The sequence below is a fragment of the Chitinophaga sp. genome, from assembly GCF_035761305.1.
Taxonomy (GTDB): domain Bacteria; phylum Bacteroidota; class Bacteroidia; order Chitinophagales; family Chitinophagaceae; genus Chitinophaga.
Genome location: NZ_DASTRI010000021.1, coordinates 1 through 50,930 on the forward strand (window position 1 = coordinate 1; position 50,930 = coordinate 50,930).

41 protein-coding genes are annotated in these 50,930 nt (G+C 50.9%); 10 read left to right on the forward strand and 31 right to left on the reverse strand.

Annotated elements, in window-relative coordinates; translation table 11 throughout:
- A partial coding sequence (locus VFS25_RS02195; RefSeq protein WP_326460474.1) for a VOC family protein occupies positions 1-348 on the forward strand: 348 nt, incomplete at its 5' end.
- A gap of 11 nt (positions 349-359) precedes the next feature.
- Here VFS25_RS02195 and VFS25_RS02200 read toward each other — a convergent pair.
- The 10 genes from VFS25_RS02200 to VFS25_RS02245 form a co-directional block, all read right to left on the reverse strand.
- A complete protein-coding gene (locus tag VFS25_RS02200; RefSeq protein WP_326460475.1) occupies positions 360-2,732 on the reverse strand; it encodes an ABC transporter permease in 2,373 nt (790 codons plus the stop codon).
- Between the two features lie 182 nt (positions 2,733-2,914).
- Positions 2,915-3,295 (reverse strand): DUF2809 domain-containing protein, encoded by a 381-nt coding sequence (locus VFS25_RS02205; protein WP_326460476.1) that lies wholly within the window; start codon positions 3,293-3,295, stop codon positions 2,915-2,917.
- Between the two features lie 93 nt (positions 3,296-3,388).
- Complete coding sequence (locus tag VFS25_RS02210) at positions 3,389-4,672, reverse strand: sensor histidine kinase (RefSeq protein ID WP_326460477.1); 1,284 nt, start codon at positions 4,670-4,672, stop codon at positions 3,389-3,391.
- Positions 4,673-4,687: 15 nt separating this feature from the next.
- Complete coding sequence (locus VFS25_RS02215; protein ID WP_326460478.1) at positions 4,688-5,014, reverse strand: circadian clock KaiB family protein; 327 nt, start codon at positions 5,012-5,014, stop codon at positions 4,688-4,690.
- Positions 5,015-5,292: 278 nt separating this feature from the next.
- A complete protein-coding gene (locus VFS25_RS02220; protein WP_326460479.1) occupies positions 5,293-7,023 on the reverse strand; it encodes a lectin in 1,731 nt (576 codons plus the stop codon).
- 442 nt (positions 7,024-7,465) lie between these two features.
- The gene (locus tag VFS25_RS02225; RefSeq protein ID WP_326460480.1) at positions 7,466-8,635 is read right to left on the reverse strand and encodes a glycoside hydrolase family 71/99-like protein; all 1,170 of its coding nucleotides are present in this window, start codon (positions 8,633-8,635) and stop codon (positions 7,466-7,468) included.
- A 161-nt stretch (positions 8,636-8,796) separates the two neighbouring features.
- Positions 8,797-10,332: a RagB/SusD family nutrient uptake outer membrane protein gene (locus tag VFS25_RS02230; RefSeq protein ID WP_326460481.1), complete on the reverse strand. Its 1,536-nt coding sequence runs from the start codon at positions 10,330-10,332 to the stop codon at positions 8,797-8,799.
- A 159-nt stretch (positions 10,333-10,491) separates the two neighbouring features.
- Positions 10,492-13,491 (reverse strand): TonB-dependent receptor, encoded by a 3,000-nt coding sequence (locus tag VFS25_RS02235; protein ID WP_326460482.1) that lies wholly within the window; start codon positions 13,489-13,491, stop codon positions 10,492-10,494.
- A 201-nt stretch (positions 13,492-13,692) separates the two neighbouring features.
- On the reverse strand, positions 13,693-16,233 hold the full coding sequence (locus tag VFS25_RS02240) for a hypothetical protein (protein WP_326460483.1): 2,541 nt from the start codon (positions 16,231-16,233) through the stop codon (positions 13,693-13,695).
- A 112-nt stretch (positions 16,234-16,345) separates the two neighbouring features.
- Complete coding sequence (locus VFS25_RS02245) at positions 16,346-17,134, reverse strand: DUF4350 domain-containing protein (protein WP_326460484.1); 789 nt, start codon at positions 17,132-17,134, stop codon at positions 16,346-16,348.
- Between the two features lie 94 nt (positions 17,135-17,228).
- Here VFS25_RS02245 and VFS25_RS02250 point away from each other — a divergent pair, with 94 nt between their 5' ends.
- Both VFS25_RS02250 and VFS25_RS02255 read left to right on the forward strand, forming a co-directional pair.
- Entirely contained in the window at positions 17,229-17,828 is a 600-nt protein-coding gene (locus tag VFS25_RS02250; protein ID WP_326460485.1) for a TetR/AcrR family transcriptional regulator, read from the forward strand.
- A 64-nt stretch (positions 17,829-17,892) separates the two neighbouring features.
- Positions 17,893-18,636, forward strand: coding sequence for an SDR family oxidoreductase (locus VFS25_RS02255; RefSeq protein WP_326460486.1), 744 nt, complete (start codon positions 17,893-17,895; stop codon positions 18,634-18,636).
- A gap of 93 nt (positions 18,637-18,729) precedes the next feature.
- Here VFS25_RS02255 and VFS25_RS02260 read toward each other — a convergent pair whose 3' ends face one another.
- The 5 genes from VFS25_RS02260 to VFS25_RS02280 all read right to left on the reverse strand — a co-directional run bounded on the left by VFS25_RS02260 (position 18,730) and on the right by VFS25_RS02280 (position 24,177).
- The gene (locus VFS25_RS02260; RefSeq protein ID WP_326460487.1) at positions 18,730-20,430 is read right to left on the reverse strand and encodes a GMC family oxidoreductase; all 1,701 of its coding nucleotides are present in this window, start codon (positions 20,428-20,430) and stop codon (positions 18,730-18,732) included.
- A 4-nt stretch (positions 20,431-20,434) separates the two neighbouring features.
- Positions 20,435-20,983, reverse strand: coding sequence for a gluconate 2-dehydrogenase subunit 3 family protein (locus VFS25_RS02265; protein WP_326460488.1), 549 nt, complete (start codon positions 20,981-20,983; stop codon positions 20,435-20,437).
- A 24-nt stretch (positions 20,984-21,007) separates the two neighbouring features.
- On the reverse strand, positions 21,008-22,528 hold the full coding sequence (locus tag VFS25_RS02270; protein WP_326460489.1) for a biopolymer transporter TolR: 1,521 nt from the start codon (positions 22,526-22,528) through the stop codon (positions 21,008-21,010).
- 22 nt (positions 22,529-22,550) lie between these two features.
- Positions 22,551-23,438, reverse strand: coding sequence for a sugar phosphate isomerase/epimerase (locus VFS25_RS02275; protein ID WP_326460490.1), 888 nt, complete (start codon positions 23,436-23,438; stop codon positions 22,551-22,553).
- A gap of 295 nt (positions 23,439-23,733) precedes the next feature.
- Positions 23,734-24,177, reverse strand: coding sequence for an SRPBCC domain-containing protein (locus tag VFS25_RS02280; RefSeq protein WP_326460491.1), 444 nt, complete (start codon positions 24,175-24,177; stop codon positions 23,734-23,736).
- Positions 24,178-24,840: 663 nt separating this feature from the next.
- Here VFS25_RS02280 and VFS25_RS02285 point away from each other — a divergent pair.
- The gene (locus tag VFS25_RS02285) at positions 24,841-26,745 is read left to right on the forward strand and encodes an AAA domain-containing protein (protein WP_326460492.1); all 1,905 of its coding nucleotides are present in this window, start codon (positions 24,841-24,843) and stop codon (positions 26,743-26,745) included.
- Between the two features lie 12 nt (positions 26,746-26,757).
- On the opposite strand, the gene VFS25_RS02290 is transcribed toward VFS25_RS02285, so the two are convergent.
- From VFS25_RS02290 to lepB, 3 genes are all read right to left on the reverse strand, one after another.
- A complete protein-coding gene (locus VFS25_RS02290) occupies positions 26,758-27,597 on the reverse strand; it encodes a sulfotransferase (protein WP_326460493.1) in 840 nt (279 codons plus the stop codon).
- Positions 27,598-27,632: 35 nt separating this feature from the next.
- Positions 27,633-28,187 carry an adenylyl-sulfate kinase gene (cysC, locus tag VFS25_RS02295; protein WP_326460494.1) on the reverse strand — a complete coding sequence of 185 codons (555 nt, stop codon included), beginning with the start codon at positions 28,185-28,187 and terminating at the stop codon, positions 27,633-27,635.
- 275 nt (positions 28,188-28,462) lie between these two features.
- Positions 28,463-29,647, reverse strand: coding sequence for a signal peptidase I (gene lepB / locus VFS25_RS02300; protein ID WP_326460495.1), 1,185 nt, complete (start codon positions 29,645-29,647; stop codon positions 28,463-28,465).
- Between the two features lie 296 nt (positions 29,648-29,943).
- Between lepB and VFS25_RS02305 the strand changes: the two genes are divergently transcribed.
- From VFS25_RS02305 to VFS25_RS02315, 3 genes are all read left to right on the forward strand, one after another.
- Positions 29,944-30,795 carry a ThuA domain-containing protein gene (locus VFS25_RS02305; protein ID WP_326460496.1) on the forward strand — a complete coding sequence of 284 codons (852 nt, stop codon included), beginning with the start codon at positions 29,944-29,946 and terminating at the stop codon, positions 30,793-30,795.
- 3 nt (positions 30,796-30,798) lie between these two features.
- A complete protein-coding gene (locus tag VFS25_RS02310) occupies positions 30,799-31,854 on the forward strand; it encodes a sterol desaturase family protein (protein WP_326460497.1) in 1,056 nt (351 codons plus the stop codon).
- Positions 31,855-31,970: 116 nt separating this feature from the next.
- Entirely contained in the window at positions 31,971-32,270 is a 300-nt protein-coding gene (locus VFS25_RS02315) for a hypothetical protein (protein WP_326460498.1), read from the forward strand.
- Here the strand turns inward: VFS25_RS02315 and VFS25_RS02320 are convergent.
- Positions 32,261-32,953 (reverse strand): sulfite oxidase-like oxidoreductase, encoded by a 693-nt coding sequence (locus VFS25_RS02320; protein ID WP_326460499.1) that lies wholly within the window; start codon positions 32,951-32,953, stop codon positions 32,261-32,263. The genes VFS25_RS02315 and VFS25_RS02320 overlap by 10 nt on opposite strands.
- Positions 32,954-33,126: 173 nt before the next feature.
- On the opposite strand from VFS25_RS02320, the gene glgX reads away from it, so the two are divergent.
- Positions 33,127-35,283, forward strand: coding sequence for a glycogen debranching protein GlgX (gene glgX, locus VFS25_RS02325; protein WP_326460500.1), 2,157 nt, complete (start codon positions 33,127-33,129; stop codon positions 35,281-35,283).
- Between the two features lie 53 nt (positions 35,284-35,336).
- Here the strand turns inward: glgX and treY are convergent, their stop codons facing one another.
- The 3 genes from treY to malQ form a co-directional block, all read right to left on the reverse strand.
- Positions 35,337-38,003, reverse strand: coding sequence for a malto-oligosyltrehalose synthase (treY, locus tag VFS25_RS02330; RefSeq protein WP_326460501.1), 2,667 nt, complete (start codon positions 38,001-38,003; stop codon positions 35,337-35,339).
- A 96-nt stretch (positions 38,004-38,099) separates the two neighbouring features.
- The gene (gene treZ / locus VFS25_RS02335) at positions 38,100-39,938 is read right to left on the reverse strand and encodes a malto-oligosyltrehalose trehalohydrolase (RefSeq protein ID WP_326460502.1); all 1,839 of its coding nucleotides are present in this window, start codon (positions 39,936-39,938) and stop codon (positions 38,100-38,102) included.
- Positions 39,892-41,454: a 4-alpha-glucanotransferase gene (malQ, locus tag VFS25_RS02340; protein ID WP_326460503.1), complete on the reverse strand. Its 1,563-nt coding sequence runs from the start codon at positions 41,452-41,454 to the stop codon at positions 39,892-39,894. The genes treZ and malQ overlap by 47 nt, the downstream gene beginning before the upstream one ends.
- Positions 41,455-41,680: 226 nt before the next feature.
- Between malQ and VFS25_RS02345 the strand changes: the two genes are divergently transcribed.
- Entirely contained in the window at positions 41,681-42,478 is a 798-nt protein-coding gene (locus VFS25_RS02345; protein ID WP_326460504.1) for a glycoside hydrolase family 16 protein, read from the forward strand.
- 81 nt (positions 42,479-42,559) lie between these two features.
- Here the strand turns inward: VFS25_RS02345 and VFS25_RS02350 are convergent, their stop codons facing one another.
- From VFS25_RS02350 to VFS25_RS02360, 3 genes are read right to left on the reverse strand one after another with little or no spacing between them, the layout of a single operon-like run.
- Positions 42,560-43,360 carry a ThuA domain-containing protein gene (locus VFS25_RS02350; RefSeq protein WP_326460505.1) on the reverse strand — a complete coding sequence of 267 codons (801 nt, stop codon included), beginning with the start codon at positions 43,358-43,360 and terminating at the stop codon, positions 42,560-42,562.
- A complete protein-coding gene (locus tag VFS25_RS02355; protein WP_326460506.1) occupies positions 43,330-43,962 on the reverse strand; it encodes an HAD family hydrolase in 633 nt (210 codons plus the stop codon). The genes VFS25_RS02350 and VFS25_RS02355 overlap by 31 nt, the downstream gene beginning before the upstream one ends.
- 39 nt (positions 43,963-44,001) lie before the next feature.
- Positions 44,002-45,492, reverse strand: coding sequence for a PLP-dependent aminotransferase family protein (locus tag VFS25_RS02360; RefSeq protein WP_326460507.1), 1,491 nt, complete (start codon positions 45,490-45,492; stop codon positions 44,002-44,004).
- An 86-nt stretch (positions 45,493-45,578) separates the two neighbouring features.
- On the opposite strand from VFS25_RS02360, the gene VFS25_RS02365 reads away from it, so the two are divergent.
- Complete coding sequence (locus VFS25_RS02365) at positions 45,579-46,487, forward strand: hypothetical protein (RefSeq protein WP_326460508.1); 909 nt, start codon at positions 45,579-45,581, stop codon at positions 46,485-46,487.
- Positions 46,488-46,505: 18 nt separating this feature from the next.
- Here the strand turns inward: VFS25_RS02365 and VFS25_RS02370 are convergent, their stop codons facing one another.
- The 6 genes from VFS25_RS02370 to VFS25_RS02395 form a co-directional block, all read right to left on the reverse strand.
- Positions 46,506-48,206 carry a hypothetical protein gene (locus VFS25_RS02370; RefSeq protein ID WP_326460509.1) on the reverse strand — a complete coding sequence of 567 codons (1,701 nt, stop codon included), beginning with the start codon at positions 48,204-48,206 and terminating at the stop codon, positions 46,506-46,508.
- A gap of 78 nt (positions 48,207-48,284) precedes the next feature.
- A complete protein-coding gene (locus VFS25_RS02375; RefSeq protein WP_326460510.1) occupies positions 48,285-48,815 on the reverse strand; it encodes an NADPH-dependent FMN reductase in 531 nt (176 codons plus the stop codon).
- Between the two features lie 60 nt (positions 48,816-48,875).
- Positions 48,876-49,304: a MarR family winged helix-turn-helix transcriptional regulator gene (locus VFS25_RS02380; RefSeq protein WP_326460511.1), complete on the reverse strand. Its 429-nt coding sequence runs from the start codon at positions 49,302-49,304 to the stop codon at positions 48,876-48,878.
- 54 nt (positions 49,305-49,358) lie between these two features.
- Entirely contained in the window at positions 49,359-49,775 is a 417-nt protein-coding gene (locus tag VFS25_RS02385; protein ID WP_326460512.1) for an OsmC family protein, read from the reverse strand.
- A gap of 27 nt (positions 49,776-49,802) precedes the next feature.
- A complete protein-coding gene (locus VFS25_RS02390) occupies positions 49,803-50,108 on the reverse strand; it encodes a GNAT family N-acetyltransferase (protein ID WP_326460513.1) in 306 nt (101 codons plus the stop codon).
- A gap of 35 nt (positions 50,109-50,143) precedes the next feature.
- A partial coding sequence (locus VFS25_RS02395) for a DNA-formamidopyrimidine glycosylase family protein (RefSeq protein ID WP_326460514.1) occupies positions 50,144-50,930 on the reverse strand: 787 nt, incomplete at its 5' end.

The window sequence follows — 50,930 nt, forward strand, 5'->3', positions numbered from 1 at the left end:
AACGACCTGCAAAAGGCGCGAAATTTTTATGAGCAAACACTGGGTATAAAAACTTCTATTCAAGAGCCGGAAGGCGTACTAAACCTGGATATGAACGGCAACGGCAATGTAATGATATATCCCAAACCCAATCATACGCCGGCTACGTTTACAGTGCTAAACTTCGAGGTGGACGATGTGGAAAAAGCTGTAGCAGCGCTAAACAGCAAAGGCGTAACATTTGAACAATACACCGGCGACATTCAAACCAATGAGAAAGGCATACGGGACAATGGCACGCATAAGATAGCCTGGTTTAAAGACCCGGCCGGCAACATCTTATCTGTGATTGAAAATACAGCGCAGTAACGGCACCATCATCATTCTACCCGCAGGTTCTTTACCGGGTTTGCCAGGGCGGCTTTTACAGCCTGGAAGCTAACGGTGGTAATTGTTACAAGCAGCGCCGCAGCCCCGGCTGTTACAAATACGCTCCAGCCAATGGTAACACGGTACGCAAAGTTTACGAGCCACTGGTTGGTAGCCCACCATGCCAGCGGCATGGCAATAATAATGGCAATGAGCGTAAGGGCTAAAAAGTCGCGGGAGAGCATGGTGGTTATGTTCATTACGCTGGCGCCTAATACCTTGCGGATGCCGATCTCCTTTACCTTTACGTGCGCGGAATAAGTGGCCAGGCCAAACAACCCCAGGCAGGAGATCAGAATGGCAATTACCGTAAAGCAATCGAACAGCATGCCTGTTTGCTGATCGGTTTTGTAAAGGTTGCTATAGGTATCATCCATAAAGGTATATTCCAGGGGAAAGCCTGCATTGTACCGCGGCCAAAGCGTTTGCACCGCCTTTATTGCGGCAGCGGCATCGCGGCCGGTAGTTCGTACAAACAAACGGCTGCTTACCGGCCGGTAATAAAAAATGAAGGGCTGTATCTTTTCCTTGAGAGAGGCAAAATGAAAGTCCTTTACCACGCCGATAATGGTGCCTGCAGTGCCGTAAAAAGTGAGGCGCTTACCTACCGGGTCTTTTATCCCCGCTTCCTTTACAGCTGTTTCATTCAGGATAAAATGAGCCGAGTCTGCAGGGATGCCGGTAAACCCCGCGCCGCTTGTTACCTGCAGTTTAAAAAAGCGCAGGAAATCCTTATCTATAGCCATCGGATGGATAAAGTAGCTGATGTTGGGGTCTTTACCCTCCCAACGTATGTCTACCGTAGCATTGGGCACATTTACAATATTGCCGGTAGCAGTGGTCACATCCTGTACGGCAGGCCGGCTGCGCAGCAGGGCTGCCACTGCATCGTAATGCGGCTGCATGTTACGCATGTCAAATGAAAATACATGCGCCTTATCATATCCCAGCTGCTTTTCACGTATAAAGCTCAGCTGCCGGTGAATAATGAGCGTACCGATGATAAGACCGATGGAACATACAAACTGGCATACTACCAGCACCTTGCGGAAAGCAGCATTGCCAATACCCCACGACAGCCGGCCCTTTAATGCGTTTACCGGTTGAAACGACGACAGCAGCAATGCGGGGTAAATACCGGAGGCCAGCATGGTAACCAGCACCGTAATGCCTATTACCTTCCACAAGCCCGCATCCAGCATATTTATCTGCATTTGCTTGCCGGCAATACTATTGTACAAAGGCATGAGCATTGTCATTACCGCAAATGCCAGGCACAGGGTAATAATAAAGAACAGGAGTGTTTCTATCATGAACTGCAGCATTAGCTGCTGTTTGCCGGCGCCTATGATCTTGCGCATGCTTACTTCCCTTGCGCGCAGCATGGCCCTGGCTGTGGAAAGATTAATGTAGTTAATGGCGCCTATTCCTAAAATAAGGATGGCTATAATGGTAAAAATGTTCACCATTTGCCTGCCGGCATTATTGCCATTGGGCGCAGTAAGGTGTATGGCTGTAAGCGGCTGCAGGTGGTACTCTCCTACTTCTATGGGCTTAAACCCAGGCTGGTGCTTTACGTTGATGTTCGTAAGCTGCGCTGCGACTGTTGGCGCAGACGTACCGGGCTGCAGCAGCAGGAAAGTGTCCCAGTTGTAGTTGCCCCAGTCTTCATCCAGCGAACGCCAGTAGCTATTGCCATCAGCATACCGTTTTGCATATAAGGCTACAGGAAACAGCATATCGCCCTGGATAGAGGAGTTCTGCGGAAAGTCTGCCATTACCCCGCTTACAGTAAAGCTCTCCTTATTATCCGCCACCAGTATTTTGCCCATGGGATCCTCTTTTCCAAAAAAGCGGGCAGCAGCCGTTTGGGTAAGTATTAGTGATTGTACGCCTGGAAAGGGGTTGGATCGATTACCTTTCAGCAACCGGTAATCGAATACCTGAAAGAAAGAAGTGTCTACAAACAAACCGGGTTTAGCCCTGAACACCTTGTTGCCATACCTGAATACCGTGTAACTGCCGTTTTGCGTAATGCGTACTGCCTGCTGCACACCGGGTACTTCCTTTAATGCATGAAAAGCAACGGTTCCCTGCGTTACAGAATACACCGCCTTGCTCAACCCTGTGCCTACCGCAGTATTTACCCGGTAAATAGTTGCCGCATGGGTGTGGAACCGGTCAAAGCTACGCTCATCATTTACCCACAGCAAAATAAGCAGTCCCACGGCCAGGCCTACGGTAAGGCCAATAATATTCAGCGCGCTGTAGAACTTATTGTTCACCAGGCTACGCCAGGCTGTTTTCAGGTAATTTTTTAGCATAATAGCGGTATTAACGGTATTACTGGAGCTAATGCGGTTGTAACAAGTTTATTCAACGCTGCTAAGTCAATGCCGGATTTATACGGGTTTCATGCTCAATGTTTTACGTGGGCTAAAACAGCTGCAAATGTCCGGTTTCAGCACAGGAGTGTACGTATGTGAACATTTGCGCGTTACCAGCATTAAGTATGAAGCGCGGCCTGCCGCCGCTGCAGCAGCAGTATGGATAAAATGCCCAGGGTATAGGCCAGCATATCGCCCCATTCAAAATGGTTCCCAAGTACAATGTTGGCCAGGCGGGAATGCTGCAGGCCCAGGTGTTTTACCATGTTAAAATACTGCAGTATCTCCACCATGTAGGCAAACAGCAATACGCCAATGCCCACCGGTACCACCGGCGCCTGTAAAAAGGTGCATACAAAGCAGTAAACCAGTATCACAACCAGGAAATCGCCTACATAAGGCCGTACAAAGCCGTCGTGCATATACAATGCTATCAGCACTTCTGTTATAAACAGCGCCAGGGTTAGCAACAGGTATTTCCAGCTGAAACGAAATATCATAGGTACAGTATGCTTGTGAAAACGCTAATATAAAACAAAATGCAGCGTCCTGTAAGAACGCTGCATGCTTTTCCCTGTAACTTGCATCAAGCATTAAAATTGCTGTAGCGGCAATACTACAATAAACTCTGAACCAATCCCTTCTCTGCTGCGGGCGGTAATTAAACCGCCATGCTTGTCAACTATCTTTTTTGCAATGGCCAATCCTATACCGGTACCTTCATACATACCCCGGGGATTTAAACGGCCGAAAAGAGAGAATATGTTGTTTATATATTTTTCGTCAAATCCAATGCCATTATCTTTTATGGAGATACGGCAAAAATCACCATCCTGCTGTTCAGGCGCATCAAAACCGCGGGCCTGTATACGCCGGCTGCTGATTGAAATGCTGGGCGTAACATCCTGCCGGGAAAATTTGATGGCATTGCTGATCATGTTCTGGAACAGCTGCCGTATCTGCCCTTTATTGGCTTCTATAGAAGGTAGCTCCCCTATAATAATACTGGCGCCCTTTTCCTGTATAACCAGCTCATAATCTTCCAGCAATTCCTCTATCAGGTGCTGCAGGTCTACATACTCATTCCGCACCTGGTTAGAGGACAGCAGGGAATAGTTGAGAATATCGTCCATCAGCTGCTTCATCCGCTCTGAGGAGGCAATGATCTTGTTCAGGTATGTATGCGCATCTTCCGGCAGGCCGCTGATCTTTTTCTTCAGCAAGCTCGAAAACATCTGGATCTTTCGGAGGGGCTCCTGCAGGTCGTGCGAAGCCACGGAGGCAAACTGCTGCAGGTCGTGGTTGCTCAGCTCCAGCGCGTGGTTAATTTCCTCCAGCTGGTGGTTTTGCTGCTGCAGCCGCTGCTGCGTATCTTTTTCAATGGTAAGATCTGTAATAATAAGGCTAATGGCAAAACCGCCGTCCAGCTCCAGCCTGGTAAGGGAAAGCAGCACATTCAGCCCTTCCGTACCGTTCTCCAGCACCAGCTCTCCCACGCAGTCCTGCTCCCAGCCTCTTTCACGCAGCTGCTCAAAATGCCCCTGGCACGCTGGCTTTACAAACTGGCTGAAGGGATGGGCAATTATGCTGAAAAGCGGGGTGTTTACCATGCCGGCAAAGCGGGAATTACAATACAGCACGGTGCCTTCCCTGCTGATAGTTACGGCGCCCTGCCCCATTTTTTCTATAAAGCGGCGGTAAGTAAGATCTGCGCTGTTGAGGGTATAAAGGGCATTGCCCCGTTCTCCTTCTGCTATCAATGCGTCTATCTCGCCGGAACGGATGGCGGCTATGGTATCCCTGGCTTCCTCTAAAGCTGCACGCAATTGCCGGACCTCCTGCTGTAGTTCCTCATATGATGGTTTGCCCTGTTCCATGCACTTATTCCACACTTAGGTTGTAAGCATTAAGCCCTGTAATAGCTTTTGGCAGTCAGACATAGTGCCCACCAGTCTTTTTGCTGAGCGGGCAGTCTTAATAATCAATGAGGGAACAGCTATAATGTGTTCTTTTTGCGCCAGCTCGTTTTGCTGGTATATATCAATTACTTCCAGCTCATAGCGGTCTTTAATATATGTTTCGCATATATTTTTGAGGTTCAACACTGCTTTTGCAGAATTGGCGGAAGCCCCGCTTATGAACAGGCGTAAAACATATTCTGCTTTCCCTTTGCTGGCAGCGCCGGCTGGCAGATCATTCGGTATTTGTACTCCTTTCATGCTAATTATTTAGTGGGGCTTTGTATTAACAGGATTCTTTGACAGGATCGTGTTTTTTCCCCGATGGACATAGCAAATAGATGGATATGGTTGCAGAAAACAAAAACAAATGACGTGCCAGCCGGGTAAGTTCCGGGGGCCAAACGCTGGGGAAAATAGTACTCAACCTGAAGACAGCCACGCCCGTATTTTTCGTAAAAGAAAATGCCGCCGGCGATTTAGTACCACCGGCGGCGCTTGCGGGCTGTGCCAAACTGTGTAACTTAACGGGGAACTGCTTACTGGTTCACCCGGAATTTTTCCGTTGTTCCGATAGTGGTACGGGTGCAGGTCATATGCTGTGTACCGTTCTCCCCGGAAACAAACGCCCCATTGTTGCCTCTCAGGGAAATGGAGCCGTCGGCATTCGTGATCCAGTCAAACTGCTCCCAGGCGCCAATGGCGGTACGGTTACAGTTCATTGCCTGGGCGCCGTTCTCGGAGCATACATAATAGCCCAGGTTCTGCAGGGCTACCTTGCCGTTACCTGCGTTCACTACCGTAAACTGTTCCCAGGGCCCTGCGGCTGTACGGTTGCAGTTCATAGGCTGCGTGGCGTTCTCGCTGCATACATACAGGTTATTGGCGCTTTTAAGGGTAATTGTTTGCCCAAAAGGTATGTTGCCATTGTTGCTGCCAGCAACGGGCTGTGTAGGGCGGGTGGCAGTAAGGCCTATCTGCCCTTTGAGCATGCGCCCGCCATCGCCGGTAAGGCGCAGGTAATAGTCGGCAGAGCAGGCTACGCCATCTTCATCCAGCGCCCAAAAGCCCGAGCCGGCCGGCACCCAGGCGGCGCTTTCCGCGGTTTTGGCAATCTGGTTCCCTTCATTATACTCGTCAAACATAGAAATATAAATGCCCTGGGCGCCTAAGCGCACCATGTTATAAAACTGCCGCCACATAAAATCGCCGTGGGCGCGCTGGCGTTCCTGCAGGTCGCCGGGCAGCACGCAGGGCTGGTAATCTATACCGTTCTGGTTACAGAAATCCTGGTCGCCGATGTTCACGTTATTGTAAAACCAGTCTGACCCTGCAGCATCGCCAATGCGGCCCACCATCCAGGGCGACAACATGTTGAACGCCTTGTACACATCCACGAAACCGGTGCGGGAGTCGGAGCCGGCAGGCGCGGTACGCCACCAGGTAGGCACACCGCCAATCACATAGCAGCCCTGCCCTTTGAACCAGTTAATTACATCCAGGCAGGCGGCAGCGGTAAAATTGTGGTTGTTGTCGTTAAAGCCAAAGCCCCATATGCATACTACCGGCTTGCCGTTCTGGCGGGCGTAAGCGCCGGAGGCCGTATAGGCTTTCATTTTGTTGGTCCAGTCGGTCTTTATCTCAGACTGCATGTTGGTCCACCCGCTTACATCATACATAATGTAAAACTTACGGCCATAGGTTTCTGCAGCTGTTTTTACCTTGGCGGTAATAGCATCGCGCACCGGACCTTCGCCGCCGGTGGGATTAAAACGCTGCAGGGCGGCGCAGTCGATGCCGTATTGCTGCATCCACTGAAAATGCACGTTCACCGACTGGTCCGTGAAAGATGAGAACAGCCTGGCTGGCTGGCCGTTGTTCAGGTTAGGGAAGCCGGTGGCAAAGGTGGTGGTGTAGTCCCTTACATCCGGCCAGGATTTCATGCCTTTGTTGGTGGGTGAAGGGGGCTGGCTCCAATCCTGTGTCCAGTGCCACCAGGCATTAATAGGCGAGCCGTCGCCGGTACAGGCAAACCATCCCTGGTAGCCTACGGTTACTTTGCCTACCACATCGCCCACCGGGGAGGCCATAGGGGTAGCGGCCATTTTATTAATACCGGCGCCTTCTTTCAATTGTTCTTCGATTTGCTGCTTGGAGCAGGCGGCCAGCAGGCCAACAGCAAAGATCAGTAATACATTCCTCCAGCTGAAGAATAACGTGGAATACTGCCGTAAGCTGCCGGCGAACGCAGTTTTGATGCTTGTTTTCATTTTAAGGGTTTTTGGGTGATAAAAATTACGGTTTCAATTACGAATTATCAATTGCAACCCCGCGTGAGCGGCGCATTGCCTGCTCCGCTCTGCTGAAAATGCCTTTGAAAATTATTATGGTCATGAATAATTACGAATTGTTTGCTGCGATGCATATTGGGTATGATAATGCAGCGCAATTGAAATAATGATGGATGCAAACAATTACGAACTGCCCGGCGCCGGCCTGCAGCCTGCAACATTCCGCTGACTGCCGCAGCACAATGCAGCGCGTAATTGCCGCATGGCAAGCCGGAAAGCACTCCTGCAGGCAGTAACCACCTATTGATCAAAACGCGATTAATAACCAGGATCTCATTGGTTTAATATGTGCTCAATTGTACTTACATGAATATGGTTTAAGGTTTGCTGATGTTCTTTTGCCGGTTTTGACATTGCCGATCTAAGGTTTTCGTTCGGGCTGCTGCAGGGTTAATGGCTTTTCTTTACGCAGCATGCGGGCCGCTTCGCCGGTCAGCCACAGGTACAGGTCCGATGGTTTCCCATCCATATCTATAAACGACACCTCTTTTGCTACAGGCGGATTATCAGATACTTTAAAGATGGCGGTTCCTTCATTCACTTCGTCGAACATGGCTACGTAAATCATTTCAGCACCGGCCAGCATGGCGGTTGACAGCTGCTGCCAGTAAAAGCGGCCGCCCTGGCGGGGTATGGAGCCAACGGGCTTTACATCCTCGGGAAAAGCATGCTTGCTCAGGTTATGCCAGCTAAACCCGGGACAAACGCAGGGAACATACTCAATATTATGCTGCCGGCACCATTCCATATCATTTATGATCTGATCGCGGTAGCGGTCCATATCGTTGTGCAGCAGCGGCGAAAAGCGCTGCACCATCCAGGGCATGATAATATCTGCTTTTTTGATGATAGTATGCAGGTAAGGGTCATGCACACAATCTGCATTCAGCTCGCGCCAGGCAGTGGGTACGCCCAGCATTACGGTGCAGTGGCCGTATACGGGATCGTTTTTCAGGAAATCGATCAGGCGTTCCAGGCCAATGTTACGGATGTCATAAGGCCTGTCAGGAAAACCAATGCCCCAGATGCATACTACGGGTTTGCCATTTTCATGCAGGTATGTGTTAGCGCCGCTCTGGCGGGTTACCTTCAGCGTATCTACCAGGTATTTCCAGTCGGCAATAATGGAAGAACAATCTTCGCCCTTTGCCGGTAAGCCCGACAGGTCGTACATAACTGCAATAGCCCGCTTGTATTTGGAGGCCGCTTCCAGCGCATTGCTGAGAATAACCGCCGACTCTTTTTTGCCGTTGCCTTCCTTTGTTACGTTGTAGAAGCGCTGCATAAACACGCCATCCACCCCGTATTGCTGCATCCATTTAAAGTGCAGGTCTACCGTGCTTTTATCCAGTGAGCTGAAGAAGCGGGCCTTGCTGCCATCTTTTAATGTAAAGGGGGTTTCATAGGTTTTTTCATACTCGCTTACATCGGGCCAGGCATCAATGCTGCTGTGTGTTTCATTGCCATAGGCATAGTGCCGGGCAGCGGAATTATCCCCTGCCGCCCGGAACCATCCCTGGTACCCGGCCATGATAAGACCTTTGTAAGTGGGATACAGGGTATTGTTGTTATGCCTTTGTGCCTGTAATGTGGAATGATAGCATAAAAAAAGGACTACAAAAAAATATACTGATCTCTGCATGCTTTATTAGTTAGTTGTTATAAGCTTAAATGTTTTCGCGAACGGTTTTATCAATAACCCGGGTTTTGCTGCCATTGCGGGTTGCGCAACATTTCGTTGGTAGGTATGGGTGCAATATATTTTTGCGCCAGCGCGGCAGGATTGTTGGCTACCGCAGGGCTGACGGGATTTTCCAGGTTGCTGCGTTTGGCCAGTATCTGCGGCAGCAGCTGCAGGCGCACAATATCAAACCAGCGTATGCCAAACTCTCCCGCAAACTCGTAGGCCCTTTCCTGCACCACCGAGTCGCGGAAGGCAGCCAGCGGCAAACCAGGCGTAAGGTCCGGCAGGCCGGCCCGCCTTCTTACCTGGTTAACAGCAGCGTAGCTTTCTGCGGTGGGGGCGCTGGCAGCCATGGCAGAAGCCTCTGCATAATTGAGCAGCACCATGGGATAGCGGACAATATCCAGTGTTTTGTTGGTGCTTGGACTGGCAGAAAGGATGGCGTTGCCTGTTTCCACGATACCATCGCCAACGCCTGCACGGAATTTTTTATAATACGGATGCCCGGCATGCGTTGCTGTGGAATTCCACGGTACCAGCTTATAGGTTTTATCCGGCTGCAACAGCTTTATTGTAGTATAAAAAGTAGCGTCTGTGCGGGCGCATTTGGGTGCGTTCAGGTAAAAGTTGATCTCGGGATAAAAATCGTCCCAACCGCTGTTACCATTCAGCGCTACTTCATCCAGTGGCATACAGGACGCGCCATAGGTGCGCTGCGGCAAACCTCCGGCTACATTGAACTGCAGCGAAAAGATGGACTCTGTGGTATTGTTGGTGGTGAACACTTTTGCATAATCCGGCACCAGCGTGTACTGCCCGGATTTTATTACCGCATCCGACTGTTCTGCCGCCAGCGCATAGTTGGTGGTTTGGTTCAGCGGCCAGCCAGCCATGGTTAAATACACTTCTGCCAGCAGCGCTTTGGCGGCCAGCTGGTTGGCCTTTCCCGGCGCGCCGGGAAAAGAGGCAGGTAAAAAGTCAATAGCTGTTTTCAGGTCGCTTACAATCAGGTTATACACGCTGCTTACTGAGTCGCGCGGAGGGCGGGCATCTACATCCAGCGGCTTATCTATTACCGGCAGCGGGCCAAAGGTGCGCACCAGCATGTAGTAGCTGAATGCTCTTAAAAAGAAGGCCTGGCCGGCGTACGATTTTTTCACCTCATCTGTGGCGTCAACCTTTTCATAATTGGCTATTACGTTATTGGCCTGGTAAATGGCGGTCCACGGGCCTTGCCAAACGTTATTCAAACGTCCGTCTGCATCGGAGTTGCCATTCAGCTGATCGAACAGGCGGAAGCCCAGCTTGTTTAACCCCGGATCAGTGGTAAGATCGTCGGAGCCAAAACAGGGCGTGCTGTTGCTGATATTGGCATAAGCCGCGTCTACTGCCAGCTGCAGGTAAACAGCGGCTACGGCAGCATCCAGGTCAGAGGCGGTTTTGAAATAAGTGCCCGGTGTAAGGTTGCCTTTCGGATCTTCATCCAGCTTCTGGCAACCTGCTGCCAGCAGCAGCGTGAGTATTAGTATATAGTGCCTTTTCATTGCTTGCTTGTTTGCTTGTAATTAATAATGAATAATGAATAGGGTGTTGCTTTATAGCAGCGCTACAACCAGTAGCTTAACCTGTTGTGATGGCTGCCTTGCCCTATATGCTTATGCCTTATCTTTTGCTTTTTGCTTTTTGCTTTATGCTTTATGCTCCTAAAACCCTGCACGCAAACCAAACGTATACGTGCGCGGGTTAGGGATCACGCCCATTTCAAGCCCCTGTGTAATGGCATTGGTGGCGTTGGTGATCTCCGGGTCATAGCCAGGGTAGCTGGTAACGGTAAACAGGTTTTGCCCGCTTACATATACCTCCAGGCTATGCAGCTTTACTTTATTTAACAGCGCATCCGGTATACGGTAAGTGAGCGATATGTTCTTCAGCTTCATGTAGCTGGCGTTGTACACATAGCGGCTGCTGTTAATGAAGTTGGTGCTGGTTTTACTGAAAGTAGGATTGTCGGTTTCATGGTCAGGCGTCCATATGTTAAGGGCTTCCTGCGTGGTGGCGTTGCGCGCATCGCCTAAACCGCCCCACACATAAGCCAGTGTTTGAGAATAGATCTGGTAGCCGGTGGCGCCCTGCAGCATAAAGCTCAGGGTAAAGTTGTCGTACTTAATATCGTTGATGAAGCCAAAGGTAAACTTGGGCGTGCCGTTGCCAATAGTCATGAGATCAGCGGCGGTATATTTTTTATCGCCGTCTACATCCACATATCTGGCGTCGCCGGGTTTCATACCAAATTCCGCTGCTTCAGCTGCTTCCTTGGATTTCCAGGTGCCCAGGAATTTATAGCCGTAAAATTCACCCAGTGGCTGCCCTACTTTCAGGATAGATACATTGCTTTGCGGGGAGCCGATGTTGTTCACCACAATGTTATCCAGTCCGCCCAGGTCAACTACCTTGTTGCGGTTTATTGAGGCAATGAGATTGCTGCTCCAGGTTAATTTCCTGGTGCTGACGGGGGTGCCTCCCAGCGAAAATTCCACCCCCTTGTTTTCCACGCTGCCTATGTTGCGGGCATAAGTGGCGCCGCTGTTATAGAAAGGCGCCTGGAAATAATACAGCAGGTCCTTGATCTTTTTACGATAGGCATCTGCTGTAAAGGTGAGGCGGCCTTTAAGAAAGGCTGCATCTAAACCGGCATCGTACTGCTCCGTACGTTCCCATTTTAATGATTTAGATACGGGGTTGCCCAGCGGCGTGGTTACCGTAGGCTTATTGCCGTCAAAATAGTACGGTGCGCCGGTGCTGATCTGCGGGATGGTGGCATACGGGTTCACTGCCTGGTTGCCGGTTACGCCGTAGCTGGCACGCAGCTTCAGGTCAGAAAAAATGCGGTTATCCTGCATAAAGTTTTCCTTTGCAATGTTCCAGCCCACGGCCAGGGAGGGAAAGGTGCTGTATTTATCCAGCAGGTGCGATGAACCATCCACCCGCACAGCGGCTGTTAACAGGTATTTGTTCTTATAGGCATAGTTCACACGGCCCATGTAAGACTGCAAGGCATCGGCCCAGTAGCCGGAGGTAATGAGCTGTGTGCTGCCCAGTCCTAAATTATAATAACCATTCACATAGCTGATGAGGTTTACGCCCTGCGCGTTGGAATTAATGTTGCGGCGGTTCTGCTGCTCATACAGGGCGGTTACCGTAAGGGAGTGGTCGCCAAAATCACCATGGTAAGTCAGGAAATTACTGTTCTGGTAAGAGCGGTAGCGGGTATTGCCCTGTGAGGCAAAATCGCGGCCGGCCATTCCCAGGCTGGTTTCCTTGCCAAACAGCTGCTGGTTCAGCGTCCACTGAATTTCGTAAGTGTTGTTGGAGGTAAAGGTGAGTCCCGGCAATATGCGCCAGGTAAATACGCCTGTTCCTGTAAGGTTGGTAGCGCTGTTATCTACCTGCTGGTTGCTGGCCTGGGCCACAGGGTTAATTTGTATGGAACCGTATTGGGCAGACAGGATGTAGTTGCCATTGGCATCGCGCACCGGGGTTGTGGGATCCCACTGGGTAGCCTGCGCAAACGGGTCTATCAGGTCGCCGGGATAAACTGTGTTGCGGTTTTGCGGAAACAGCGCGGTTACATTCACCTTCAGGTCCATCTTATCGTTCAGCTTCACATCCACATTGCTTCTTAATGTAGTGCGTTTGTAATACTGGTTCAGGATAAGGCCCGGCTGGTCCAGGTGATTAAAGGAAAACAGGTAGCGCACGCCGGTGTTGCCGCCGGACACGCTCAGCTGGTAGTTCTTTATCCACGGGCTTTGCTGCAGCTCTTTTTGCCAGTCGGTGCCGCCCCTGGCTTTCAGGTCCTGCAGCTGCGCATCGTTAAAGGCAGGCGGGTTGCCCGACAGCTGGAACTGCGTATTTACTGTACGGGCAAAGTCGTAGGCATTCATGAGATTCAGCTGTTTGGGTATGCTGGCCTTGCTGAACCAGGTGCTGAAATCTACACGGGTTTTGCCCACCTTACCGGTTTTGGTGGTTATCAGCACTACACCGTTAGAGCCCCTGGAGCCATAAATGGCGGTGGCGGAAGCATCTTTCAATATTTCCATCGATTCAATATCATTGGGGTTCAGCGACTCCACGCTGCCGCCAATGTACCCGTCTATCACATACAAAGGCTCATTGGAGCCGGTAATGGAGTTAACGCCGCGAATGCGTACGCTTAACCCGGTGCCGGGCTGGCCGCTGTTGCTGGCTACCTGTACGCCGGAGGTGGTGCCCTGCAAAGCCTGCTCTACCCTTACCAGGGGGCGTTTAACCAGCTCCTCCGACTTAACGGTGCTGGTAGCGCCGGTAACATCCCTTTTGCGCTGCACACCATACCCTACTACTATCACATCGTTCAGGGAGCGGGCATCGGCCCTGAGGCGAACCGTTACTGTTTGGCCGCTTACCGGTACCTCCTGCTCGGAATAACCGATATACGATACAATTAAAACCGGGTTAGCAGGGCCCTGCTCCCCTGCATTGATCTGAAAATTTCCGGCAGCATCTGTAATAGTGGAAACCGTGGAGGCCTTTAACCGGACCGTGGCTCCCGGCAATGGCTGGTTGCTTTCATCTGTTACCGTGCCCTTTATAACGTGTTGCTGGGCATGCACATCCAGGAAACCAAATGCCATGATGAGTATCAGTACTAATCTTTGCATAACGGGATAGTTTCGATTTAACTTTTTGATTGAGATAATAAGGATGCAAGTAAGGCCGGGCACACTAACGCGGGCATTAATAACGGGCTAACAACTAAATTAATTTGTAGGGCTGCTTTAACAGCGGCCTTAACGCGTTATATTATTTTCTTGTAACAGGCTGGTTATGAGTAAGTTTGGGATTATCCGGTCCCATATTTTTTACTTCATCTCATTAAACACTTCATTAAAAGTACCATGGAAATCCTCCCCATACATATGATGGTATTCCTTGGCAAACTTGTTAAACAGGGCTTTGGCCATAGAGTGGCGGCCCAGCTGGCCCAGGCTTTTGCATTTTACACGCAGGGCCTCTTCATTTACAGGGTCAAAAACAAAAATGCCGTTAGCTATTTCTATAAGGAGTTCGGGGTCGCCGTTGAACTGCACGGCTGCGGCCGACAGTGCGGATAAGACCATGCCGGAAATTTCGGACTGCATATCTTCAAGCCAGGGATAGGCCGTATCTGCCAGCAGGGAGCCGCGCTGTATAATAGACAGCAGCTGTTGCAGCTCTTTCCTGGTATGCACGCCCGAAGGGCGGCACAGCTGCAGAAAAGCTTCCAGGTCTATATATATACAGTCTTTGGAATAATGCAGGCTCCAGCGGTCGGCGTCTTTTACAAAGCTGCAGGTACCCAGCTTATCCAGTATGGCTTTGAGCTTTACCATGTTCACAGAACGGTTGTTCTGCGCCTCCTTGCTGGACTTATCGCGCCACAGCGTGGCATACAGCTTTTCGGATGAAATGCCCTTGCCGGACCATAATGTGTGCGTGGCGATAATCAGGAAAAGCTCTTTCAGCAACGGCGTGAACGAGCGGGTTACATCCTGCCCTTCCTTGTCATATACCTCAAACTGACCGAATAAAAATACTTTGGCAGGCGGGCATTCTTCTTCTTCCACAGGGGTGAGCGTGGCCATATGGCCAATAGCCTCCGGCTCTTCTTCGGGCACCGGCGCATTTACAGCAGGCGGCTGCGCGCTTTTACGTTTCCGTTTCCGGTAGCCCCATACGCCTGCTCCTGCTCCTGCCAATGCCAGCAACGCCAGGTAATACCACCGGCGCGGCGTTTGTTTTTCGGGCGCAGGCGGCAGCAGCTGGTTGGGTGGAAAGGCAATGGTGTAAACTTTTACACTGGCCGTTCCTTCTTTAGATGTATAAATGGTTACGCCTACCAGCTTTTTGCTGTTGGCGCAATAATACAAGTCGGCAAACGACTGCACATCATGATAGCTGTAAGGGATGGTGGTGCCCAGCAGCTGGTAACCGGGCGATTGCAGGGAGCCGCGTATGAGCTGCAGCTCAGAGTTGAACTTGTCATTCGGGTATACCAGCGCATAATATTCTTTGGCGGCGGCATCAATTACCAGGCTGTTGGCAAAGCAGAACTGCTGCTCGGGCTGCGCCAGCCGGTAAACGGTTTTAAAGGTGCGGTCTTTAACGCTAAAGGTCAGCAGGTCGTAATAATACTTTGGGTTTACCACCTGGCTGCCGGTGCTGCTGCCGTAGCCGCCTATAATGTAAGCGGTGTCGCCTTTTTCATTGGCGCCTAATGCGGCCAGGTAGCGCGGCAGGAAACGGTCGCCGTGCGTAGCCAGCATAGTGTCCCACTCCCGGCCGGGCAGGTAATAGCGCTGCACCCGGTTCTTATATTCCAGCTGCCCGTAGCCCCCCAGTATATACAGCGAGCTGTCGTAGCCGGAAATAAATTTGTTGGCGTGCCAGTACACGGTAAGCGGCGCGGGGCTGAAATTGCTGCTCCACTTATGCGTGGTGGTGTCAAAGGTGCTTACCTTACGCTGGTCAATATAAAAATTATACAGCTGGTGCAGGAACGGATCGTATACAGACTGGTTACCGGGCAGCAGCGTATCATGCTTTTCTGCCAGCGCAAGGCTGCTCAGGGCGCCGTTATGAAAAGCTATTTTATAGAGAGAGTCTGCTGCTACTACATACAGCACTTCGTTGTTCTTATCAAAGGCCACGCTGGGAACACCTTTTATTTTCAGCTCCTGCACCTGCTTCCATCGCTGGTGCTGTGGACGGATCCAGGCGGGATTTCTTACTTCGGCCATTTTTCCGTGTAAGCTATCCCGGCTTTGATTGCCGCTGCTTTCCGACAAGGGCCAGTAATACTTTTTCCTGCTGCCTTCCCAAATGGCGATATTCCGCAGGTTCATAGGCGGAATATCCATCATCTGAAAACCTTCAAAGTTATTGGCGCCAAACAGCAGGCGGCAGCAAACATCTTTTCCGAAATTGCCACGCCCTTTTGCTACCTGTTTATTGTTTACAAACAGGGTAGCTTCCTGTGCGGAGGGATCTATCTTCAGCCGGCAGGTGCTCCATTTTCTGAAGAGGGTGGCGGTATCAATGGCAAATACCCTGGAAAATTTTTCTCCTATGAGGAAATCAAAGCGGCCGGTCTTCTGGTTATATACCAGGTCAATATTTGTGCTGTTGCTGAAAATTACGCGCAGGATGTACCCGAAATAAATATCATGATAAGGAACAAAGCTCAGGTCAAAGGAAATTTCAATAGGGCCAGTCAGGCACAGCGGACCATCAGGCGTCAGGTTAAGGGCGGTTCTTTTTTCCGGCACTACTTCATGACTCTGGAACTGTAACCCATAGGATTGAGCAAAACTGACCTCATTCAGCAGCAAAACTAAAAAAGCTATAAAGGCACAAAATTTCATAACGCTATGCAGCTAAAGGAAATACAATTTAGTCAAGTTTTCCTTTGCCTGCAAATTTTCTGTACCGGCGCTGCGGCTACAGGAGCGGTTAGCAGTACTACAACGTGTTAGCTTATTGCTTTGCCGGTACTTTGGCCAGCAGCCAGGTAACCAGGTCGGTCATGGCTTTATCGTTTTCATAACCTGCAGGCAAACGGCCGTTCACATACTCGTTATACAGCCAGGGATCACCTACAGCTACCACCGTGCCTTTGCCATAGCTGGTAGCGGCAATAATAGTAGCGCCGCCGGAGGTGAGCAGCGCTTTGCCGGGCGGCTGTACGCTGATAGAGCAGGCATCTTTCATGAATATTTTTTTGGTGGTGCGGAACACCGGGTCATTTTTTACCGGGATAGCGCCGTCTTCAAAATGGGCATCGTCTATCACATGGTTAATGCGTTCATCATTAAAGTGCAGGCCAAATACGGCGGCCAGCCCGTTAAAATGCTGCAGCTCCGTATTGGCGCTATCGTTAGCCAGCAGCAGCAGCACGCCGCCGTTTTTTACCCAACGGCTAATGGCCGCTACATCCTGTTTACGGATGAACTTTGGATCGGGCGACTCTTTAGCATTATCCGGGTCCACAATTATATATATATCGGCGTTTTCCAGGGTGGCGGCGGTAGGTGCTGCATACAGCGTGTGCAGGGTGGCGCCCTGCGCTTTAAATGCATCGCCCAGCTTTGAGAAGCCGTTATTACCTGTTTCTTCCCACTTATAATGGAAAGACACCATTTTGCCGGCGGCATTTTTCTGATGCTCATTGTTAAACCAGGAGTCGAGCGTAACGTTTTTTTCCTGTGCATGAAGCGCAGCAACGTGGAAGCAGGCCAGGGCCATGCAGGTGTAAACCATTTTCATGCTTCCAATTTATAATATTCTGCGGGAAAAAACCAGCCGCCTTCTTCAGAAAAAAATATTTTGTCAGATACCAATTGGTATCTATATTTGTATCATGAAATTTGAGCCGAAATCGGAAAAAACACGGGCATGGATCATTGAAACCACTGCCGGCATATTCAATAAGAAGGGATATGCAGGCACTTCCATCTCGGACCTGACGGAAGCTACCGGTATGACAAAGGGCGCTATTTACGGGAACTTCGAGAATAAGGAAGATATTGCCGTGGCTGCGTTTGAGTACAATTTAAAAGTACGGATAGGCATTATCCGCAGCGCCCTGGAAAAAGCTGCTACCTACAGGGAAAAGCTGCTGCTGTATGCAGATATATACCGCCCCAGCCGGAAAACGCCCTTCCCTGAAGGGGGCTGCCCCATGCTGAACACTGCCGTGGAGGCAGATGATACCCACGAGCTGCTGCGCGAAAAAGCGGCGCAGGCCCTGGAAAATTCCCGCAGGTTCCTGGAAGAGCTGGTGAATAAAGGCATGGCAGCGGGCGAGTTTGTGCAGGGCATAAATGCCCGCAAGTTCGCCACCGGCATGCTTAGCATGATTGAAGGCGGCATTATGCTTGCCGGCACTACCAAAAAGAACAAGGATATGGAGCTGGTGATGGATGCAGTAGCCGACCTGGTAAACGGCATTTGCGTATAGGCTTTCTTTTTGTATTATTAAATACCAATCGGTATCTATCTATAATAATAAAAATATAAACATCATGAAAACGAGCAACAACACCATCCTGATAACCGGCGGCAGCGCCGGCATTGGCTTTGCAATAGCCAAAGCATTTCTTAAAAAAGGCAACCGGGTAATTATTACCGGGCGCGATGCCCAACGCCTGGAAAAAGCGGCGTCCGCGCTTCCCGGTGTAACAACACTGGTTAGCGATGTAAGCAGCGAAGCGGATGTAGATAAGCTTACGGAAACCATTCGTACCCGGTTTCCGCAGCTGAATGTGCTGGTGAACAATGCCGGCTATGCTGCTTACCACAAGCTGGAGCCGGGCGTTGAAACCTGGAAAGCAGCTGCCGATGAAATGCATACGAACTACATATCTGTAATACGCCTTACGGAAAAGCTGCTGCCTATACTGCAGCAGCAGCCCAGCGCCGCTGTTGTAAATGTAAGCTCCATTGCTGCGTATGCGCCGGGCCTGCATATTCCTACCTACAGCGCCAGCAAAGCGGCCCTGCACTCTTATTCCAAAATACTGCGCCTTGCCCTCAAAGATACCGGCATACAGGTGTTTGAGCTGATGCCGCCCCTGGTGAACACCGATTTTTCCGCTGCTATTGGCGGCGCCAGCGGCATTGCACCGGAAGTGGTTGCACAGGACCTGCTGAGCAGCATGGAGCAGCAAGTGTTCAGCATTCATACCGGCAATACGGCTAAGATCTATGAAGCGCTGAAGGTATCGCCCATTGCCGCCATGAACGCGCTGAACGGCATTCCGGCGTAAAAAAACAATTCCGGCCTGTTAAGCTGGCCGGAATTTGTTTTTTATGAATTACGAATTCGTCAATTACGAATTATGAATTAAGTGTGCGACCTTCTACAACGTTCCTTTTTTCATTTCAGACACTGCATAATCCACTGCCCGGGCAGTAAGCGCCATATAGGTAAGCGACGGGTTCTGCGTAGAGGTAGAGGTCATGCAGGCGCCATCGGTAATAAATACATTCTTGCATGCGTGCAGCTGGTTCCATTTATTCAGCAGCGATGTTTTGGGATCGTGCCCCATGCGCACGCCGCCCATTTCGTGAATATCCAGCCCAGGCGCCTGTTTGCTGTCAAAGGTTTCGATATTGGTAAACCCTGCTTTGGTATACATATCCTTAAACTGCTCAAAGAAATCCTGCACCATTTTTTCATCATTGTCATCATACCCGATGTTGATGCGCAGCAGCGGAATGCCCCATTCATCCTTCTTATCCGCATGCAGGCTTACCATATTGCTTTCCTTGGGAATGGTTTCTCCCATCATCTGTGATGATACGTACCAGGGGCTCAGGGCAGCGCCGGCCAGCTGCTGCTTCAGCTCCTCCCCTATGCCGGAGGTGTCCTGCGCGTGGAAACGGCCTGAGAAAAAGGAGGCGGCATAGCCACGCAGGAAATCTGTTTCCTGCTTAAACACATTGCGGAAACGCGGCACATAGGCGCTGGTAGGACGGCGGCCATCGGTGGTAAAATCCTTAAACCCGTCGTAAACAGCGGATATGCGTGCCCGGTAGTTGTGGAACGCCACATACTTGCCCAGCAAGCCATTATCGTTGCCTAACCCGTTGGGAAAGCGGGAGGAGGTAGAGTTAAGCAGCACCAGGTTGGTATTTAAAGCGCCTGCATTCAGAAAAATAACCGGGGCGTAGTATTCACTTACTGCTTTGGTGCTTGCATCAATCACACGTACGCCACCGGCTTTGCCCTTGTGCTCATCGTATATAATACTATGCACCACGGAAAACGGGCGCAAAGTAAGATTACCGGTTTTTTGCGCCCAGGGAATGGTAGTGGAGTTACTGTTAAAGTAACCGCCAAACGGGCAGCCGCGCTGGCACAGGTTACGGCCCTGGCATTGGTTGCGCCCCTGCTGCTTGTGTATTTCCCCGGGCTGGGACAGGTGTGCGCAGCGTGCATATATCACGTGGCGGTTCTCATAATTTTTTGCTACCACACCTTTAAAATAATCTTCCACGCAGGTAAGCTCCCAGGCCGGCAGAAATTCGCCATCCGGCAGGTTGGGTATGCCATCCTTATTACCGCTGATGCCTACAAACTTTTCTACGTAGCTGTACCAGGGCGCCAGGTCTTTATAGCGGATAGGCCAGTCAACCGCAAAGCCGTCGCGCTGCGGACCTTCAAAATCATAATCGCTCCAGCGCTGTGTTTGCCGCGCCCACATAATGGACTTGCCGCCTACCTGGTAACCGCGGATCCAGTCAAACGGCTTATCCTGTACGTAAGGATGCTCCGTATCTTTTACAAAAAAGTGCATGGCATCTTCCCGGTAGGCGTAACAACGGCTGATGGAGGGATTGGCTTCCTGTATATCTGCCGGTACCTGGCCATGGTGGCTGAACTCCCAGGGATACATGTTGGTGGTTGGATAGTCTTTTAAGTGCTGCACATTACGGCCGCGTTCCAGCAGCAACGTCTTATATCCTTTTTCGCACAGCTCTTTTGCGGCCCACCCGCCGCTCATGCCGGCGCCTATTACAATCGCGTCAAAAGTATTATCCTGCTTACTATTGCTCATATGCTCAGTTATCTATTGCGGGTGATACTTTGCTTACTGCTATACAGCCGTGGAAACGGCCGGGTACCAGCTCGTACACCTTTACTTTGGTTAAAAAATACTGCGATCCGGTAAAGCCTTCTATGGTGTACCTTTTCAGCAAATGGAAAAAGGCATTTACATTATCAGGCAGGTTTTTACCGGTGTTGAGGGTGGCTACCCACTGCTGCTGCCGCGCAGGTGTACATTTAAGAAAGGGGCTGCCTTCTTTTTGCTTTACCAGGGCCTCAAATTTTTGCAGGCCATCGTAAAACTGCGCCTGCTCCTGCGCGCTGCAGCAATCATCTATCATGGTTAATGCAAACCGGTGCGCGCCGGTTTCCTTTGCGCCGGGGGTAGAGGTAGTGGGAATAATAATGGCGGCCATGGCTGCCAGCATGTCTTCCTCCTCCCCGTTCAGCTTCAAATGTTTGTAGGCCACAGCCGCTTTACGCGGGCGCTGCACACAGGACGGCAGCAGGGTTACGCCTGCTGTTACCACTACCAGGGTGCGGAGGGCCGAACGTCTGTTCATGTTCATTTGCTAATCAGGTCTGTTTTATTTACTGCTCATATCCGTGTTGCTGATAAAGGCAATGCGCTTGCTGTCGGGCGACCAGGAGGGCGTGTTAATGGAGCCCTGCCCGCCGTAAAAGTAGGCAATCACCTTTGGCGCGCCGCCGGCTACGGGCATCAGGCGCAGGTACACGTGCTTATAAGGCGGATGCACGTCCGGCTCTACTTCTTCTTTCAGGAAAGAGAGGAATACCATCCACTTTCCATCCGGCGATATGTGTGCGAACCAATTATTGAATGCATCGTCCGTTACCTGCTCCTGCCCGCTGCCATCCGGCCGCATGCGCCATATCTGCATGGTGCCGGAGCGCACGGAATTAAAGTAAATATACTTCCCATCCGGCGAATATTCAGGCCCATCATCCAAACCTTTTGTGTTAGTAAGCCGTATTTCTTTACCGCCGGCTGCCGGCACCCGGTACACATCAAACTCACCGTTGCGCTGCCCGCAGAATACCAGGTACTTACCATCCGGCGACCAACCATGCAGGTACGACGGGCCTTTTGGCGTTACCTGCTTAGGCGTGCCGCCGGTTACCGGCACCGTATAAATGATGGAGCCGCCCAGCGCTTTTACATTGCTGCTAAGACCCAGCATGGCGCCGTCAAAAGACAGCACATGATCGTTATTGTTGTTTTTTATTTCCCCGGTATTAAGCGGCACGGGCTGCCGCGCGGCAAGATCAAAGGTATACATAAGGCCTTTGTAGTCGTTAAATACCAGCGATCTGCCGTTAGCCATCCAGTTAGGGGCCTGTATGGAATAAGGTACTGTATATACAATTTCGCGGTTGCCGGTAGCAATGTCCAGCAGCTCAAGGTTGCTGCCCAGGGTCATACGGGTGCCGGCATCCGCTTCCCCCTGGAACGGCGCGGTAATGCGCACATCGCGGAACACGCCGGTTTCCAGCACATCGGCATTATGGCTGCCTGTAAACAGGCCCACGTACACTTCGTTGCCCAGGTCAATATCTGTTACCTGCGCCGTTACAAATGGCTCTCCAAAACGCGCTACCCGCATGGTGTAGGTATTGCCTTTTCTTTCCAGCTGCAGCACGTCGGCATGGGTAAGGGCCGATCGTATCTCTTCTGTGTTAGCCCCGGCGGTTTTGCGGTACTGCAGGGAGGTGAGGCCATCCCCATGGGCTACTACATTTACATGGGCGGAGTTACTGTCCAGGCTTTTACGCACCATCCAGCCCACCTTGCGGTGCTCCTCTATACCTTTGCCAACAAAGGCTACGCGGGCATACAGGATAAAATCACCACTAAGGCGTTTATATGCATAATGAAATTCATCGTGATCAAACCACACATTATAGCCGGCGCCGGAAATAACGTATTGCTGCGTTTGCGCAATATAGGTAGCGGTACCCGGCTTTACAGGGTTGCCTACATCGGTATGGCCATCAAAAATACCTAGGGAACTGTTTTGCGCATGAGCGGCAAGCGCAGTGCATATAAGCACCGGCAGCAGGCTGACGTGGAATAACCTTTTTCTCATAACATATGTTATTAACAGCCTGCTATACCAGGTTTTTCTTAATGTAGCCTATGCTTTTGGCAATGCTTGCAAACGGATCACCGGGACATTTATCCTCCTCTACAAAAAAGTATTTTAAACCGGCTTCCTGCGCATGTTTGAAGATGTTCTTAAAGTTAATGGTGCCGCTGCCCACCTCTGTAAACTTACGTTCCGGCGTGCTATCCATATCCTTTACATGCCAAAGTGGAAAGCGGCCCCGGTGCTCGTTCATCAGCTTAACCGGATCCATGCCTGCCCTGGTAACCCAGTAAATATCCATTTCCATTTTTACCAGGCCGGCATCTGTATCATGCAGTAATATATCGTAAGGGTACTGGCCGTTCTGTTGCTGAAATTCAAAGTCGTGGTTATGGTAGCAAAACTGTATGCCAGCTTTTTTGCAGGTTTCGCCGGCTTTATTAAAATCAGCCGCCAGCTGTTTGTAATGATCCGGGTTGCCGCGCTCCTGCGGGGAAAGGAAGGCGCACACCATGTATTGAATACCTACGGTAGCTGCATCGTCTACCGCTTTATCCCAACCATGCAGCATGGTGCCTTTTACATCGGCCCCTTTCATTTTCTCCGCTCCCAGGCGGTAATGGCTGCTGGGCATAACAAGGCCCTGCTGTTTCAGTAATGCGGCAAAGGCTTTGGCGTTCATACCGTAAAACTGCTGCGTGCCGGTATAGGTAGCACCTTCTACAGCGTTGTAGCCCAGGCCGGCCACCCGCTGCAGGGTACCCGCAGCATTCTGCTGCATGGCATCCCTTACCGTGTACAGCTGCAGCCCAATATAGCGGGAAGATACGGGTAATAACGCGGAGGGGCGGATGAGCAGGCCGGCGGAAGCCAGTGTAGTGGCTTTAATGAATGATCTTCTTGAAGTCATGGGACAGGTTTTTCTGCTTTATGCAGGTGAACATAACGTGTTGATGACGGCACTGAAGATAATAATAAAAGCGGGGGGATGGAACGTTACCGCCTAGCTATTTATATAAATAGCAACCTCCGGAAAATGTAAAATATTGAATGTAAAATGCTACATGAAAAAGTGAGTGGCCATACGTCCCTTTTACATTTTACATATAGCATTTTACATGCCGACCAGGTTTTAGCGGCGGTATAAGCGAACATGCATCTGCCTGCCGGCAAATGAGGATGGTTGGATAATTATGGTATAACGGCTATGCCTGGTCCTGCTCAAGCGGCTTTTCCACAAATGCTTTGAGGTTGGTGCCAATGATCGCCGTCCAGCCCTGCAGGAAGTTTTCCCTGGCGAAGCTTTGAATTGGAGGGAAGGTGTCCAATCCTGCGTGGGTAAGCTTTAAACGTGTTTTGCTGCCTTCGGGGAACAGCTCAAAGGTTACAAATGAGTTGCCGTCGTACCCCTCATAACGCCAGCTGTAGGTAAGCTTTTTGCCAGGCACCAGCTCCGTTATTTTACAACGGTGTGTGAACTGCTCCTTTTCATCGCCGCCGGTAAAGCTGAACTCAAAACCAATTTCCGGTTTAAAATCGTCCAGGTCAAAATACCATTCCTTCATTTGTTTAACATCTGTAATGGCTTTCCATACCCGGTTTGCCGGCGCGTTAAAAGTGCGCTCCAGCATCAGTGGTTCGTGTTGCATGGTAATTGTTTTGTGGATTATGTAACCAATTGGTTGCAATATATAAGAAACCGTTTGGTTACGCAAATTTATTTTTCAGTAGACAACATCGCCATGCTATATATGGCCAGTAAAACGAAATGTCCCAAAAGCAGCTTTTTCCAGAATAGTCTGCAGTGCTTTCCAGTAGCGGGTTCCTAGAGATTTAATCCTGTTTCGCAGGCAAAACCAAATGTCCGTATTTTCCTAATATTCAATAAAAAAACTTCCTTTTTTAATTGATTAATCGTGTGATAAAAAATTAAATTAATTAAATATAAATGCTGGAGATACAGTTAGAGGGACAGTTGGGTATTCAAAATTAACCGGCGTAAATTGAGTAATTCATTGTCCCTGGCCAACTTGTATAATTTTGACAACCTGAAAAACAGGACATTTCGTTTTGTAAAATTGGACATTTCGTTTTATTAGTTACAACCAGGCAGCATCCTTGCCCACTGACAAACGTTGTATTACCTGGCCTATATAAACACTGTTCTATAATGTGCGGCAAAGGCCGGCATTCCCTGCAAGCGTTAATGCCGCGCAGGCGGGCTGTTCAGCCAGCGGAACGATTTTGCTTTTCAGTGCCGCAACAACAGCAGCAACCACCTGTATTCTTCCTGAACGCCGTATCTTTGCAGGATGGACTATTTCAAAAAGCTGCTTGACCTGCTGAAGATTGAAGAGGAAGAAGACCGCCTTACCTACCAGCAACTTACCGCTACCGCCTCCTTAAATGTACGCCGCGCCAACGGCCTTACCTGGTACCCTGTTGCCATTAAAGATACAGAGCTGGGCCGGGGCGATTATTTAACGGTAGAAGTGGAACGCACCACCAACCAGGACCTTACCCACCAGTTCCGGCCGGGCGTTTCCGCCGCCTTATTCTCCAACCACGATGCTAAAAATAATCGTGTAGAAGGCACCATTGCCTGGCAGGGCGGCAACCGCATGAAAATAACCCTGCGCACCGACGAGCTGCCGGAATGGAGCCGCGACGGTAAGCTGGGTATTGATCTGCTGTTTGACGACAACAGCTATGACGAAATGCAGAACGCCCTGAAACAAGCCATTGCCCTGGGCGAAAAGCATGAAGAAGGACGTTTGATACAAATACTTACCGGGCAGCAAAAACCTGCCTTCCACAATGAGCTGCCGCCTTTTAACAACCCGCGGCTGAACGCCTCCCAGAACGCAGCCGTTACTAAAATACTGGCTGCCAACGACCTGGCTATTGTGCACGGCCCGCCCGGCACCGGCAAAACCACTACGCTGGTGCAGGCCATTAAAGCGCTCATAAAACAGGAACACCGGCAAATACTGGTAGTAGCGCCCAGCAATGCCGCGGTAGACCTGCTAAGCGAGCGCCTGTCGGATGAAGGGCTGAATGTATTGCGCATCGGCAATCCCGCACGGGTATCGGAAAGGCTGCTGGCTTTAACGCTGGAGAACAAAATGGCGGAACACAACAGCAACAGGGAGATCAAGCGCCTGAAAAAACAGGCCAATGAGTTCCGTGATATGGCCCATAAATACAAACGCAATTTTGGCAAAGCAGAGCGCGAGCAGCGCAAGGCACTGTTTGATGAAGCCCGCAACATTATGAAGCAGGTAGAGAAAACAGAGGAATACATTATTGACGATGTGCTTACCAAAGCGCAGGTAATTACCGCCACGCTGGTAGGCGCCAATAACTACGCCATCCGCCGCCTGAAATACCACACCGTGGTGATAGATGAGGCGGGGCAAGCCCTGGAGCCGGCCTGCTGGATCCCTATTCTTAAAGCGCAAAAGGTAGTGCTGGCCGGCGACCACTGCCAGCTGCCGCCCACTATTAAATCGCATGAGGCGGCGCGTAAAGGCTTAAACCATACCCTGCTGGAAAAATGCGTGGCACTGCATCCCGAAGCAGTGGTGCTGCTGGAAGAACAGTACCGCATGCACGAAATGATCATGGGCTACTCATCCGGCATTTTTTACAGCGACCAGCTGAAGGCGCACGCCTCTGTTGCGCAGCACCTGCTGTTTAACGAAGATATGCCGCTGGCCTTTATAGACACCGCCGGCTGCGGGTTTGAAGAAAAGCAGGATGGCACCAGCACCACCAACCCGGAGGAAGCCGCCTTCCTGTTCCGGCATTTAACACTGCTGGCCACCGCGCTGCATACGTATTATCAGCCGCAGGATTTTCCTACCATCGCTATTATTTCTCCCTACAAGCAACAGGTACAGGTGCTGCAGGAGCTATTGCTGCATACGCCGGTGCTGCAGGCGCACCGCAATAAAATATCCGTGAACACGATAGACAGCTTCCAGGGACAGGAGCGGGACATCGTGTACATCAGCATGACCCGCAGCAACACGGAAAACAACATCGGCTTCCTTTCCGACATACGCCGTATGAACGTAGCCATGACCCGCGCCCGTAAAAAGCTGGTGGTCATTGGCGACAGCGGCACCCTTTCACAGCTGCCTTTTTATGCAGACTTTATTACCTATGCAACGAACCGCAATGCGTATCAAAGCGCATGGGAGTTTGCGGAATAGCAGCCCGGCAACTCAGATGACATGCCGCTTTCCTGCTGTTGCCAGCTGCTGCTGCACGCGGGCGGCATGAGCGCGTAATCCGGTATCGGTAATATAGGGGTCAACATCTATTACAGGACTAAGCAGCTTTTCTTTATACACGGTTTCAAAAGCGTGGTAGTGCAATTTAAAATGCCATTGACCGGATAAATGATCAAACACCTGCCGGGCCTTTGCCGGCAGCGAAGCGTGGTCCACCACCAGGTAAGCCGTATGCGGCAGCTGCCCTATATGCTGCAGGATGGCTTCGTTATAATTGATCCACACCTTTAAAAAATCTGCCGCAAACTGTTTGCAGAGCGCTGCTTTAAAATGCCTGCCTTTGATGAGGTTCCACCACCGGTAAGCCAGCCGGCTTTTGTTCAGGCGGCGTTGCTCCAGCTCAAATTGATACAGGCGTGTAAGCATAGAGCTTACTACCTGCTGGTAGCTGCGCCATATTACCAGGTAACGGGCACGCGGCAGCAGCTGCCGGTAAAAGTCCAGGAACAGGCAGGTGCGCGGGTCTTTCCAGCCCCATTGCTCCTGCGCAGCGTTTTTGCTTTGCAGCAAAACCTTCAGCTGCTGCACATGCTTTTCAGGCAGGGCTTTCAGCGTATGATGTATGAACCCGTTCTCACCCAGGTGGTGCGCGCCAAGCGCCTGCCGGTGGTAATTAAAAAAGTCCAGGTCCTCAAAATGCCCGTCCTCATTGCCTAAACCAGGCCCCATCAGCTGCGCGCCCACATGCAGCCCGCAGGTATGCAGCCATTGTGTAATAAGGGAAGTACCTGACCGGTGCATACCGGTAATTACCAAAACATTGTTCTCCATAAATGACGAATGATTTTACTTACGCGCGTGCATGCTCAGGTACGCGCATAACGGTGCATGGCTTCGTGCCCGGCAGCGTGCCGGATCATGGCCAGTATTTCACTGGCGCAGGCGTCTATTGTTTGCCGGTGTGTATGTAAATGCAGGTCCGGGGCGGCAGGCGCTTCAAACGGATCATTAATGCCGGTTAAATTATACAGCTTGTCGGGATGCCCGTGGGGCAGCAGGGCACGCTTATATAAGCCCTTAGTGTCGCGCTGCACCAGGGTTTCCAGGTCACAGTCCACAAACACCGTGCGTACCTGTTTATAAGTGCGGGCCAGCTCCCGGCGCACAGCTTCATACGGGTTAATGGCGCTGATAATACATACCACGCCATGCACCGATAGCTTGCTGGCTACAAAGCCAAGCCGGCGTATGTTTTCGCAGCGGTCTTCTTTGGAAAAGCCCAGATCTTTGCATAATGCCTTGCGGTAAGCGTCCCCGTCAATGATCTCCACAGCTATACCGTATGCTGCTGCTTTGCTTTTCACCTGGGTGGCAATGGTTGTTTTTCCCGCTCCCGACAGTCCGCATAGTTGTATGATCATAACCCAATTTTTACAGGCAGATGGTACAAAACAGCTGACAGATATGGCTCAAATGGCAGTTAAATATATTGAATACGGGCAAATTACGTACCACCACCGGAAAAAACGTAAAAGATAGATGAAACCAGTATTTGTATCTATAATTCCCCGGTGGAATGTAAAATGTAAAACCGATGAATGTAAAATGTAAAAGTTAATGCAACTGTACGCTGCATTAACTTTTACATTTTATATTTTACATTTAAAATTCTACATTCTTATAAAATTCTACATTCTTACTTTATGGTTCTAAAAAACCGGCTCCAGCGCGGGCCTTCTTTGTCATAGCTCAGCCACGTGATCCACGCCTTGCCTACTACATGGTCTTCCGGCACAAAGCCCCAGAAGCGGCTGTCCAGTGAATTGTGGCGGTTATCGCCCATCATCCAGTAGTAATCCATTTTAAAGGTATAAGTAGCTGCGGGTTGGTTATTAATGTAGTACTTACCATCCTTTTCCTCCAGCAGGTTACCTTCATACACCGCTATGATGCGGCGGTACAGCGCAATGGTACTGGGGTTAAGATCAACAGTCTGCCCCTTTTTTGGTATAACCAGCGGTCCAAAATTATCCTGGTTCCAGTGATAATAAGCGGTATCATGCGGAAAAACGGATGCATCCCTGTTATGGCTGGTATCTATATCCTGCACAATGCTTTTAACCACGCGGAAAGTTTTCAGGGTAGCTGCGTCACCGGGGGTAAGATTGTACTGGTAGCGGCCGGCCGTATCGCCGGGCACCGGCGGGTCTATAAGGCCCATATCTTGCATGCGGCCGGCATTCAGCTCCTCACCCTCTGTTTGTACCCAATAAGGCATTTCACTATGGGGCGATATGAACGCCTTTTCATTATTCACATATACGATACCGTTAGTGATCAGCAATGTATCGCCTGGTATGGCTACGCAGCGTTTAATAATATTTTCCCGTTTGTCAACAGGGCGCGCCAGTATATGATAGCGCTTCCATACCTCATCCCGGCCCAGCCTGCGCACCAGGTCATAATAATTACGGCTTTCCTCCACTTCCAGCGCCACGGTGTCGCCTTCGGGCAGGTTAAATACTACTATATCATTGCGCTTAATATGTGTAAAGCCCGGCAGCCGGTGGTATTTCCATTCCACGGCGGTGCTGTAAGAGGGCATGTATTTGGTGAAAGGCATTTTGTTATGCACCAGGGGTATGGCCAGCGGTGTCATAGGAATACGCGGCCCGTAGCTGATCTTACTTACAAACAGGTAATCATTTACCAGCAATGTCCGCTCCATGGAGCCGGAGGGAATACAATATGCTTCAAAAATAAATGTACGGATCACGGTGGCTGCTATGATGGCAAACACGCCGGCATCCAGCCACTCGCGTACTTTGGATTTCTTTGGCTTGGCGGGGTCAGAACGCTTTTTCCAGGCAGGGAATCTCATAGTGCATTGTTTTTATTGGAATTAAAGTAACAAATACGACTGAAACCTGGCTGCAGAATGTTACCAGTGGTAAACATCGCATCAGGCGCATAGGGCAAAACTTACTTCCAGTTTATCCTATTCCACAATGCTGGTTCTGCGATGAAAAAGCACCGGCCGCACTAATTCCCAATCCCATACAACCCAACCGTACAAAGGATTACGTATGTATGCCCCATATGTACAATTTTTGAAAAAACGGGGAATATATCACCATTTTAATAGGATAAGCGGGCAAAAAAATCTAAATTTATAACATGAAATTCCACAGCAAAATCACTCGGGTCCTTTTTGCTTTTATAGTATGCTTGTTATGTTATACCACTTCCATTGCCCACGCCGCTCCATCAAAATTTAAAGTAATTGCATTCTATACCGGTAAGGAAGACCTGGCGCATATCAGCTTTGTGCATGAAGCCAATAAATGGTTTCCTGCCATTGCCAAACAATATCATTTCACTTACGACGCTACCAACAACTGGGATAATTTAAACGACAGCTTCCTGGCCAACTACCAGGTTGTAGTATTCCTGGACACGCGGCCCGAAGCGCCTGCGCAACGCGAAGCTTTTAAACGGTTTATGGAACGTGGCGGCGGATGGATAGGTTTTCACTTCGCCGGGTTTGCGCTTACCCCCTCTGCCTACCCGCAGAACTGGAACTGGTATCATAATGAGTTCCTGGGCGCCGGCTCTTATGGCAGCAATACCTGGCGGCCTACGTCGGCCTTCTTAAAGGTGGAGGACCGCAGGCACCCTGCTACCCGCCACCTGGATAGTATTATAAAAGCTTCTCCCAACGAATGGTACCGCTGGGAAAATGATCTGCGCAAAAACCCGGATATAGAAATACTGTTGTCTATTGACGCCAGCAGCTTTCCGCTGGGCACCGGGCCCAAACAATCTGAAATATGGCACAGCGGGTACTATCCTGTTGTGTGGACCAATAAACGCTATAAAATGTTATACGTAAATATGGGCCATAATGATATGGACTATGAGGGTAAAACCAACAGAACATTATCTCATACGTTTGGCAACAAGCAACAAGACCAGCTGATCGTAGACGCATTATTATGGCTGGGAAACGGAAAACACAAAAAAAATTAACCGATGGAAGTACTGCAAACCTTGTATCACGAATTAATTTCCTTCCTGGGAATAGGACAGCTGCTGAAAATGTATCAAACAGGCGACTACAGCACTTTGCTTACATTTAATGGCGTGTTAACAGCCGTTTCACCGGTGATCCCTTTCCTGCTGCTTATTGAAGCAGGCCGGGCCCTGGTGTATAAACGCTTTAAGATAGATGACTATAAAATGCCCTTTCTCATTTTTGTGCTAAACCGTTTTATAGGCCGCTTTATTTCAATTGCCGCCATAGCATTCTGCATTGGCGTGTTTGAAAAGTTTGCAATATTCAAAACCTCGTTCACCTGGTACTGGCTTATATACGGCTATATTATCTGGGAGTTCTCCCATTTCATTTACCACTACCTGGGGCATAAGGTGAGAATATTCTGGTGCCTGCATTCCACGCATCATGCGCCGCAGAACATGAACCTGTTTGTAAGCCATGCGCACTTTTTCCTGGAAGGGCCTTACGCAGATGTGATCCGCACCAGCATTTGCATACTGGCCGGCGTTAACCCGCCCCTGCTGTTCTTTATTATGTTTATAGACGGGTTCTGGGGAGCGTTTATCCATGCAGGTGAGAACCTGCTGCCGGATGGCCGCCTGGGCTTCCTCAACAAAATTATCCTTACCCCTTCGGCGCACCGCGTGCATCATGCGCGCAACCCGCTGTATATGGACACTAATTTCTGTAACCTGCTTAACATATGGGATAAAGTGTTCGGTACCTTCCAGTATGAAGAAAAGGCTGTACCCATTGAGTACGGCATTACCCGGGAAATGAACCCGAATAACCTGCTGGATGTGTACTTCGGCGAGTTCTACTACCTGTTCAAAGACATCCGCAAAGCACCCGGCATAAAGAACAAGCTGCTGTACATTATAATGCCCCCGGGCTGGAGCCATACCGGCGATCATAAAACCGCCAATATTGTAAAGGCAGCCTACCGGCATGAGGAGGAAGAAAAGTTGCGGCAGCAGGCTGCGCTGCAAACACAGGACCTGCCGCTTGAAACTGCAGGCCAGGCTGTGTAGTTTAATCAGCAATATTGCATACACATATTACGGAACGGTTGCAGCAGCTGCAGCCGTTCCGCTTTTTAAGGGCCATGGCCTGATCATTGCTATAGGTTTCACAAAGGAGCAGCAGTATGAACAGGTCCATCACTATTGAGCTGGAGGGCGTGCAGTATATGGTAGACGTTGATATGGAGCTACAATCATCCAACATTGTGTACCATGTAAAAACACCCCAGCACTTTACCGGAGATTTGCCCGCAAGTTTTGACATTGTACAGCACGACGATGCCTCTGTGCATTTACAGGATGCCGTTCAGGCCAACACTTCAAAAGGGGAACAGCTTATAGGAGCCATTTGCGAGCAGCTGCGAACCCTGCCGCCCCAGTTCAAAGGCAGTAAAGGCGGGGAGCAAAAACCTGATCAGCTGTAGCGGTCGTTACGCCACGGATAAGCTGTATTTGAATAACCTCTTTGTTCCCAGAAACCCAAACGGTTGCCGGCCAGGAATTCGATACGGCTTATCCATTTGGAACCTTTCCAGGCATACAGCTGTGGGGTGATCATGCGTACGGGCCCGCCGTGCTCTTTAGGCAAAGGATGGCCGTTTACCGTATGCGCCAGCAGCACATCAGGCTTCAGGGCTTCTTCCAGCGCTACATTGGTAGTATAGTCATCATAACCATAGCACATAATATGGGTAGCGGTTTCTTTAGGCTGCACCAGCGCAGCAATATCCAGCAGCCGTACCCCTTTCCACGCCATATCCAGCTTAGACCAGGTGGTTACGCAATGAAAGTCGGATGTATCGTCGGTTTGCGGCAGGGCCATAAAATCGTCCCAGCTTAACACTACAGGATGCGCTACTTCACCATCCACCGTTAGCTTCCATTTATCCAGCGGTATAAAGGGCTGAGTGCCCAGGTCCAGCACCGGCCATTTTCCTGTAATGGTTTGCCCTACCGGTATTACCGGCATTCCATGGCGGTTAGGGGCGCCTTTGCCCATGGGCTTGCCATCTGACATAGAAGGCGTAGCTTTCATTTTCTCTTCAAAGCGGGCTTTAAGCTTCATGCGCGCTTCTACTACCCGTTGCAGTTTTTCCGGTGTGTCCATAGCTAAAGTTAATATTTTTTCTCCTGCACATTGGCACGTGCACAGGTGGCGGCTGCAATGAGCTTGTACCCGCCATTAGCTGACGGCCCTGCGCGCCATGCTATACTGTTCTGCATGAGCAATTTACAGGCATTATAATTGATACAGGTATAGCAAAATCATGAATAACAACTATGAGCAGACCAACTTACCCCGGACAAGCCTACCCTTTAGGCGCTACCTGGGATGGGCAAGGTGTGAACTTTGCCATCTATGCCGAAAATGCCACCCGGGTTGACTTGTGCCTGTTTAATGAACCAAAAGGCGCATCGGAAACAGAATGTGTATCACTTACAGAACGTTCCTATCATGTATGGCACGCATACCTGCCCGATGTTAAGCCGGGGCAATTATACGGCTACCGCATAGAAGGGCCGTATGAACCGCATGACGGCCATCGCTTTAATCATAACAAACTGCTGATAGACCCATACGCCAAAGCCCTTACAGGCACTATAGAATGGCACGACTCCCTGTTTGGTTATGAAATGGGACATCCTGAGGAGGACCTCAGCTTTAGCACCACAGACAGTGCTCCCTATTTGCCGAAATGCGTAGTGGTAGATGAAGATTTTGACTGGGAAGGAGATAAGCCGCTTAAAACACCTTATAACGAAAGCGTGATCTATGAAACGCATGTGAAAGGTTTTACAAAGCTGCATCCTGATATTCCTGAAAATGAACGCGGCACCTATAAAGGCATGAGCCACCCGGCTGTTATTAAATACCTGCAGGACCTGGGCGTTACCGCGGTAGAGCTGATGCCGGTGCACCATTTTGTTACAGACCGGCACCTTGCCGATAAAGGGCTTACCAATTACTGGGGTTATAATACCATCGGCTTTTTTGCGCCGGATGTGCGTTACTCCGCCGGCGGCTGCTGCGGCGAGCAGGTGCGCGAGTTCAAGGAAATGGTAAAAGCCCTGCACAAAGCAGGTATAGAGGTAATACTGGATGTAGTGTACAACCATACTGCAGAAGGCAACCACCTGGGGCCAACGCTTTCCTTCCGGGGCATTTCCAATGATGCCTATTACCGGCTTATGGATGATAAGCGTTATTATATGGATTACACGGGCACAGGTAATACACTGAATGCCCGCCTGCCCAGCGTATTACGCCTGATCATGGACAGCCTGCGTTATTGGGTGCTGGAAATGCATGTAGATGGTTTCCGCTTTGACCTTGCAGCCACCCTTGCGCGCGAGCTGCATGAGGTAGACCGGCTGAGCGCCTTCTTTGACATTATTCACCAGGACCCTGTTATTTCGCAGGCAAAGCTCATAGCAGAACCCTGGGATATAGGCGAAGGCGGCTACCAGGTAGGCAAGTTCCCCGCCGGCTGGGCCGAGTGGAACGGCAAGTACCGCGATTGCATACGCGATTACTGGCGGGGCGCCGACAGCATGCTGGCTGAATTTGCATCGCGCTTTACCGGCAGCGCCGACCTGTATAAGGAGGAATACCGCCGCCCTACCGCCAGCATTAATTTTATTACTGCGCACGACGGCTTTACCCTGCAAGACCTGGTATCATATAACGATAAGCACAACGAAGCCAACGGAGAAGATAACCAGGACGGCGATAGCCATAACCGCTCATGGAACTGCGGGGCAGAAGGCCCCACCGAAGACCCGCTCATAAACGGGCTGCGCGAACGGCAAAAACGCAACCTGCTTGCCACGCTGTTCCTTTCACAGGGTGTGCCCATGATAGTAGCAGGTGATGAAGCAGGCCGCACGCAGCAGGGTAATAATAACGCCTATTGCCAGGATAATGAGATCAGCTGGCTGCACTGGGATCAGCTGGACCAGGAGTTGCTGCATTTTACACAACAGCTTATCCACTTCCGTTTAAAGCACCCTGCGTTTTGCCGCCGGCGCTGGTTTCGCGGGCACCCGGTAGATACCTCTACTGTAAAGGATATTGCGTGGTTCCTGCCGGAAGGCAAAGAAATGACGGATGAAAACTGGGACACCGATTTTGCCCGGTCCCTTGGCGTGTACCTGAACGGACTGGGTTTGGGCAGCCGCAATGCCAAAGGCGAACCTGTTGTTGACGACAGCTTTTACATCATCTTTAACGCGCATCATGACTCCCTTTCTTTTACACTGCCGCCTGCCTCTTACGGGGAGCAGTGGCATGTAGTGCTGGACACCGGCCAGCCGGAGGTAAAGGAAAAGCGGCAGATGTATAAATACAACAGCACCATGCAGATAGGCGGCCGCTCCATTGTGATACTGGTGTATGAAGAAGGAAAGAAAGCCAAGGAAAAGGCCCGCCAACATTAGCTTAGCTTTGTGAATGTTTGATATAAAACGATGCCGGCAATTGCCGGCATTGTTTATTCGCTTAACAAAAAGGCCACAGGAAATTTCTCCAGCATATCTGCCGGCAGTTGCCCGTTATGAAGCGTAACCGCTTCCTGCGTAAATACATGCTGCCACTTTACCGGCGCACCATCCGGCAGGCGCATGGTTAACGGCTCTCCCTCCCGGCCCGCATGGGCCGCTGCTATCAGCGGCGCCACCACCAGGCACCATTTATCCTGTTCGCGGCGTGCGTAGGCTATTACAGAATGATCGTTATGGTTGTACACCGGCAGGTATTCACCTTTTGCAAACAAAGCGGCATTCGCACGCCGCGCCTGCAAAGCTTTCCAGGTTACATACAGCTTTTCCGCACCGGCTGTGCGGTGCTGGTGCAGGTAAGCCAGCAGCTGTGCGGCGCCGGCCTTTTCCTGCTGCTGCAGGCGCGCCAGCCATTGCCCACGCTGCGCATAATTTACCGGGCGGCGGTTATCGGGATCCACAAAGCTCAGGTCCCACAGCTCGCAGCCCTGGTATATATCCGGTATGCCCGGCGCCGTGATCTTGATCAGCGTTTGCGTAAGAGAATATACCTGCGCCTGCTCATTGATCTTTTCAAAATAAGCAGCCATGCTGTCTGCAAACGGGTGGTCAGCTGCAAACAGGTTATCGATAAACTGCAGGCAGGCCTGCTCATATTCCTCATTAGGAGCAGCCCATGTGCTGTGCACCTTCGCCTCACGCAATACCTTAATGATATAGGCCGACAATCTTTCCCTAAAATCTGCGGTAATTACCCCATCTGCCGGGAAACCTGAGAGTATAGACTGGTAAATGAAATACTCATCGTTCATATCCGGCATTGCAGGCGTTTTGCCATCACCGGTAAAAGGCTTGTTCACCTGGTGCCAGTGCTGCACCTGCTGTATCCACTGGTTAGGGCACAGCGTTAGTGTGTTCAGCCGGATGCGCCCATCCTCTCCCCGCTTGGTATCATGCGTGGCTGTAGCGTTCAGTGATAAAGGATGATAACGCTGGCGGTTGCCGGCGTGTTCGTGGAAACGTATCAGCGAGCATTTGCTGCCTTCCGGCGCATCCCCTACCTCATTGTGGGATATGAGCGCATTGTACACATAAAAAGCGGTGTCTTCCACGCCTTTGGCCGTCAGCGGGCCGGTAAACTGCATCATGCGCTGCAGGAAGGGTATGCCCTGGGCGCTTTTTTTCTCCAGCTGCCAGCAGGAGCGTATCAGCTCCAGTGTATCGGTAAGATCGGGATTGCTTCTCAAAGCGCCGTCCATGGCGTATTCCAGCAGCGATATGCTGCGCGTGCTCAACGGCCATTGCTCGGGATAAATGCGGTATACCGGCAGGTGTATCATTAACAATCCCAGGGCAGCTTTTAAGTCCTGCTCCTTTACGTGTTTGCCGGCCACTCCCAGGTCATAGCAGTAACGCACCAGGTTGTCCCATTCGCCCTGCAGCTGTGTTTCCAGTATCAGCTTTTTCTTGGCCGCTACCAGCTTGTCATACTTTGCCAGTTCGGGGAACTGGCTGCGGTAATGGCGCGCTATTTTTTCAAAGCCCTGCTGGTCAGTAAGCAGCTGGCTTACATCGCCCAGGAACTCATAGCCGGTGCTGCCCTGCAGCGGCCACTCCCGCGGCATGGTTTCATTGCCGGCCAGTATTTTCTCTGCAACAATGTAGCAGCGTGCGCCAAACAGCTCGCGCAGCCGGCGTACATACCCCGCGGGGTTTTGCAAACCGTCAATATGATCAATGCGCAGGCCCTGTATTAACCCCTCCCGGTATAGCTCATGCAGGAAAGTGTGGTATTCATCAAACACCGCGTCATCTTCCATGCGCAGGCAAATCAACCCGTTTATAGTAAAAAAGCGGCGGTAGTTAATGCGGCGGTCGGCATCCTGCCAAAAGGTAAATACATAGTACTGGTGGTCCAGCAGGCCGCCAAGCAGCGCTTTATCATTATTTACCTGGTCGGTTAATTCCTGCAGGCGCTTTTCATCTGCACGTGCAAACAACGCTGCTTTCTGCTCCTGCCACTCTTTTATGGTATGTGGTTTTTCAATGCCTCTTTGCATGGCCTGCAGCCACTCCTGCGTAGCGGTATCGTCCTGCGGCAACGCATTTAACAGCACCTCATAAGCGGGCGCGGATAAGGGAAATGCCAGCCCGCCATGCTTTACCTGCCAGCCTTCGGGCGAAAACAGCAGGACTATTTCACCCGCCTCCAGGCAGGCCTGCAGCGGTTGTCCCAGGAAAGGCAGCATCAGCCTGCCTGTTAATGCCGCATCGGGGTGCGCCCAGTCAATATCAAAGTAATTATAAAAGGGCGAAACCGGGCCTCTTTCCATCACATCCATCAAACGGCTGTTGGCTGGGTGCAGCGCCATGTGGTTGGGCACAATATCCTGTATCCAGCTCATGCCTTTAGCCTGCAGCTGCCGCTGTATGCTGTGCAGCTGCTCAATGGTGCCTATAGCGGGGTTAATGGCATGGGGATTGGTTACATCATACCCGTGCACGCTGCCGGGTGTTGCTTCAAAAATGGGTGATGCGTAAATGGTGGTAATGCCCAGGTCATGCAGATAATCTATCTGCGCTTCAAGGTGCTTGAACGTGAACTCGCCGTTGAACTGCAAACGGTAAGTAGACACAGGCGTAAATACATCGTTCTTCATAACACATCAATTCATCTGTTAATTTTTTATTTTCTCAGCAGCCATATGGAACTTACCGTGATAAGATTTTCATTCATCCGTGTTATAATGAAAATTTTATCCCGGACGTTTCATTTCATAAACAATAGCAGATAAGGGCTGTATGGTAATTTCGCCGCCGGCCTGTACTTCATCCTGCGCAATAGCGCCAGGCCCTCCCCAGTGCAGGTGGGCGGAGTCGAATATTTTATACAGGGTGTGTGTAATGGCAGGATGATAGGCGGCGGCTTCCTTTCCGAAATTCAGGATTATCATTAGCCGGTCCTGGTCGTCGTATTCCCGCTCTATGATCAGCAGGCGCTCATTGATCACCGGATGTACCCGGGTGCCGTTACGGTCATGGCACTGCAGGGCGGGCCGCTCCTTCCTCAGCTTTATCAGGTAACGGTAACAGCCAAGCAGGGCGGCATTCCCGGGGCTTTCTGTGTCCCAGCTCAATTTGGAAGCAGTAAAAGTGTCCGGCGACATGGGGTCAGGCGCTTCACCGCCTGTATGAAATGCGGCAAACTCATTTTTGCGGCCTTCGCGTACTGCTGTTACCAGCGCCTGGTTTTCGTACGCCGCAAAGTACAGGAAGGGATGCTTTTCGCCGTACTCCTCTCCCATGAACAGCAACGGTACAAAAGGCGACAGCAGCAGCGCGGCGGCTGAAAGCTTCAACGCCTCAAAAGGCACCAGGGTGCTTAAACGCTCGCCCAGCATGCGGTTGCCTACCTGGTCGTGGTTTTGTATAAACGCCACAAACTGGCTGTAAGGGCGGTGTTCCGGCGGCAGGCCAAATTTGCGCTTGCGGTGCTGCGAGTACTCGCCGGTGTACACATACGCATCTCTATACGATTTGGCCAGCAGCTCCAGCTTGCCAAAATCTTCATAATAGCCGTTGGTTTCACCGGTCAGGTAGCTGTGCAGCGCATGGTGAAACTCATCTATCCACTGCGCGTCCAGGCCATAGCCGCCGTTAGCTGCCGGCATAATGTAACGGGGGTTATTCATATCAATTTCACCAATCACCACTTTCTTTTTGCCGGTGCGGTGCTCCAGCTCTTTTACCGCGGTGGTAAGCTCCTGCACAAAATGCATGGCGCTGCTGTCCCAATAGGCATGTACAGCATCCAGCCGCAGCCCGTCTATATGAAAATCATCCAGCCACATAAGCGCATTGGCAATATAAAAATTGCGTACCGCGTCGCTCCAGGCATCGTCAAAATTAATAGCAGACCCCCAGGGCGTTTTATACCTGTCTGTAAAGTACGGGCCAAAGTATTTGAAGTAATTGCCTTCCGGCCCCTGGTGGTTGTACACTACATCCAGTATAACGGCCATACCCATTTGATGGGCGGTATTTACCAGCTTTTTAAGATCGTCGATGCCGCCGTAGGTGTTTTGTAACGCAAAGGGATATACGCCATCGTACCCCCAGTTGCGCGTACCGGAAAACTGGGCGGCGGGCATTATCTCAATGGCGGTTATGCCCAGGTTCTGCAGGGCGGGCAGGCGGCCGGTAATGGCCTCAAACGTGCCTTCCGGCGTGAACGTGCCGGTGTGCAACTCATATATGATCATGTTTTCCAGGGCCATTCCTTTCCACTGGTTGTCAGTAAAGGTAAAGCTGTACGGATCTGTTACTGCAGAGGGCCCGTGCACGCCTTCGGGCTGCCACCGCGATGCGGGATCGGGCCGGCGGCCATTATCATCCAGCACATAATAATACAGTGTACCGGGTTTTATGCCAGGCACGTTTACTTCCCAATATCCATCTGCATCCTGCCGCATATCATGCATCTTGTTATGCTCCGGCAGCAATAAGGTTACCTTATGTTTAAGCGGCGCCCATACGCGAAAGCTGCACTCACCCCTGGGCGATAGCTGTGCGCCCGGCTGCCTGTAAATTGCCATTGTTTTCATTACTCCGCTTTCTGTTATAAACAAGTGTCCATTCTTCCAAACGTACGGCCATAGCCGCTGTAAACTGGCCGGCCAGCATACGCCAGTTCCAGTGCTGCCCGGCTGCTGCAGGCGTATTCATGCGCGCCTTTTCATCCAGCCCCAGTACATCCTGCATAGGTAATATAGCGGTATGTGCTACAGAGGCATAAGCCATGCGGCCCAGCACCCGTGCTATTTCCTCTTCCGTCACCGGTTGCCCCGTGTATTGGGCCAGCCGGTCAATATCCTCCGGCGCTGCATCGTGCCGGAACCACCCGCGGCTGGTGTTGTTATCATGAGTACCGGTGTATACTATGAAATTTGCTGCATGGTGGTGCGGTATGTGCGGAGATACGGGCATATCTTCTCCAAAAGCAAACTGCAGCACCTTCATGCCCGGCAATTGAAACTGGTTACGCAGCTGCACCACCGCATCATCAATATCTCCCAGGTCTTCTGCTACAAACGGCAGGTCGGGAAAGGCCGCCTGCAACCGCTGAAACAGGCTGGGGCCGGGGCCTTGCCGCCATGCTCCCTCTACCGCGGTAGCTGCGCCGGCAGGCACTTCCCAGTAGCTGGAAAATGCACGGAAATGATCGAGCCGTAAAGTATTATACCATTGCAGGTTGCGGCGTAAACGATGCACCCACCAGCTGTAGCGCTGCTTTTTCAGCCGCGCCCAGTTATACACGGGCATGTTCCACAGCTGCCCGTTCCCGTTAAAATAATCGGGCGGCACACCGGCCACGCACTGCATATTGCCTTTCTCATCCAGCATAAACAAATCGCGGTGGGCCCATACATCAGCGGAGTTATAGCTCACGTAAAAAGGCAGATCGCCTAACAGCTGTATATCCCGTGCATTACAATAAGCTTTCAGATCGTGCCACTGCCGGTCAAACAGGAACTGCCAGCACTTTTCCTTTTCCTGCTGTGCAAGCAATGCAGCATCATCTGCCCCGGCATTGGTATGCTCTTCTTTCCACTCGTACCAGGGGCGGCCGTCATGTAAAACGGTGAGGGCCTGGTAGCGGGCAAAATCATTCAGCCAATATGCCTGGTCCCTGCAAAATGTACGGTAAGCTTTGTCCATTTCCCGCGATCTTCCCCTGGAAAATTGTTGATAAGCCTGCTCTAACAACCGGGTTTTGTTCGCATATGCATTTTCAAAATCTACAGTAGCAGCGGCGGGCAAATAAAACTGCGGTAAAGTGCGCGGATCCAACAAACCATCTGCTGCCAGCAGCTCGGGGCTTATTAACATAATGTTGCCTGCCATTGCAGATGATGCGCTGTAAGGCGAGTAACCGGCGCCGCCCGATGCAGGACTTAACGGCAACAGCTGCCAAACCTGCTGTGCGCTGTTATGCAGCTGGTTTGCAAAATCCCTTGCGGCGGGGCCAATATCGCCAATGCCAAAGGGGCCGGGTAATGAAGTGATGTGCATTAAAATACCTGCCTTTCTCGCTGTGTTGGATGGGTACATACAGGTCATTACGAATTCAAAACCAATGCCTGATTAAAAATATACGCATGCAGGTATCTGCTGCTGTTTATACCGGTAAAGGTGTAGATAAAAATGCACTGATTGAGGAAAATTACCGGTGTGCTTTTATTTGTTGGAGAAATGGAATACTTTGCTGCTGCACCTATGCCCGTTTAGCTATTGAACAATTTACGTTAACCATTTTCTTATTTTAAAACGCAATCCTATGCAAAAGGCCATTATCCTCGCCATCACCCTGGCAACACTGGCAAGTTGTAGCAAACACAATGATATGAGCATCGAAAAACCCGGTACAGCAACCGGCGCTAAAAAAGCAACACCCATAAACGCTGCGGCAGAAAGAACCATCCGCTTTAGCAGCATTAACTGGACCGTACGCAATGAAAGCGGCACCAGCGGCCCGGATGACAACTACTGGAGCAACAGCACTAACAACGTTTGGGTAGACGCCAACGGCTACCTGCATATGAAGATCCGTAAAGATGCCGCTACCGGGCGCTGGTATTGCGCTGAAGTTATATCGCAGCAAAGCTTCGGTTACGGCTCCTACATCTGGAAAATTGAAGGCCGGGTTGACCAGCTGGACAAAAACATTGTATTCGGCTTATTCAACTATAAAGCAGGCGACGACGGCCATCATGAGGTTGACATTGAGTTTGCACGCTGGGGCAACAATGCCTGGCCCAACTACAACTACACCGTGTACCCTGCTACCGGCGACCCTGACAGCAATGCCCATCATGAATTTGAGCTGGCGCTGAACGGCACTTACAGCATGTACAAATTTTACCGTACCAGCACATCTGTTTCTTTCAGGGGCTTCCATGGCCATGTGGAAGACAACAACAACTCTTTTTTCCCATGGACCACGCCTGCAGGTTTCCCGGTTAGCACGCTTGCTTTACCGGTGCACATGAACCTGTGGCTGTACAAACACCTGCCGCCTTCCAACGGACAGGAGGTGGAGCTGATCATCCACGAATTTATTTACCAGCCGCTGTAAATATTACAGTTGCGCAATGGCATAGGTGCAAAAAAACCGGGGTGGTTTGCCCCGGTTTTTTTGCACACCTGTGCCTTACTTTTACATTCTTCCGGCGGCCCAAAAGATGGCGTTGCGGAAAATAGTTGTGTAAGCGGTATTGTTAAATAACGCCGGCGAGTGCCCCATGAAAATGTAAATATTGCGGGCTTTGTAATGCGGGTTGGTCCAGATAACAGGATGGTCGCCCATTTTTTTATCAGACGCCGGTACGTAGCTGCTCTCATCCACGCTGGCAATTACGTGCACATTGGGCCGGGGGCTTTTGTCATAAGTGTACCACTCTTCCTTTTCAATCGTGAAGTTGGCAGGCAGCCCTTTCATAACCGGGTGCTGTGCATCCTCTACCTTTACTGTACCATCTGCAAAACCAGGTATATAATTTACAAAGCGGATGCCGCCCATAAACCCGTGAAACCATTGCCACATGGGGTAACCGTCAAACTCGCCAAGTAAGGTTGCATGGTGGAAACCTATCCAGCCGCCCTGCCCTGTGTTAATGTATTTTTCAAATGCCTGCACGGCCCGGGGTTTCCAGGCGTAGGGCGGATAATCCAGCTGTATGAACAGCTGGTATTTTTCCAGGTAATGTGCATCTAAGCTGTCGGTGTTCTGAATATAATCTATGGCAAAGCTGCTGTCGGCCGCCAGTTGGTTCAGCCATATACGGGCGGCTTTTGAATAGGCAATATGGTGCCCGCCGTTTTCGGCCAGCGCCAGCACACAAAACCGGGGCGCTTTGCTTTGTGCCTGTGCAGGCAGCAGCCACAGGGCCGCGCAGATGATGAGCAATGATTGCTTATACAGGTGTGTCATTTTCCATTTGGCAGGGTAAAGCCCCATTTGGCCAGCTTTTCCCGGGTAGATGCGTAGCTCTCGTGCAGCAGGCCGTTAATGCCCAGCCCATCTGCCACAGATACGAACATGGGGCGGTCTTCAATATAAATTACTTCATCCGGTTTTACCAGCGCAATGTCCAGGGCTATGCGGAAAATATCAGCATCCGGCTTACGGAAATGCACAAAGCAGGAAGAAATAAAGAAGTCAATAAACTTATTCAGCCCAAAGGTGCGGATGCGGTATTCATTCAGCTCGCGGCCCTCATTATTCACAATAGCAATCTTTAACCCGTATGTTGCCTTTATCTGGCATATCAGGTCAATCATCTCCGGGTAGGGCTCTGTACGGCTGTACATGAAATCTTTGAACTGCTGCCGTGAAAAAGAGCGGTCTTCATAAAACACAATACGGTCCAGGTATTCATCCAGCGTCAGCTTCCCTTCTTCATAAGTGTCAAAGGTAAGGTGATGGCGTTCTTCCAGCTCCGGCAGGTCCAGCGAAAAGTTAGCGGCAGCCTCTTTGCGGGCAGCACGGTCCCAGCCATTGCTTAATAATACGCCGCCAATATCCAGGAATAAAGTAGTGATGGGAGATGTTTGTTGCATGATTTTAAAAGTAAGAAAAATCCAAGAAATGAAAAGCAATTACATGCCTGCCAGTACGCGTTTCAGTTTTAGCACCGCCTCTTCGATTTCCGTTTTCCGGAAGCCGGTAAAGCCCAGCAGCAGGCCTTGCGGCTGCTTAAAACGGATGGTATAGTCACTTACCGGCTGTACAATAATGCCGGCTGCCGCTGCCTTCTGCAATAGCAGATCCATATTGCAGGACTGCTTTAGCCAGCCAATCAGGTGAATACCGGTGTCTGACGGCGCTATGTTAATGTATTTGCTTACATGTTTTTCGAGCAGCTGCAGCAGCTCATCCTGCTGTTTCCTGTACAGGGCGCGCATTTTCCGCAGGTGCCTTGCAAAGTGGCCTTCCTGCATGAACTGCGCTACAATAGCCTGGTCTATCACAGGGCTTTGCCGGTCTATGGTAGACTTCAGCTTTTTAAACTGCCGGGCCATTTCCGCGGCAGGCAGCACCATGTAGCCGATACGCAACGCGGGAAACAGCACTTTGCTGAATGTACCGATGTAGATCACGTGCCCCTTATCATCCAGCCCTTTTAAAGCAGGCACCGGGCGGCCGTTGTAACGGAACTCACTGTCATAATCATCTTCCAGGATCCACATCTGGTGTTTGGCGGCCCATTGCAGCAGCTTTAAACGTTCATTCAGCGGCAGCGTGCCGCCTATGGGATATTGGTGAGAGGGCGTAACATACGCCAGCCTGGCATCGGGGTAGTGTTGTATGCCGTAGTCAATATCCAGTCCATAGCCGGTTAACGGTACCGGGCACACGGCGCCGCCCCACCTGGTAAGCGCTGCCCTGGCGGAGCGGTAGCCGGGGTCCTCCATCCAGCATTGGTCGCCTTTTTTCAGCAGCAGCTGGGCAGCCAGGTTAATGGCCTGCCGGGAGCCGTTCACAATCAGCACCTGGTCCGGCGAGCATACAATGGAGCGGTTTACACGCAGGTAATCGGCCAGGGCCTGCCGCAGGGGTAAATAACCCTGCGTGTCCAGGTAGCCCAGGTACATCCGGTGCAGGTTGCGGTAAATACCGGCGGCAATGCGGGCCCATACTTTTATAGGAAAATGCTGCATGTCCATTACGCAGCTTTGAAAAGGCAGGGGTGGTTCCAGGGAGCTGTCGCCCAGTAAAATGGCGTCGCTCAGTGATGCGTCTTTATATTGCACGGTATCTGCCAGCGCCGTTCGCTTTTTTTGCGGCGCGTGTGCAGTTGCGGGCGCACGCTGCACATTATCGAGCTGCATCACATATGTGCCATCGCCTTTTTTACCTTCCAGGAAGCCTTCGAGCATCAGCTGTTCATACGCCTGGAATACGCTGTTGCGCGATACCAACAGCTCCTGCGCCAGCGTACGGGTAGCGGGCATCCGCTCCCCTGCTTTCAGGTGACCGTTAAAAATGGCCTGCTTTACCTGCTCATACAGCTGTGAATACAGCGGCGCTGTATGCTGCCGGTTCAGGCGAATGAACGGCATGAATATCTGCGGGGATGTTTTGCTCATAATGGCCCTGTTAAAATTCTCAAAATGGCTCTTTTTCCAATACCAATATACAACTACTTTTGTTTTGCATTACAAACAATACCGCCATGAAAATTGCATATGTATGTTATGAAGCCCAGGAAAAATATCTTATAGACACACTGGAGGATGAAGAGGGCCTGCTGCTGAAATACCTTACAGGCAAAGGGCTGCCGCTGGAACGGGTGGTATGGACAGATGCGGCTGTACATTGGGACAGCTACGATCTGCTGCTGATAAAATCGCCCTGGGATTACCATGAAAAAATTGAGCAGTTTTACCAATGGCTGCAACGTATGGAAGCAATGGGCATACCCATGTTAAACCCGCAGGAAATTATAAAATGGAATAGCGATAAACATTACCTGAAAGAAATGCTGAACGCTGGTTATAGCGTTATTCCTTCCGCCATCATAGAAAACGGAGCGCCCGCGCGGCTCACTCCGTTTTTCCAGACATTCAACACCGGGCAGCTGATCGTAAAGCCATGCATCAGCGGAGGCGCCCGGGACACATATACCGTTACACCGGGCAATGTGCAGGAGGTAGAAGCCCTGCTTAATAACCTGCTGCAAAAAGAAGCTTTTATTGTACAGCCTTTTGTGCAGGAAATTGAAACCACCGGCGAGTGGTCTTTTATTTTCTTCAACGGCCATTTCAGCCATTGCGTTATGAAACGCCCGCGCTCCGGCGATTTCCGCGTGCAGGCCATGTATGGCGGCACCACGCATAGCGTGGCCCCCGATCCGCTGTTCCTGCAAAGCGCTACTGCCTTTGTACAGCGCTTTGCCAAAGGCTGCCTGTATGCCCGGGTTGACGGCGTGGCCATTAACGGGGTATTTACCCTGATGGAGCTGGAGCTGATAGAGCCTTTCCTGTTCCTGGGCGAAGTGCCCAACGGCTATGAAGCTTACTACAGGGCCCTCATGCAATATCTGGCGCAGCACATGCCTTTGTTCAGGCTGCAAACGGCCTGACCATCATACGCTTTATTGCTATTGCCGCTGATAATCCACCACTACCCCGTTCACCCACAACCGGTGTGGCGATTTTACCACCTTGCCGCCTGCCGGGGTGCTTACCAGCACGGCTGCAGCGCCCGGCGGCAAAGTAAGCGCGTAGCTGCCCTGTATTGCTGATGTTATGAAACGGTGGGTAACGGTATTGTATAAACGCACCGGTTTGCTGCCGGTGGCTACCTGTATGGTTTTTGCGTGCGGGTAGGGATTATAGTACAGGAAAGTGGGATAAGCCGCATCCCTGAAAAAGTCGGTCGCCAGCAGGTTCAGCTGCAAAATGCCCGGCACGGTGGTGCTGCGGATAATGCTGCCGAAAATGCCCACATGCCCGCTGCCGTACACGCTGAACTGTGATACATCCGGGTTGCCCGGCGCCCACAAGGGGCCGTCGCCCTGCGCTACCGGCGCCTTTAAATGCGCATACTGCGGGTAAGAAGGCGAGTGTATGATGCCTTCATAACCGATCACTCCTTTGGTAACGGCAGCCTGCCCTGGTATGGTTTCATGATCGTCCGGCATATACTGCGTATAAAAGAAACGCGCTGCATTGGCAGCATGCAGCATCCACTTGCCGATAGCGTTTGCATAGGAAGCATCGTAACGCACCAAAGGCACCAGCGGCCAGGCGGCATCAAAGGTGTTCATTAAAAAGCCATAGCCGCCCCTGTCCTGCGTGCTGCCTACAATGCCGGAAATGTCAATACCGTTCCAGTTGCCCACCAGTACCCCCCATCCGGTGCGGCATTGCGCAGTGCCGTTAAAGGTCCATTCCAGGAACCGCTGTACGTTAAAATGCCGGCCCTGTTCCGCATTCAGCCGGGCAGCCATGTAAGCGGCAAAGGGCATGAATATTTCATAAAAGGTATTGCTATGCTGCTTTTCCAGGGTTTGCAATGCATGCACAGCGCCGCGCAGGTAGCGGATGTCGCCAAATTTTTTATACGCGGCATATAATACATAGGCATGGCCTGCAGCTGCAGCCGGCTGTTTACAAATGTTATTTTCCCGTGGCTGCAGGTGGGCGTAATCGAAAAAAGAATGATCATAATTGCTCCCCAGCACGGCATCGGCCTGCCGGAATTTTTCCGCGATGCGGCGGGCCAGCGTATCAAAATCCGGCTGCCGCGGGTAACGGTCGTAAATAGCGTAAAATAACAGGTTGGGATATACGTCGTACCACCAGTCGCGCCCATAGCCGCCGCCCAGCAGCGCTACTTCCGGGCAGGTGTTGTTCATCATAATATTCCAGCCGGTTTCGCGGTTGAAATAATTTTTGAGCATGCCCGCATAGTTCAGTCCTTTACTTTTATCAATGCCCACTAAGGTAGCGCCTAATGTGGCGCCCATAGCGGCCAGCGCTTCATGGAACATGCCTTTGTTATGCTTGCCCTGCCGCTCATCGCCCAACGCGGTGTACAGCCCCACTACCGGCTGCGGAAAGTTATGCGCGGTACTGTCCCACCACACCAGCGGCCAGTACGGGCCGGTAGCGTGAAAGTCATACACCGTGCTGTCGAAACGCCGCGCCATGGCATGCCAGTCAATAATCTGCAAAGGCTGGGGAATGGCCGACATGCTATCTATACGCGCCAGGTGATGTTGTGCTACCGGCGCAGGATTTTCCTTGCAGCCAACGGCCAGGCTTATACAAAGGAACAGGCAAAAGGGTTTTAGCATACCGTGGAATTTGGTAATAAGTTAGCTAAAATTCTGCGGTTGCTGCAAGCCCGCTATTTAACAGGGCGGCTGTTATGTTCAGCTGGCAGCTTTCATATCCTGTTTCTTTTGATCAATGGCTTCTGCCAGCCACAGGAATTTTTGTACGTACTGCGTGGTTGTTTCCTCAAATGCGGGGTTTATAAAAGCGCCCTGCAAGTCAATCTTCTCCTGCACTACGGGCACCAGGAGCATGGTGGGCAGCGGAAAGCCATGCAGGGCCAATATAAGCTGCTGCATTTGCAGGGCTGCGCGTATACCGCCCAGCTGACCGGCGCTTACGCTTACGGCGCCAATGGGCTTGTTGATGAATACTCTTTTGTCGGCCTCCTCTGTGGCCCTTTTCAACGCAGCGGCATAGCCGCCGTGGTATTCCGGCGACACAAACAACAGGGCGGCTGCCGTTGCCAGGCGGCTGCCGATGTTGGCCGGCAATGTGCCTGCATCGGCCAGGTCTATAATAAACGCTTCATGGGCAGACAGCGCCTGTATTTTATTTTCCAGTGCCAGCGCAACGCCATGGGATCGCCTCCCCTGCCGGATGCTGCTGGATATAATTGCTATTTTCATATGCTTTGTTTATAGGTTCAATAAATTATATAGCCGACTATGTATTTTATCAAAAAAAAGTCATTCCAGGTTTTTCAGCACTTTTTGCAGCAGGCTGTCCAGGGTTTTCCTTTCTGTGGCGGACAAGCCTTTTACGGTTTGCTCATCCAGCTCCAGCCCTATTTTGCCGGAAAGCTCCAGTGTAGCCCTGCCTTTCGCTGTTAAGTAAATGCGGGAAGTTCTTTTATCGTCCGGGTCCGTTACTTTTTTTACCAGGCCATTGGCTTCCATACGCCGTATCATGGTAGACATGGTGGCTTGCTGTATGCATATTTTATCTGCCAGCTCCGACATGGTTTGCCCGTCCTGCAGCTTTAGGCGGTACATCAGGAAGTCCTGCCCTTCATAAACATTCACGGCAGAGAGCATTTCATTTTTCCTGTTACGCCTGCGTTTGCAGATCTCAACAAATAGCGAACCAATGCCTGTATAGTGCTGCTGGTATTTCACACGTGTGAAGGTAGGGAAAATTAGTTAGGCGGCAAAGTAATTTCATTATTATTGCTACAACCCATCCATAATGGTAACAATTTCGCTGGGCTTGCCCAGGAGCCGGTGTATGGGGCAGGCTTTGGCTATTTCCAGCATGCGGGCGCGCTGCGTATCGTCCAGCTCACCGGTTAATGTTATCTCGCAAAAAAAGGTGTTGTTGCCGGAGGGCAGCTGATCGCCCTTTACCAGGTCTACCTTTACTTTAATGGCATCTACCTTCCATTGTTTGCGCTGTGCGTACATGCGCAGGGTAATTGTTTTACAGGAGGCCAGGGCGCTGCACAGGTAATCGCCGGGCGCAGGGCCGGCATCGGTGCCGCCGGCTTCCGGCAGCTCATCGGCCAGCAGGTGGTGCTGGTGTATGGTAATATCGGTGGAATAAGCAGCGCCGGTGTTAACCGCTTCTGCTGTAGCTATGATCTTTGGCAAAGCTGTATATTTTTATACAAGATACAATTATTCCGCCGCCACATCCGGCTGCCATATGTCAGCATAGCTTTCGGGATGGCGTTTAAACTGCGCATACACGTAAGGGCATAACGGCACTACCTGCAGCCGGTGTTCCCGGGCATAGGCCACCATTGCATTCAGCAGCTGTTTGCCGTAACCTTTGCCCTCCTCTTCCGGCAATATCTCTGTATGATACGCGGTAAGGGTTTTACCGGCAATGCCTATCACCATTTCGCCCAGCTGTTTGCCTGCTTCGGCTATGTAAAAAGCGCCGTGCGCCTTCTCATTAAGCCGGATGTGTATTTCTGCCATATCAATTGGTTTGAAAATGCTGAAGGTAACAAAAATCAGTCACCTGCCGGGGCAGGTTTATTTGTTTCGTACAACACCTGGCAGTTGTTGCAAAAAAAAGTACGGCGGTTGGTTTTGCCCAGGTATGCCTTTACAATGGGTATATGGCAGCGCGGGCATGTTTTTTTCGTATGTGCCAGCCAGTGCTTTCGTAATACAAAGGCTTTTTTCCATTCCAGGAAATCGTAGCTGTACTGCACCGCTTCCTTTATCAGCAGGTTCAGCTGCCTGGCAGGCAGTGCGCCTATGGTGCTTAAAGGATGCACCTTTATACGAAACAGCACTTCATTTTTTATAATGTTGCCGCAGCCTGCAAAAATATCCTGGTTCAGCAACGCATCGCAAACCAGCTGCTCCGGCATGGCCAGCAGCTTTTTCTTTGCTGTTTTGGCGTCCCATTTATCGCTCAGCACATCTGCGCTCCAGTCATACACCTCATCCAGCGGCGCGGTGATTACCTGTATGGAGCAGGCGTACAGGTTTAGCACGCCGTTTTTAAATTGTAAGAAAAGGCGGGGCGTTGTTTTCTTTTCTTCGCTGATAAGGTAAGAGCCGAACAGCAGAAAATGCACCCGGATGGTAAATTTGCGGAAGCAGATGAGAAAATGCTTTCCCCAGCTTTTAAAGTCGGTAACTACCTGCCCTTCCAGCGCCGGCAGCTCCAGCCGGGTATTGCCACCGGCCTTTAATACCTTTTTCCCCTTAAATTGCTGCAGGGCTTCCTTTAATATTACAATGGACGGACCTTCGGGCATAACGCTGCGTGTTTGGCTTACTGTCAGG

Excerpts from the sequence above, each read along its gene's own strand:
- VFS25_RS02315 (WP_326460498.1), top strand. The coding sequence starts at position 31,971 with ATGAACAGGTCCATCACTATTGAGCTGGAGGGCGTGCAGTATATGGTA.
- VFS25_RS02360 (WP_326460507.1), bottom strand. The coding sequence starts at position 45,492 with ATGAGCAAAACATCCCCGCAGATATTCATGCCGTTCATTCGCCTGAAC.
- VFS25_RS02230 (WP_326460481.1), bottom strand. The coding sequence starts at position 10,332 with ATGAAAAGGCACTATATACTAATACTCACGCTGCTGCTGGCAGCAGGT.
- VFS25_RS02305 (WP_326460496.1), top strand. The coding sequence starts at position 29,944 with ATGAAATTCCACAGCAAAATCACTCGGGTCCTTTTTGCTTTTATAGTA.
- treZ (WP_326460502.1), bottom strand. The coding sequence starts at position 39,938 with ATGGCAATTTACAGGCAGCCGGGCGCACAGCTATCGCCCAGGGGTGAG.
- VFS25_RS02390 (WP_326460513.1), bottom strand. The coding sequence starts at position 50,108 with ATGGCAGAAATACACATCCGGCTTAATGAGAAGGCGCACGGCGCTTTT.
- malQ (WP_326460503.1), bottom strand. The coding sequence starts at position 41,454 with ATGTACCCATCCAACACAGCGAGAAAGGCAGGTATTTTAATGCACATC.
- VFS25_RS02215 (WP_326460478.1), bottom strand. The coding sequence starts at position 5,014 with ATGAAAGGAGTACAAATACCGAATGATCTGCCAGCCGGCGCTGCCAGC.
- VFS25_RS02255 (WP_326460486.1), top strand. The coding sequence starts at position 17,893 with ATGAAAACGAGCAACAACACCATCCTGATAACCGGCGGCAGCGCCGGC.
- VFS25_RS02370 (WP_326460509.1), bottom strand. The coding sequence starts at position 48,206 with ATGCTAAAACCCTTTTGCCTGTTCCTTTGTATAAGCCTGGCCGTTGGC.
- treY (WP_326460501.1), bottom strand. The coding sequence starts at position 38,003 with ATGAAGAACGATGTATTTACGCCTGTGTCTACTTACCGTTTGCAGTTC.
- glgX (WP_326460500.1), top strand. The coding sequence starts at position 33,127 with ATGAGCAGACCAACTTACCCCGGACAAGCCTACCCTTTAGGCGCTACC.
- VFS25_RS02310 (WP_326460497.1), top strand. The coding sequence starts at position 30,799 with ATGGAAGTACTGCAAACCTTGTATCACGAATTAATTTCCTTCCTGGGA.
- VFS25_RS02260 (WP_326460487.1), bottom strand. The coding sequence starts at position 20,430 with ATGAGCAATAGTAAGCAGGATAATACTTTTGACGCGATTGTAATAGGC.
- VFS25_RS02235 (WP_326460482.1), bottom strand. The coding sequence starts at position 13,491 with ATGCAAAGATTAGTACTGATACTCATCATGGCATTTGGTTTCCTGGAT.
- VFS25_RS02225 (WP_326460480.1), bottom strand. The coding sequence starts at position 8,635 with ATGGCCGGGTACCAGGGATGGTTCCGGGCGGCAGGGGATAATTCCGCT.
- VFS25_RS02245 (WP_326460484.1), bottom strand. The coding sequence starts at position 17,134 with ATGAAAATGGTTTACACCTGCATGGCCCTGGCCTGCTTCCACGTTGCT.
- VFS25_RS02220 (WP_326460479.1), bottom strand. The coding sequence starts at position 7,023 with ATGAAAACAAGCATCAAAACTGCGTTCGCCGGCAGCTTACGGCAGTAT.
- VFS25_RS02365 (WP_326460508.1), top strand. The coding sequence starts at position 45,579 with ATGAAAATTGCATATGTATGTTATGAAGCCCAGGAAAAATATCTTATA.
- VFS25_RS02285 (WP_326460492.1), top strand. The coding sequence starts at position 24,841 with ATGGACTATTTCAAAAAGCTGCTTGACCTGCTGAAGATTGAAGAGGAA.
- VFS25_RS02275 (WP_326460490.1), bottom strand. The coding sequence starts at position 23,438 with ATGACTTCAAGAAGATCATTCATTAAAGCCACTACACTGGCTTCCGCC.
- VFS25_RS02265 (WP_326460488.1), bottom strand. The coding sequence starts at position 20,983 with ATGAACAGACGTTCGGCCCTCCGCACCCTGGTAGTGGTAACAGCAGGC.
- VFS25_RS02210 (WP_326460477.1), bottom strand. The coding sequence starts at position 4,672 with ATGGAACAGGGCAAACCATCATATGAGGAACTACAGCAGGAGGTCCGG.
- VFS25_RS02200 (WP_326460475.1), bottom strand. The coding sequence starts at position 2,732 with ATGCTAAAAAATTACCTGAAAACAGCCTGGCGTAGCCTGGTGAACAAT.
- VFS25_RS02205 (WP_326460476.1), bottom strand. The coding sequence starts at position 3,295 with ATGATATTTCGTTTCAGCTGGAAATACCTGTTGCTAACCCTGGCGCTG.
- VFS25_RS02345 (WP_326460504.1), top strand. The coding sequence starts at position 41,681 with ATGCAAAAGGCCATTATCCTCGCCATCACCCTGGCAACACTGGCAAGT.
- VFS25_RS02240 (WP_326460483.1), bottom strand. The coding sequence starts at position 16,233 with ATGAAATTTTGTGCCTTTATAGCTTTTTTAGTTTTGCTGCTGAATGAG.
- VFS25_RS02290 (WP_326460493.1), bottom strand. The coding sequence starts at position 27,597 with ATGGAGAACAATGTTTTGGTAATTACCGGTATGCACCGGTCAGGTACT.
- VFS25_RS02250 (WP_326460485.1), top strand. The coding sequence starts at position 17,229 with ATGAAATTTGAGCCGAAATCGGAAAAAACACGGGCATGGATCATTGAA.
- VFS25_RS02320 (WP_326460499.1), bottom strand. The coding sequence starts at position 32,953 with ATGGACACACCGGAAAAACTGCAACGGGTAGTAGAAGCGCGCATGAAG.
- VFS25_RS02375 (WP_326460510.1), bottom strand. The coding sequence starts at position 48,815 with ATGAAAATAGCAATTATATCCAGCAGCATCCGGCAGGGGAGGCGATCC.
- VFS25_RS02270 (WP_326460489.1), bottom strand. The coding sequence starts at position 22,528 with ATGAGAAAAAGGTTATTCCACGTCAGCCTGCTGCCGGTGCTTATATGC.
- lepB (WP_326460495.1), bottom strand. The coding sequence starts at position 29,647 with ATGAGATTCCCTGCCTGGAAAAAGCGTTCTGACCCCGCCAAGCCAAAG.
- VFS25_RS02355 (WP_326460506.1), bottom strand. The coding sequence starts at position 43,962 with ATGCAACAAACATCTCCCATCACTACTTTATTCCTGGATATTGGCGGC.
- cysC (WP_326460494.1), bottom strand. The coding sequence starts at position 28,187 with ATGATCATACAACTATGCGGACTGTCGGGAGCGGGAAAAACAACCATT.
- VFS25_RS02350 (WP_326460505.1), bottom strand. The coding sequence starts at position 43,360 with ATGGGGCTTTACCCTGCCAAATGGAAAATGACACACCTGTATAAGCAA.
- VFS25_RS02280 (WP_326460491.1), bottom strand. The coding sequence starts at position 24,177 with ATGCAACACGAACCACTGATGCTGGAGCGCACTTTTAACGCGCCGGCA.